Origin of the sequence: Streptomyces sp. NPDC050147, from assembly GCF_040660195.1 — a bacterium.
Classification (GTDB): Bacteria; Actinomycetota; Actinomycetes; order Streptomycetales; family Streptomycetaceae; genus Streptomyces.
This window is the reverse complement of sequence record NZ_JBFALJ010000030.1, coordinates 1-57,671: the sequence shown is the minus strand read 5'-3', so window position 1 is coordinate 57,671 and position 57,671 is coordinate 1. Positions and strand designations below refer to the sequence as shown.

Below are 57,671 nucleotides of genomic sequence, written 5' to 3'. Positions count from 1 at the left end.
TCCATGGAATCCGTGGACAAGGGGGTCCATGTACCGCGACCGACTGCCCTCCCAAGGGAGGCAAGGTCACAGCCGTCAGCCGTGGTCGGCCGACTGCTCGCTGGAGCGGGGCGACTCGACCTCCCGCACACCCCAGACACTCTGGACGACAGCGACCGGCCTGCCGCCCTGCACGGCCTCGATGCGCAGGCGGCGCCCACGCGAGCCGTCCATCAGGCGCGCCGGCGTTGTCATCCTTCCGGTGTTCTCCGCCTCCGTCACCTCTTCCTCCTGGACGACCAGGTGAACCGGCTCGTCGAGTTCGGCAAAGGCCAGACAGTCGATAGCCACAGACACCAAGACCGGCGAAACCCACCGGTCACCGCGCGAGTTGCCATGACCGCTGACCAGAGCATGACCCAACTGACGGGCGCCCTCGAGTATCACCATCAACGGCACGTGGTCCGTCGGGTGATCGAACAGGATCGCGTGGTCGAGGTCCAGCTTCAACCGCCACTGCCCCGGCGAGCTTCCGGGGACGACGACGCTGTCCTTAGTGCGCAACCGGCCGACCAAAGACGGGTCCAGACTCTCCGGCACCTGGGCCAGCGACCCGGCGGACGAGGGGACGGCGGCCCCGGACGAGGCGTTAGCACGCCCGCGCAACAGTTCATACCTTCTGTCGTCGACGGCCATCACCTGCAGGCTGCCCCGACCACACTCCCTGCCCCCGACGCTCAGCCCCACGTCCAGCCGCATCCCGTACCGCTGCGGCGGCCTGTTGTCCACCCAGACCCAACGCGCATCCAGGACCACAGGGAGTGGCTGCGTGCCGATGCGCAGCGCATCGGAGTCCGTAATCTCAAAGTCCATGTCACGGCCTACGAAACGGTGGGCCAGCGGCACTCCATAGTGCCAGTGCGCCAGGTACACGAGTGCCTGACGGATGGTCTCAGCCACCAGCAGGGGGTCACTGCGCCCCTCTGCGTCCGGGTGGTAGAGCGCATGGTCGCGAGGCCACTGCGCGCCAACCAGGAAGCGGTCACCGCCAAGAAACACCGCGTCGGTAACGAAGACCTCCGCCACGGCCGCACGGTGAACCATGTACCGCGGAATAGCCTGCTGGAAGGTCAAGCCGTGCTGCTCCCGTACAGCAACACTGCGTCCCTTTTGTTCCATTAGTTCGACTTTTTCCCGGAACTGCTGCATGCGCCATCTCCCCCGTGCAAGCATCCAGTCGACCCATTCGGGTCGGCCGCTCATAAATCTACCTTCGAGAAGGTTTATTCTGTGAGCAACCCCTTCTGTGTGCGACGAAGATCACTAACCAGTCTGGAGCCCCTCGATGAGCGCTGCCTCGAGTGACCCGAGCGGCATGGCAACTGCCGCCGACGGCAAAGAACTCAAGCAGGAGCGTGCCGTCCGGACGCGGGAGACCATCCTTCACGCCGCCGCCCAGCTGTTCGCCGACAAGGGGTACCCGTCCGTCACGATTTTGGACGTGGCGCAGCTGGCGGGCATGACGAAAGGCGCGGTGTACTTCCACTACGCCAACAAGGAGGCTCTCGCACTCGCCGTCACCTCGGAGTTCTACCGACGGCTGCCCGCCATCGCGGAGAGCGTGGAGGAACTCGGGCTCTCCCCTATCGCCTCCGTGGCCGAGCTGCTGATGCGCACGGCACTAGCGCTGCGGGACAACACGATGATGCAGGCGGGCGCCAGGCTACAGATCGAGAGCGCGCTGATCGGCATCGACCTCCCAGTGCCCTTCCAGGACTACACAGGTCTGGTGCGGACCTGGCTGGAGAGGGCTGTAGCGCTGGGCGAGCTACAGCACTCCACTCCGCCGCACGCTCTCGCGCGGGTGATCGTCTCCGCCTTCTTTGGAACTCAGCACATTTCCTGGGTCCTGCACGACCGCCAGGACATCGCCGAGCGAGTTCTGGAAGTGGCGGAGACAGTCCTGCCGTCCTGCCACGACGCGTTGCGGACCTGCCCCTCGGTACAGGGGTGCCGAAAGACTTGAGGATGATCTTTCGGAGCGGGGTCCTCAACTGCTGCTATTCAAAGTCGGGTGAGTGAGCGTAACCATGCATGAGCGAGTGTCGTTGTCAGGGCATGAACCTCACGGAATGGGCGAAGACGCAGGGAGTGCATCCGCAGACCGCGTATCGCTGGTTCCGCGAGGGGACACTGCCGGTACCGGCTCAGCGGGTCGGCCCGCGCACGATCCTGGTGAACGTGGGGGTCAACGCCGCACCTGAGGCGATCGGCGGGCTGGGCCTGTATGCCCGTGTCTCTTCCCATGACCACAAGACCGACCTGGAACGGCAGGTCGCCCGGCTTTCCCGGTGGGCGGCGCAGGCTGGCCACCGGGTGGTGCGCGTGGAGGTGGAGATCGCATCCGGTATGAACGGTGCCCGCCCCAAAGCCAGGCGGCTGCTGGCCGATCCGGACGTGACCACGGTGGTGGTCGAGCACAAGGACCGGATGGGCCGGATGAACACCGAGCTCGTCGAAGCCGCCCTGTCCGCACATGGGCGCCGCCTGGTGGTCCTTGATGACGGCGAGGTCGAAGACGACCTGGTGCGCGACATGGTGGAGGTGCTGACCTCATTCTGTGCTCGCCTGTACGGTCGCCGGTCGGCGAAGGACCGCGCCCGCAAGGCTCTGGAGGCCGCCGGGCATGGCTGACTCCACACTGCGCACGATCGGGACGCCGTTCGTTGCGCTAGGCCCGTCCGGGGTGGCGATCCGCACCGGCATCAAGGGCATGTCCCAGCGGGACCGTGAGGTGCTGCCCCTGGTGGGCGCACACCTGGGTTCGCTGGCTTGTGCCGACCTCAAGGCACGTTGCCGGGCGGGTACCGATCACGACAGCGGCCAGTGGGCCAAGCGCAAGCGGGCCCTGAGCGAGGAGTCGTCCTCCGCTGGGCCGGGAGTATCACGAAGGCCACCCACGACCAGTGGGGCCTTGCGCGCCGCGCCCAACTGGCCCACATCGGCAACCTCGAGGCCGGGGTGCGCACGATCGCGCACCGCCTGTCCCAGCCGGTCGGGCAGAAGGGCACGAAGCGGGCGCCCGGCGGCTACCGCACGAAGCAGGAGTGGTTCCAAAAGACCCGGCGCCTGCGCGTGCTGGAAGACCGGCTGGAACGTGAGCGGACCGACCGTGAGGCCGGTGTCGTGCACGTGGTGCGGGGCGGGAAGCGACTGGCTCGAGGCCGCCACAATCTCGAAGCTGCCCAGCTCACCGAGGACGAGTGGCGCAGGCGCTGGGATACCGGTCGCTGGTTCCTCCAGGCAGATGGGGAGTCGGGGAAGCGTTTGGGGAACGAGACCATCCGCGTCAGCTTGGACGGCGAGATCGACATCAAGCTCCCGGCTCCGCTGGCGCACCTGGCCAACGCGTGCTCGACGGCCGGATCAACTTCCGGCACCGCGGCGATGTGTGAGCCGACCGCGTGTCGGCGAACCGTGCTGTCGCCTACCGCATCCACCTGGACGTGGACCGGGACCGCTGGTACCTCACCGCGTCGTGGACGATCCCCCCGGTCCAGACCGTTCCCCTGGCCGTGGCCAGGGCGAACGGGCTCATCGGTGTGGACACCAACGCCGACCACTTCGCAGCGTGGCGTCTGGATGAGCACGGCAACCCGATGGGCGAGCCCCGCCGATTCCTCTACAGCCTCGACGGGCCGGCCACCTGCCGGGACGCCCAGGTGAGGCACGCCCTCACCCGCCTCCTTCACTGGGCACGGCGCGAAGACGTCTCCATCGCGATCGAGGACCTGGACTTCAGCGCGGACAAGACACGGGAGAAGCACGGCCGCAGGAAGCGGTTCCGCACACTGATCTCCGGCATGCCCGTCGCCAAACTGCGGGCACGGCTCGTGTCCATGGCCACCGAACTCGGCATCAGCATCGTCGTCGTCGACCCCGCCTACACCTCCCGCTGGGGCGCCGAGCACTGGCAAAAGCCCCTCAGCAGCAAGAACCGTAAGACCACCCGCCACGACGCCGCTGGCGTCGCGATCGGGCGACGCGCTCTCGGACACCGTGTCCGGCGACGGACGGCACCGCCCCCACACGACCAGAGCGATCGTGTGGGTCATCGGACCGCCCAGGCCGGACACGGCACCCGCGGGCATGAGGAAACCCGCCCCCGCATCCCCGGACCACGGACACGATCCGTGTCGCCGGACGCGGCGAGAACGCGGGTGACCAGTGCATCCACAACCGTTCGGGATGCGCCAGTCGACCAGGATTGGGTCCAGGACTCACTCCTGCTCACTGATTAGGAACGGTGCCCCACTGCGCCGTGGCCCGCGGCTCCTTCTCGTCGACGACCTCCCCCCACACCAATGCGCCGGAGCACTGCAACGCCATCGCATCGGTGAACCAGGCAAACTCCAGGGCCGCCAGGGCTCGGTCTCGACGTCGGTGGTCGGGCGGGCGCACCAGATCCGCAGCACGGCCGAGAGAACCTGCCAGCGTCAAGCACGTTGCAAAGGGGCATGAGCGTACTGCTAGACCCGTGCGGCGAGAGCAATCCATGTGGCCAGGACAAGGCTCACCCCGGCCGCTGCGAACCACTGCCCGGGACCGATCAGGACGCCGAGAACGAGAATCGCAAGGGACGTAGCGACCAGTATCAGCGCCCTTCCCCGACGGCTGTCCTGCAACGACCTGAGCTGCCGGGACATGCCGATGGTTCAACCCTTCCGGGACGTCCAACGGTAGGTGACCCCAATGCCGGTCGGTGTGCTTGCGTCCTGCTTCAGCTCCGTTCCTCGATTGCGGCAGAGCGGCCTGGAGGCGATTGCCGATGGACACGCCGATTCCGGACACCGCTCCCGTGGCGCCACCAATGAAGCCGCCGGCGGTACCCCCAGTCACGCAGCCGGGCGGGCCCAGGACCCAACCCACCCCGCAGCCGATACCCGAGGCGAGACCGGCACCAATACCTCGCGCTCGTTGACGCGGCGGATCCAGGCCTGACTACCTGCCCCGTCGCGGCCCTGCTCCGTCACAGCTACCAGCAGCAGAACCCGCGGGGCGCAGGGGCATTGGGGGTCAGCGCAGGACGAGCAGGACTGCCAGCGCTATGAGCAGCGAGTCGATTCGGTCCAGCAGGCCGCCGGAGCCTGGTAGCCAGTTGCCTGTGTCCTTGGCTTCCGTACCTCTTTTGATCATGGATTCGAGAAGGTCGCCGGCCGGGCCGCCGACCGCGACCGCCACCGCCATCGGCCAGCTCAGGGCGGACAGTACGGCGAGCACGCCGAGGCCGGCTGCGGATCCGGCCAGGGTTCCGCTCCATCGCTTGGCCGGGGACAGTGGTGACAGCCGTGGCCCTCCCAGCCGTTGGCCGGCGAAGTACGCCACGATGTCGGTGATCGAGACCGCTACGAACACCGCGAGTGCGCTCGCGCCGAGCGGCACCAGCGCGGCCAGCACACTCAGCCAGGCCAGCCCCAGCAGGGAAGCGCCGAGCCGGCGCAGACCGTGGTCGGCGTCGCCGGCCAGGAGCGGCACCGCGGCCACCGCGAGTGCCCCGATCGCGACCGCCCGGAGTTCCTGGCCGGGCGCCAGCCAGGCGGCCAGCACCACGCCCGTCACTGCCGCGGCCAGCACCACCCGGTCAACCCGGCCCAGCCGCATCAGTCCACCGAACTCCATCACCGCGATCACTCCGGCCAAGATGGCCAGGGCCGCGGTGCCCGGGGGGCCGAGCCAGAACGCACCGGTGACCAATGGCACCCCGACCGCCCAGGCGCACCATCGGACCAGCAGTTCCCTGCGCCGGGATGCCGCCGCCGCGATGCCGCCCAGTGCCAGCGCCCCACCGAGGTAGGGCGCCAGGGAGGCCACGGTGGTCACCGAGCGGATCCGGCGGCGGGGGCGCTCTCGCCCGTCGAAACGAGCGAGGCCGGACGCGGCCGCAGTGTGTCCAGGGCAGCGCGGCAGGCGGCCACGATGCGCGCGTTCTCGGTGGTGTCCTTGACCGCTATGCGCACGGTGCGCCCCTGGTACTGCGACGACAACGGCGACAGGTCGCGCAGGTAGACGTCGTGGCGGCGGCACTCGTTCACCAGTTGCGCGGCACTGGGCCCGCCGGCCGGCAAGGTCACGGTGAGGAAGTTCGCCACGGCCTCCTCGACCACCACGGTCTCGTCGAGACCGGCCAGGTCGGCGGCCAGCTGCCCGCGCAGCGCGTGGGTGCGAAGCCAGCAGTCGCTGTAGTACGCCGGGTCGCGCAGCGCTGCCACCGCGGCCAGCTGTGCGGGAAGGCTGACCGGCCAGGGAGGCGTCCACCGGCGTAGCTGCGCTGCGGTGGTCGGCTCGGCCACCATGTACGCGGCCCGCAGGCCGGACAGCCCGTACATCTTGGACAGTGAGGTGCAGACCGCTACGCGGGGATCCGTCGCGGCGAGGTCGGCGAGTGACTCGGTCAGATCGACATAGCCCAGGTATGCCTCGTCGATCCACCAGCGGGTTCGCGCCGGGGCGGCGGCGATCACCGAGCGCAACTCGGCGGCCGGCATGTGGCGTCCGGTCGGGTTGTTCGGGTTGACCACCACCACGAGGTCGTAGCGGCCGTGTTCGACGGCAGCGGACAGCCGGGCCGGGTCGATCCGCCAGCCGTCGTCACGGCGCAACCGGAACCGGTCCACCCGGCATCCGATCACTCTCTCCGTGACATGCGCGTACTCGCCGTAGCCCGGGTCTGCCAGGAGCACCCTGCTCTGCGGGGTCAGCCACTGGCCGAACGCCCTGAAGATCAAGTCGGATGAACCGGCGCCGACTGCGAGCGTCTTTGCCGGCAGTGCCCGGGCCGTGGCGATTTCCGCCAGCAGGCCCTCCGCGCCGGTCGGCGGCGAGGTCCGGGCGGCCCAGGCCGGGTCTTCCGTGAGCGCTGCCCGTACCCCGGGGGCCGGCGGGAACCAGGCGTCCAGCACGTCGGCGGCGACTACCTGTTGGCGGCGGTGCAGGCTGCGGAAGTCCGCGCCGATGGCGCTGAACGAGGCGCCGCCGTGTTCGCAGCCGTCCGGCCGGGGTGCGAACGCCGCGTCCAGCCGCCAGTCCACTTCGGACCCCAGACGTGCCAGCGTGGTGCGGTAACGGTCCATCGTGACCTTCGTCAGCTCGCTCACGTCGGCGCTCAGCACCTCGAACGTCAATGCGCCGCTGCGGACGGTATGGCCGACCGGGCGCAGGCCGACGGCGAGATACATGTCGAGCAACTCGGTGCGCCCCATCGCTGCCACCCGGCGGCCGCCCCGGGCGGCGATCCAGCGCAGCGCCGCGTACATCAGCAGCGGTGCCGCCGCGGTGGACCGCCAGCGCGGTTCGACCGTGAGGATGCGTATCTCGAACAGATCGTCCTCGGTCAGCAGGGGCAGCTCGTCGCGGGTGAGGTATTTCTCCAGCGCGTACCGTCCCACCCACGGCGGAGTCAGGCTGACAAAGCCGATTCGGGCCGTTCCTCGCGCCGCGACCAGGTAGACGTTCTCGCCGTCCAGGCCGTCGCGAAGCGAGCCGGTCGGGTCCGGCGCGTGCTGTCCCAACTCCTGTGCGTACACCCGGTGACGCAGTTCGTGGATCCATTCGAGATCCTCCGGAGTGGCAGCACGCAGCTCCAGGTCACGGCCCATGAGTACCTCTTTCGACGCGGGTTGGACCGTTGCATCATGAGGAACGCGGATCGGCCGCGACAGGGCCGAGCAACCCAGTCCGCCTGAGTACGCGTACTCATGACCGTCTCTGGACATTGCCGATCCAGGTCCCGTATCGCCCGGACGCTCAATGTGGCGAAGTGCGCGCGCTGTTGCTGGGTCAGGCCGGACCGGTCACGGTGGCGCCGCAGGAGTTCGGTGAACGGAACCGTCTGGCCGGCCGCGCTTTGGGTGCCCCGCGGCCGCCGTGGATGCCGCAGTGTCCGGGCCCGGGCCCCGGACCGCCGACCCCGGCGTCCCTTGTCCGAGGTGGATCATGCCTGCTCCCCAGCGCGTCACGCTGCCCCTGGCCGCTGCCCAGAGCGCCGTCTGGTTCGCTCACCAACTCGGCCCGGCCCCCCGTCTGCCACGCAACGGAACGTCTTACTTCGGTAGGTACGCGCGGGGCAGGCGCCGCAACGGCGCGGCAGCGCTGTGGCCGGGCGGCCGGATCACAAGGTCCAGTGGGCAGGTCCTCACCGCAGGTGATCAAAGTTCGATGTTGAGCTGTTCCACGTCGGTGAACTCCACCCCGAGGCCGTGCGCGCGGCTGTTGTTGGCGCGGAAGTACATCTGGGCGAGGCCGTCGGCTGCGATCTGTTGGAGCTGCTGTTCGCCTGTGCCCTGTTCGTGGGCGGTGAACAGGCGGTCGGCCCACTCGGGGGGCAGGGCCTGGGTGATGTCGCGGATCCGGGCGTCGTCGGTCGTGCCCGCGGCGGCGGTGAACCCGAAGCGGGCGCGGGTGGAGACGACCAGGCCGTCCGTGGACGCCGCCTTCTTCCGCGCCTTCGCTCGGACCTGCGGCTGCCACCGCTTTTTCACCTCGCGCTCCAGGCGGCCACGGAGGTCCTTGCGGGGCCGCTTGAGCTTGCCCACCACGTAGCGCTCCACGGTGCGCTGGGAGATCCCGAGCGCCTGGGCGGCGGCCTTGGTGCCCTTGAGCTGCTTGACCAGGTACTTCATCTGCGCCTGTGCGCTCTGCGGGATGCGGCGGGTGAACGCCCCTTCCAGCGCACGGTCCAGGCCCTCCCCGAGTGAGTCGGGCATCGGTTACTCCCCTTCTCCGGCGCTCTGGTCGGTCTTGATCAGGTTGGAGATGTTGAAGACGCCGCCGCGCTCCTCGAACTGCTCTTCCGCCCACAGCACGGTCTGGGTGCCCTGGTGCTTGACCATCCCCGGCGAGATGCCGAGCCGGAACGTGCCCGGCACCGGCTTGCCCTCGGGCGTGTGCGGCAGGACGTCCAGCGGGGACGGGCCGGGCGAGGGGTAGACGATCGCGTCGGTGCCGATGGCGACGGGGTACAGGTCGGCGGCGGCCGCCGTCTTCATCAGCTTGCGGTGCAGGCCGATCCGCTGGTTGGCCAGCACGGCGGCCCGGATGTCGGGGCGCCACGTCTCCCGGTTGAGCGCCGGGTAGGGCTCGTAGTACGGCACCTGGCCCCGGCTGCGCTGCCGCAGCTTGCCGATGCCGCCCTTCGCCGTCGCCTTGATCGCGGTCGCCAGCAGCGCCATCGTCGGGTCGACGCTCTTGGAGCGGGCCATCGCGTCCAGGAACTCCTGGCCCCCGAGGTCGGTGGTGACCCCGAGGTCGGCCATCGTCTCGATGTACGCGTCGCGCAGCCGCTTGTACCAGGCGTCCAAGTAGCGGGCGGTCTGCGTACGGACGTGCGCCTCGAGCGGGGCGACGTCGAAGCCGAGTTCCACCGCGTACTGCACGGTGGGCGTGGCATACCAGGCCGGGCCCTCGGGGCTCTCGCCCTTCGGCGTGAACGGCGAGGGCAGCCGGTCGCCGTCGACCGTGCGGCCGTTGATCTGCACCCGGGACAGGTCCACGTGCGAGAGGTCGACCAGCCACGAGCCGGGCAGCGACGCGTCGAACTTCGGGTTGCCGGTCAGGTGGGTCGGCCCGTTCAACCCGACGGTGAGCCCGTTGGCAGCCGCGGCGAACGACATGTTGATGTCGACTGCGACCAGGAACTGGTTCACGCACTCCTCATCGGTCAGCGGCCGGCACCAGTCGTAGGGCTCCTCCATCAGCATCTCTGCCGGGGTACGCAGGTGGTGGCGGGCGAACTTCCCCTTGAGGATGGGGTGTTCGTCGGGAACCTCACACTCCACCACCGGATACAGGGCGGTGAGCGCGTCGTCGTTGAAGGCCCGCTGGAACTCCCCGGTGGCCGGGTCCTTCTCCGCGCGGGTCGGCGGGCGCAGCGCGGCCATCAGCTCCAGTCCGGTCGTCGCGGTGGTGCCGCGCGGCGTCATCACCCGTGCCGCATACAGGCCGAGGTAGCGGGCGAGGTCGGCCGGGTGCATCGTCGGCAGCTGCGGGTCGTCCTTGCGGTCCCACTCTCGGGCGTCCAGCGCGTTCCAGGGCAGGATGCACAGCTGGACGCAGCGGCGCCTGGAGCCCTCGGGCTCGCGGTAGACGCGGGCCCACGGTCCGAAGCCGCGCTGGGTGAGCTGGAGGCCAGCCTTGCCGATCTGCTTGACCACCTTGTGGCTGTCCGCGAGCCGTCCGTGGCGCCGCTCCTCCTCCGACAGAGCGGCGGGCAGACCGTAGCGCTTTAGGGCGGACGCGGTGAGGACGAGGATCGGGTCGGCGTCGCGGCCGTTGCGGTGCAGTCGTGCCTGGCCGAGCCGCGCCTCGGTCAGCGTCCAGTCGACCAGCGCCGGGATCGTCTTGGCGGGCGCGTCCAGGACCAGGCCGCCGACGCAGTACGCCGACACCTGCCCGTCCTGGTCGGCGTCGATGACCGCGAGCGGGCCGTTCTCGAAGCGCGGGTCGGCGGCAGCCGCCGTGGTCTTCTTCGCCGCCGCCTTCTGCGTACCCGGGCGCCGCGACGACGGGGCGGGCCTGACGGCGGTGCTCGCCGCTGCCGTCGGGCGAGACGGCGGGACGGCGGCGGGCTCCGGGGACGGCGCCAGGGTCGGCTCCGGGGGCGGGCCGGTGAGCGCCTTTGGGGCAACGGGTGCCGGGGCAGCGGGGGGTGCGTCGGCGGCCGGAGCGGGGAACCGCTGGGCGAGGCCCTCCAGCAGCCGGGCGTACGCGGCACGCTTCGGCGGGCGCGGATCGGTCCGCCCGCTCTCCCAGTTCCCCACCGCTTCCCGGCGCGCGTCCAGCGCCGTGGCGATCTGCGCCTGACTCAGGCCGGCTGCCTCTCGCAGACGCTTGCGCTCCGTAGGGACAGGCAGATCGTCCTGCGCGACTTGCTCCAGCAGCGCGTCGACAGCGCTGAACAGGTCGTTCTCAGTGGACACAGAGGTCACCTCCGAGAGCCACCCTACGACCAACACTCTTTGGATCGCACGTGAATCGCGCATCGGATCGCGCATTCAGCGGGCGGGCTGTCCGTATCGCTTCCGGCTCTGGCCCGAGCAGTGAGCACACCCTCAGGAGCTCGCCGGCCAGGGGGCCTGGAACCGGGAGTTCCAGCGCGGCGGCCGGAGCACCGCACGAGGCAGGCGTCGTGTGCCGCCAGCACGGCGGCTTCCGGGGCAGGTGACGGGTGCTTGCACCGCCGCGCCCCGTGTGTGGCGCATGAATCCAGTACTTAGCGATGCTCAAGCCGTACCGGGTTGCCGGGTTGCAGGGTTGCGCCAGGCGCGCATCGGTTGGGGAATGTGCCGCTACCCGGAAAAGGTGAACAGGTGAACAGATTCAGCCGAGACTTCGGGCGTACTTCGGTCATTGTTCCTGAGGCGGTGGTGCGGGAGGGTGAGGACGGGACCGCTGAGCAGATCATGAAACGGGCGGCCGCGTCGGGCACGGACATGGCCGTTCGCGGTGCGGGCCGCTCCTGCAACACTCAGACCCTCTCCCCCGGGATGGTGCTCGACAATCTCCGTGAGGGCGCCGCCCCGAGGTTCACGGGCCAGGACGATCTGGTGGACGTGCCAAGCGGCGTCACCTGGCTGGCACTTGAGACGTGGCTCCATCAGCACGGGCGCGCCAATCCGGTCCTTCCCAGCTATCTGAACCTCACGGTGGGCGGCACGTTGTCCATCGGCGGGTTCGGTCCCGGGTCCCTGCACTGCGGCCTGCAGGTCGACCAGGTCGTGGAAATCGAACTCATCGATGGAGCGGGCCGCTCTCTTCGCTGTTCCCCCCGGGAGAACTCCGAGCTGTTCCAGTACGCGCTCGGCGGACTCGGGCAGGTCGGGTTCATCAAAAGGGCTGTGCTGCGCACCGTTCCTCATCAGGCGGCCACACCTGTTTCCCGAGTCCAGCATGCTGGGCTCTCCGAGTTGACGGGCTTCATGAAGCAGGTCACCAAGGATCCCGGCATCCGCGGGTACTTCGGCATGTACGACCGCGCTTCCTGGTACTCGCAGGTTTCCTACGCGTCCGAAACCGGCGGCACCGAAACCGGCGGCACCGGGCTGGCGGGGCAGGCGCAGCTCGTACCCGACTTGCCGCTGCGGCTGCACGAAGAAGTCGATCAGCATCTGCTGCCCCTTCTCGATGTCGAGTCCAGGGCCAACATCTGGGCCGACTACGTCCTCGACGAGGCCGGCCTCGATGACATCACGGGGCTGCTGGAGGAACTGATCCATGAACCTCCGCTGGCCCAGACCCTGATCAGCCTGTACTTCCTGGTCATCCAGCGCCCCCAGCCGGCGACGCCGTTCGTCTTCGCGCCCGCGCTCGATGCGCCCGTCCAGTACGGGGTCGGCGTGTTCACATCGGTCGACAGCTCCGACTCCCGTGCCCTGGCCGGGACGAAGAGAGTGCAGCGACAGCTGTTGTCGGCCTGCGCGAAGGCCAAGGGCCGCCCCTACCTCTACGGCTCCCACGAGTTCGACGCCGGCCTGCTGGAGGGTTTCTACGGTGGCGCGGCACTGCGGCGTCTTGAGGAGCTGCGGGAGCAGCACTCGCTGACCCGCTTCAACCAGCGCGCGTTCGGCGGCCCGCGGCCGTAACAGCCGAAAGCGGACGACAGCGGACGACAGCGGCCAGCTGCCCCCGGCAGCGCCCGGCGGTCCGCGATTCCAATCGGTTTCCACCACGGCTCCAGCGCGATACGGGAGTTTGCGACGGGCGGTGCCAGATGCCAGTCCCATTCCCGTGCGCCGCTGGAAGGGGATCAGCATGGTGGAAAGATCAGCGATCAGGAAGGACTTCATCGCTGACTACGACGGTCTTGCCGATCAGTGGTGGGACCCCCGGGGAGCACTCGCCCCCCTGGGCTGGATCGCGCGGGCCCGCGCCGATCACCTTCCCCCGGCCGAGCAGCGGCCAGGTCACAGGCAGGCCTGCCTGCTCGATGTCGCCTGCGGGGGCGGGCTGTTCGGCCCGTACGCGACCGGCCGGGGCTACCGCGTGACCGGTGTGGACCTCTCGGAGCTCTCACTCCAAGAAGCCCTGCGGCACGGCTTCGACGAGGTCGTGCGGGCCGACATCGCCGAACTGCCCTTCGATGACGCCTCGTTCGACGTCGTCACCGCCGGGCAGTGTCTGGAACACGTACCGGATCCCTACGCCGTGGTGGGCGAGGCATGCCGGGTGCTGCGCCCGGGCGGCACGCTGATCGTCGACACCATCGCCGACACAGCAGCCGCCCGGTTCGTCTCGATCACTCTCGCCGAGAACCTGCCGCTGCCGGGCCGCCCGCCCCGGGGCACCCACGACCACCGGCTGTTCGTCAACCGGGAACGGCTCACCCGTACCGCCCGCGCGAACGGGGTGGAACTCACCCTGCAGGGGCTGCGCCCGCGGATGCGTGACATGGCCCGCTATGTGGCCGGGCGGCGCGAGGAGGTCCGCATGGTCCCCACCAAGTCCACCTCCGTCCTCTTCCTCGGGGCGGGAACCAAATGCTGACCCAAGCGCAGCAGGCGGCCCCCACCCGGCTGCAGAACTGGCTGACCGGGGCCCGGCTCAAGACCCTCCCGGTGTCCTTCGCGCCGCTTGCCGTGGGCCTGGCGCTCAGCCACTCGCTGTCAGGGGTCAACGGGTGGCACGCCGCCCTGACGGTGGTGTTCGTGCTCGGATTCGTCCTTGGCACCAACTTCTTCAACGACTACAGCGACGGCATCAGAGGAGCCGACGACCACCGCCTGGGCCCTGCCCGCCTGGTCGGCTCCGGCCAGGCCACGCCCCAACAGGTCTTCCGCAGCGGGGCCGTGCTGTTTCTCATCGGCGCCCTGGCCGGAACCGTCCTGGCCGTTCTCGTCTCCTGGTGGGTCCTGGCCCTGGTGGTGCTCTGCGCCTGTGGCGGATGGTTCTACACCGGCGGCCCTCACCCCTACGGCTACCACGGGTTCGGCGAGCTCAGCATCTTCCTCTTCCACGGCGTGGTGTTCGTCTGCGCCCCCGTCTACATCCAGCTCGGTCATGTCCCCCCGCTGGCCGTGGCCGCATCACTGCCCGTCGGCTTTCTCGCCTGCGCGCTGATCACCACCAACAATCTGCGCGACATACCCACCGATGGCGCCGCGGGAAAGAACACCCTGGCCGTGCGCATCGGCGCCGTGCGCACGCGCCGGCTCTACGTGGCGTGTGTCACCGCCGCGTTCGCCACCGGGCTCCTCATCGCCCTCAGCCGCCCCTGGGCGCTGCTGGTCCTGGGCGCGGTCCCCTTCGCCGTCTTCCCGGTGCGCCGGGTGCTGAGCAAGGCCGGCGGCCGGGACCTGATTGCGGCACTGGAGCACACGTGCCTGCTCCTCCTCGCCTTTGGCACCCTCCAGGCCGCCGGCCTGGCCCTTTGACCCCGTCGAGGAGACCCGATGACCCCCGACCATGAAGTGCTCGTCGTCGGCGCCGGTTTCTCCGGCATCGGCGCGGCCATCGCACTGCGCCACAGCTCCATCGACGACTTCGTGATCCTGGAGGAGCAGGACGACATCGGCGGCAGCTGGCACGCCAACAAATACCCCGGCATCGCCGTGGACATCTCCGCCTTCTCCTACTCCTTCAGCCGCGAACCCTTCACGTGGTCCCGGCTCTTTCCGCCCGGGAAGGAACTGAAGGCGTACGCGGAGCACTGCATCGACAAATACCGCCTGCGGCCGCACCTGCGCTTCAGCACCAAGGTCGTACGGGCCGAGTACAAGGAATCGGCGCATGTGTGGCATGTCTTCCTCGAGGACGGCAGCTCGCTGACGGCACGCTTCATCATCTGCGCCACCGGCTGGCTCACCAAGCCCAAGACGCCCGACATCCCGGGCCTGGACACGTTCAAGGGCAAGGTCGTGCACACGGCGGCGTGGGATCAGTCCCTGGAGCTGACCGGACGGCGCGTGGGCGTGATCGGGACCGGCGCCTCATCGGTGCAGCTGGTTCCGGAGATCGCCTCCCGGGTGAAGCAGCTGCACGTCTATCAGCGCACTCCCATCTGGCTGCTGCCGAAGCCGGACTGGGCCGTGCCCGAAGCGGTCCGGCGGCTGTTCACCGCGGCTCCCTGGACGCAGCGCTCGGTCAGGCTGCTCACCGACTTCATGACGGAACTCAGCTTCGTGATCGCCATGGTGCACTACCGTCGCTTCCCCTTCCTGGTGCGGGCCGGGGAAGCGGCATCCAAGTTCTATCTGCGGCGCCAGGTCAAGGGCGACCGCGAGTTGATGCGCAAGTTCACGCCTTCCTACCGGGTGGGCTGCAAACGGCCGTCCCTGAGCAAGGGCTACTGGCGGGCCTTCACCCGCGCCAACGTCGAACTGCTCACCGAACCCATCGAGGAGGTCACCGAGAGCGGCATACGCACCGCGGACGGCAAGCAGCAAGAGCTCGACGTGCTCGCCCTGGCCACCGGATTCCACGTCCTGGACAATCTGCCGCCGTTCCCGATGCACGGCACGGGCGACCGGGATCTCAGGGAGTTCTGGCGGACCGAACGCTTCCAGGCCTACGAAGGCACGTCCATCAAGGGATATCCGAACCTGTGGTTCATCGTGGGCCCCTACTCCTTCACCGGAGGTTCCTGGTTCGGCATGATCGAGTACCAGGTCACCCACGCGCTGCGAGTGATCAACGAGGCCCGGCGCCGGCAGGCCACCGAGGCGGTCATCCGGCCGGAGAAACACGACCGTTCGTTCCGCAAGGCGCTGCGCCGCCAGCAGAACACCGTGTTCCTCGACCCGAGTTGCCGGACGTCCAACAGCTACTACCTCGACGAGCACGGGGACGCGCCGGCCGTCCGGCCCGCCTCCACCTACGAGGCGGCCTGGCGCGCCCGGCATTTCGACCTCGACGACTACCGCTACGACCGGTTCTGATCCGGGGGCACCGCACCCGGGCGCATCACACCGCCTCCCCCGGGTGCGGTGCCCCCGATGGCAGGTGCGGGGCGAACTGCCGGGCGCCGTGCAGCCAGTCGACCTTCCCGTACAGGTCGTCCTCGGACAGCTCGCGCAGCATCGCATTGCGCTGCCGGGCGGCTTCGCCCGCCGGATGGTAGAGCTGGGTGCCCATCTCCCGGGCCAGGAGCTGGATGCGTGCGGTGCGCTCGCCTCGCTCGGCGCTGTACTTCTCCAGGCGCTGGGCCACATCGTCAGCTGCCGTGACCTCGGCGAGTACCGCTCCCAGCACGACGGCGTCCTCCAACGCCTGGCATGCGCCTTGGGCCGCGTACTGGAGCATCGGATGGGCGGCGTCGCCCAGGAGGGCCACCCGGCCCTCCGTCCAGCAGCCGGCCGGGTCGCGATCGCACAGCACCCACTCCCGCCAGCCCTCGCCGAGTTCGAGGAGACGGCGCGCGGTGGAGCCAAGGCGCGTGAAACGGTCCAGGACGGTCTGCCGGTGGGCGTGGCGGCTCGTCACCGGTAACCGGGCTCCGTCGTCGATGGTCGCGGCGAGGTTCAGGTAGTCGCCGCCACCGATGATGTAGTGGACGAAGTGCCAGCGCGGGCCGGCCCACAAGGTGACCGCGTTCCAGCGCAGTTCCTCCGGGACCCTGGCGATGGGTATCACCGAACGGTAGATGGTGTGGCCGGAGACCCGCGGGGCGCCGTCGCCCACCAGTTGCGCGCGGACAGCCGAGTGGATGCCGTCCGCGCCGATCAGCAGATCGCCGGTGAAGACACGGCCGTCCCTGGTGCGGGCGCTGACGTCGGTGCGCTGCTGGCTGTAGCCGTGTACGGCGGCGCCGGGCACCAGGGTGATGGCGTCGGCTGCGAGGCACGCCAACAGCAGCGGCTGGTAGAGGTCGCCGCGCTGCACCACCGCGTAGGGGTTGCGGAACCGTCTGCGGTATCGCTCGGTCAGCGGCATCACGACGACCGCTTCGCCCGTCGTGCCGTCCATGAGGCGCAGTTCGTCGATGAATACGGCCCGCTCGCGTACCGCGTGGCCCACGCCCAGGAGGTCCAGGGCGTAAAAGGCGTTCGGGCCGAGCTGGATGCCCGCGCCGGTCTCGCAGAAGGTTTCCTGGCGTTCCAGGACGGTGACGTGGTGTCCGGTGCGGGCCAGGGCAAGGGCGGTGGCCAGGCCGCCGATGCCGCCGCCGGCGATGATTGCGTGTGCCATGTCGCTGTCCTTGGTCCCTTCTCGTCTTGTCGGACGCCGCGGGCCCCGGTTCGCCCTCAGGCGTCATCGGCCCCGGATGCGGGGAGCGGGTCTGGCCGCAGAGTGTTGGGGAGCAGGGAGGCGATGATGCGAGGTCCGTCCTGGGTCAGGACGGATTCGGGGTGGAACTGCACCGTGGCGAAGTGCCGGCCCCGCAGGCCGTGCACCTCGCCGGTGTGCGGGTCTTGGCTCACCGCCACCCGGCCGGCCAGGGGGTGCTCGAGGTGTTCGTCCTTGGTGTGCGCCGCGAAGGTGTTGTAGAAGCCGACGCGCTCGCGGCGTCCGAAGAGGTCGATCTCGCGCTGCACACCTTGGTTGGGGACCGGGCGGCGGCGCAGACGCAGGCCCAGCAGCCCGCTCACCACCTGGTGGCTCAGGCACACCGCGAGCAAGGGGTGCTTTTGTGCGAGGAGTTGGTGCGCCGCAGCCCTGAGGGCTGCGATCTTGGGGTGGCCCGTGTCGCTGGGATCGCCCGGTCCGGGGCCCAGCACCACCAGGTCGTGCGCCGTGGCCTCGTACGCCTCGTCGAAGCGGCGCACGGTGACTTCGGCGCCCAGGGCCTGGAGCTGGTGGCCGAGCATCAGCGTGAAGGTGTCCTCGGCGTCGATCACAAGGACCCGGCGCCCGGCGAGTTCGGTGCCCGCGCAGCCTTGGCTGTCCGCCGCGTCCAGCCAGAATCCGGCGACGGTTTCGTTGCGGCGGGCCAGGGCTGCGCGGACCTGCGGGTGCTCGGCGAAGCGGCTGGGGCCCGGCCCGGTCAGGGCGGTGAGCAGCCCGGCCGCCTTGGCGCGGGTCTCGCGCGCCTCGGCCTGGGGGTCGGAGTGACGTACCAGGGTCGCCCCGGCGCCGATGCTCAAACGGCCGTCGGCCGCGATGTCGGCCGTCCGGATCAAGATCGCGGAGTCGAGGGCCCGGGATCCTGACGCGTCGCTGCCGATGAGAGCTGCCACGCCGCTGTAGTAGCCGCGCCCGGCCGTCTCGTGGCGGCTGATCACCCTGGCTGCGTTCTGCAGGGGCGCGCCGGTGACCGTCGGGGCGAACAGGGTCTGTCGCAGGATGTCGCGGACGTCTTGGCCGGTGCGCCCCTCGATGAGGTACTCGGTGTGCGCGACCCTTGCCATCTCCCGCAGATACGGGCCGATCAGCCTGCCGCCGGAGGGGCAGATGCGGGCCATCATCTTCAGCTCTTCGTCCACGACCATGTAGAGCTCGTCGGATTCCTTCCGGTTGGACAGGAAGGACATCACGCCCTCGAAGGTGGCGCCGCCGGGGGGATAGCAGTAGGTGCCGCTGATGGGATTCATGACCGCGGTGCCCTCGCGCACGCTGATGTGCCGTTCGGGGGTGGCGCCCACCAGGATCCGGTCGCGGGTGTGCACGAGGAAGGTCCAGTAGGCGCCCGCCTCGCGTTCCAGGAGCCGTCGGAAGAACGACAGGGCGCCGACGACGGAGAAGTCCGGCAGCCACGCGGTGAACGCCCGCTTGATCACGAAGTTCGCGCCTTCTCCGGTGCCGATCTCTTCGGTGATCACCCGGCGCACGATGTCGGCGTACTGGTCGTCGGAGAGCTCGAATCCGTCGGAGTCGACCTTGACGGGGTCGTTCGGCAGCCGGTGCAGGGCCGCGGGGAGCGGCAGTTGCTGTTGCCCGGTGACACTCAGCGCGATCAGTGGCGTCTGGTCGTCGAGGACCGCGAAGCCGCGCTCCTTGATCTGCCGGTAGGGCACCAGGGCAAGCAGCTCGTGGACGCCTGCCGCGGCGGGCGCGTCCCCCAACGGCAGGTCGGCCAGCGTGGCGTAGGCGGCCGCGTCGCCCAGCAGCACCTCCAGGGTGTTGCCGGTGGTGGCCTCCGGGCGGTGCAGCAGGGCGAAGGTGGTGGCGGTGCCCTCCAGTATCCGCTCGAGCAGGTCCGGTTCCTCGTCGCGGGGGCCGGCGGCGGGCGGGTTGGTGCCGGTCAGCATGGCGTGTGTGCCGTTGCGGCCGTGAGGGCGTCGCACAGCCGGGCCGTGGGGAGGACGGCGGCGCAGCGCTGGGCCGCGTACTGCAGCGCCAGCCGGTGGTGGTCGGCGGAGAAGTCCGCGACGGCGTCGGCCGCCACGAACGGCTGGATGTCGTGGCTGAAGGCCTCCATCGCCGACATCAGCACACCGACGTGCGCGTAGAGACCGCAGATGATGAGCTGGTCGCGGCCTGCTGCGCGCATGCGTTGCAGCAGGTCCGTCTTGAAGAAGGCGCTGTAGCGCCATTTGGTGAACAGCCAGTCATCGCCTGCGGGTTCCAGGCCCGCGACGATGCGGCGGTGCTCGGGCGAGGTGCGCATCCCCGGGCCCCAGAAGTCGCCGAGCAGTCCGCGCTGCAGCGCGCTCATGCCGCCGGGCTGTGCGGTGTAGGCGACCGGGACGCCGGATTGTGTGCAACGCCGGCGCAGCGAGGCCGCGTTGTGCAGGAGCGGGAGGCGGGGCGAGGCCTGCTGCGGGAACGGCTTGAGGAAGTACTGCTGCATGTCGTGAATGAGCAGCACGGCTCGTTGCGGGTCAGGTTGCCAGTCGACGACCGCGGAAGGAAGCTCGGTCGGCGCGGGCATCGGGTAGGGCTCGATGGGCGGTATGCCTGCCATGCGACGGCGGTCCTTTCAAAAAAGGGGGGAGGGTCGGCTACAGCTGGACTCCGAGGGCGGCCCCGCCGTCGACGGTCAGGGCGTTCATCGTGATATGCCCGGCCTGGTCCGACAGCAGGAACGCTGCAGCGTGGGCGATGTCCTGCGGCCGGGCCACCTTGCCCAGCGGAATGCCGACCTTGTAGGCGGCCGGGTCGCCCGTCACGCTTGCGGTGGCCGCGCTGCCGTCGGGGTGCATGCCGTGCAGCATGGGGGTGTCCGTCGAGCCGGGGGCGATGAGGTTGCAGCGGATGTTGTACTGGGCGACCTCCAGGCCCAGGCATTTGGTGTAGGCGATCGTGGCCGCCTTGGATGCCGCGTAGGCGGCCATGTTCCAGCGGGCGGTGCCTGCCGCGTTGGAGGCGATGGTGACGATCGCGCCCCGGCGTCGGGCCACCATGCGGTTGACCACCGCTCGGGACATCAGGAACACGCCGTCGGTGTTGACCGCGAAGGTGGTCCGCCAGTCTTGGTCGCTGAGGTGTCTGGCCTCGCCGAGGCGGAGTACTCCGGCTGCGTTCGCCAGGTAGTCGATGGGTCCCCGTTGCTGTTCCACCGTGCTCACCACGGCCTCGACCTCGGTGGGTGAGGTGACGTCGGCCGCGTGGCCGTGCACGGGCAGGCCTTCGGCGGCGAGCTTGCCGGCGGTGTCCCACAGCTGGTCGGTGTCCAGGTCGACGGCGGCGACCGGGGTGCCCTGTTCGGCGAGCAGGCGTGCCAGGGCTGTGCCGATGCTGCCGGCCGCGCCGGTCACCAGGGCGACGCCTCGCTCCGCTGCGTCGTTCACGGTGCTGCCTGCGCCGTCGCCGGACGCAGCGGGTGAGCGGTGTCTGCCGGCTCGCCCGTGTCGCGCGCGGCGGCGATCTTCAGTTGGCGCACGAGCATGAACAGGCCGTAGGTCACGATGAGTGCGATCAGCGGGGCGCCGACGATGTAGGCCCAGACATGCCGGATGCCGTGCCGGCGCCCTTCAACGATCATGTAGGCGGCCAGTGCCGCCCAGACGAGCACCAAATCGGCGTAGACGAACTGGGTCGCCAGGTTTGATGTCGCATCGCGCAGGAAGTTCTCTATGACGCCGAAGAAGCCGGCGTCCGCGTTCTGGACGACGAAGACAACGGCCATCGTCCCCATGATGGCGAAGCCGATGACGGCGGACAGCCCGTACAGAAGGCACAGTGCACGGTCTCTTCCCTGTACTTCGACAAGACGCATCGCGTTGTCCCTTGGAAGCGGGCGGCCTTGAGGGGCCGCTACCCGGAGTCACTCGCGGCCGTCGGTCACGAGCCGCCTTCGCCACGGTCGGTGCGCGCACTCAAGAAGCGCTTGGAATCGGATGGAGGTCGCGTGGGGGGCGGCCGCTTCTCCGGCGCGTTCGCTGATCGGTCGGGGGCGCAGAGCCGGGGCGGGGCGGGGCGGGCGTCGGCATGCGGTTCAGGTGCCGGCAGCGGCCTCGGTCGTGGCGGCGAGGTCGCGTACGCCGTCCCGTGAGCCGCCCTCGCCCGTGCTCTGGCAGGCGTCGTCCTCAGCCGATGTGAGCGGGGCCCCGCATGGTGCCCGAGGCCCGGTAGAGGAGGATCGCCCACACCGTCTGGGCCCGGATGTCCTAGCTCAGACACCAGCCGCAAAGTAGCGATCCGCCCCTGGGGGTCAGCTGTCGACGGGTGTCGCTGCTGGGTTGCGGGTCTTGTGTACGGCGCCGGCGGACACTTTGACGGCGGCGGCGATCTTGGCTCGAGGCAGCCCCGGCCAACTCCCGGTGCCTGTGGCTGCGGACGGCGGGCCGTGAGGACGGTCTGTTCGGCGCTTGGCTGCGGGGCGGCCGGGGCGGCCTCGGGGGCGGCGGTGCCGGCGCCTTCGGGGAATACGACCAGGTAGTGGTCGCCGTAGACGCTGTCAAGGATCTTGTCCCGGCCGTTGCCGGGACTCAAGTCCCGCTCCAGGGACGCCGGAGCGAGGCTGTGCAGTCTGTGCGGGGTCCAGGTCTTTGCCGATCCATCGCATCGCAGCACTTCCCGGGGGAAGACGTGATCCAGCGCAGAACCGTCCTCGATACGAGGGCCGCCCGCACCGGCGCCAGCGGCGGTGCGGGCCTCCGGGTGGCCGCCGCGGCCGGCCGCGCACCGGCCACCGGCGCGGGCCCGAGCGGCCATGCGCAGTGCGCGCAGGCGATGGCGGTGCTCCAGGTGCTGCAGGCGGTCTCCGGCCGGCGCGTCGTGGTCGAGCAGACCAACCAGCTGAGCGTGGCCGCCTCGATCGGCCGGCACAGCGCTCATGGGCCCCAGAGCAGCGACGGCTCCCCCATGGACCGCATCACGCCCGGGCCTGCTCGCCTCGGAGAGAGCTCGCGAGGTGGCGTGGAGCGGATCGGGCGTGCGGCGGGTCATGAACGGGCGGGAGGTGATGAGCTCCCGAAAATCGCCGGGCGGATTGGGAGAGGCAGGCGTTCCGGCGCCAGGCCAGGGGGTGCGCCCGGTGGCTGGCAAGGGCGTCCAGGTACACCTAGGCCACCGGGACATGGACGTCGCTGCCGGCCTGCCGGGACATCTTCGGGATCGAGCCGATGCCGAGTGCGGCGCTGATCAGGACCTGGCCGAGCGCGGCGGCGACAACGCCGCCCTCGACGCCATCGCGCCGTTCCTCCTCGGCCGGGTGCGGGCCACTTCCCGTACCTGCTGACCACCTTGGCGGGCAGGGGCCTTGGCATCGGCCACGCCGTACGGACGACACCACGCTGCAGATCCTCAGCGTCTTGGGCGTCCTGCTCATCCCCACGATCCTCGCCCGCCCGGCGTGGAACTGGCGGGCGTTCAGGGGACACCCGGGGAGCCGCCATCTCAGCCACTCCTGAGAGGAGCGCGCATGAAACCGGTCGAACGCCGTCTGGTGCGGGAACTGCCGGTGCTGCGGCGCCACTTGACGCGCTCCGCGGCCACGGCTTTCCTCGCCGCGGGGCTCATCGTGGCCCAGGCGACCCTGCTGGCGACCGTCCTCGCCGACGGCTTCACCGGGGACCCGGTCGGCTTCGGGCTGCCCCTCGCGCTGGGCGCCGTCGTGGCCGGGCGCGCCCTGCTGGCCTGGGCACGCGGTGTCCTCGCGCACCGCGCCGCGGCCGACGCCAAGCACGAGCTGCGCGACCGGCTCACGGACCGGCTCAGCCGCACCGCACCGCTGCGCCTGGCGGCGCGCAGCCATGGTGCGACGGCCACCCTGCTGCTGCGCGGACTCGATGCCCTCGACCCCTACGTCGTCGGCTCCCTGCCCGCGATGACGGCCGCCGCCGTGGTGCCCGCCACGGTCCTTGGCTGGCTGTTCGTGACCGACTGGCCATCGGCGCTGATCATCGTCGTGACGCTGCCGCTGATCCCCCTCTTCGGCGCGCTCGTGGGCAAGCACACGGCCCGGCGCACCGCCCGGCAGTGGCGCCTGCTCGCCCGGCTCGGCGGTCATTTCCTGGACGTCGTGGCGGGGCTGCCGACGCTGCGCGCGTTCGGCCGCGAGGAACACCAGGCCCGGCAGATCGGCGAGATGGCCCAGGCCCACCGGCGAGCCACCATGCGCACCCTGCGCGTGGCGTTCCTCTCCTCGCTTGTCCTGGAGACGGTCGCGACCCTGGCCGTGGCGCTGGTGGCGGTGCCCATCGGCCTTCGGCTGCTGCACGGCACGGTGGACCTACGGACCGCTTTGATCGTGCTGTTCCTGGCCCCCGAGGCCTACCTGCCGCTGCGGGCGATGGGCGCCGCCTTCCACGAGAGCGCAGAGGGCATCACGGTGGCCGAACAGGTCTTCGCGACCCTCGACGAGCACGAGCACGAGCACGAGCAGGAGCAGGAGCAGGAATACGAGAACGAGCACGGGCACGGGGCGGGTGCCGGGCACACGGCCGGCCGCCGTGCCCCGACGCCCGACGCCTGTAGCGCCCTGGTGCGCTTGCACGAGGTCACCGTCCGCTTTCCGGGCCGCACCGCCCCCGCCCTGGACCACGTCTCGTTGCACGTCTCCCCCGGTGAGCACATCGCCCTGGTCGGCCCCAGCGGCGCGGGCAAGTCCACGCTGCTCGCCCTGCTCCTCGGTTTCGTGACGCCGTCGGCGGGCCGCATCACGGTCGCCGGCACCGATCTGAGGTGCCTGGACCCCGACGACTGGCGCACCCGCCTCGCATGGGTGCCCCAGCGTCCGCACCTGTTCGCGGCCACCGTCGCGGACAACATCCGCCTCGGGCGCCCCGACGCGAGCCGGGCCGAGGTGCGCCAGGCGGCCAGGGACGCCCACGCCGAGCACTTCATCCAGGCGCTGCCCCGGGGCTTCGACACGCCGCTCGGCGAGCACGGCGCGGGCCTGTCCGCAGGTCAGCGCCAGCGCATCGCGCTCGCCCGCGCCTTCCTCAAGGACTCCCCCGTGCTGCTGCTCGACGAGCCCACCGCGCACCTCGACGGCGAGAGCGAGGCTGCCGTCACCCGCGCCACCGCACGCCTGATGCGCGGCCGTACCGCGATCGTGGTGGCCCACCGCACGAGTCTGCTGCCCTATGCCGACCGGATCCTCACCGTGCGGGCCGGTCGCCTCGAGACTCCCCAACTGGTGCCCACCCAAAGGCCGGTGTCCTGATGACCCTGCACATGGCGGCCCTGAGCCGCGCAGACTCCCGCCCGGCGGCCGCCTCCCCCGGCCGGCCGCCGGGCGGGGCCCGCCCGACCCTGCGCCTGGCGCGCCACCTGGTGCCGTACTGGCGCAGGCTGCTGCCCGCCGCCCTGGCCGCGGCCGGCAGCGAGCTGGCCGCGGCCGCGCTCATGGCCACCGCGTCATGGCTGATCTCGCGGGCCGCGCAGCATCCGCCGATCGCCTCGGTGAGCCTGGCGATCGTCGCCGTACGCGCCCTGGCGCTGGGACGCGGAGCCCTGCGCTACAGCGACCGGCTCCTTGGCCACGACGGTGTGCTGCGGGCCGTCGCGGGCTTCCGCGGCCGGGTGTACGGGGCCCTGGTGCCGCTCGCTCCCGCGGGCACGCCCGCCTTTCGCAGCGGCGACCTGCTGACCCGCCTCGTCGACGACGTCGATGCCGCCCAGGACCTGCTCCTGCGGATCATGCTGCCGGTCACCGCCGTCGCCGCGGTCGCTGTCGCCGCCACCACGACGGCCACGGTGCTGCTGCCCCAGGCCGGCATCCTGCTCGCGCTGCATCTCGCCGTGGCCGCCCTGCTCGTCCCCGCGGTGGTGCTCGCCGTGTCCCACCGCACCGGGCGGGCACAGGCGGCGGCACGGGCCGAACTCGCGGCGAACGTCGTGGACTTGACGCAGGGTGCGGCGGACCTGGCCGCGTACGGCGCCCGGGGCCGCGCTGCCGATCGCGCTCGCCGCGCCACCTTGCGGATCGCCCGCCTGGAGCGGCGCCGAGCCCGGACCACCTCGCTGGCCTCGGCCGTGCTCCTGCTGCTCCAGGGCACGGCCCTGCTCACCGTCGCCCACAGCGCGCTGCGCGCTGTAGGTGACGGGCGTCTTTCGGCCGTGTACCTCACGGTTCTCGTGGTCCTGGTCCTGGTCTCCTTCGAGGCCCTGGAGCCGCTGCCCGCTGCCGCGTTCCGCCTCGCCGAGGTGCGCGCCCGCGCGAGCCGGCTCGCCGACCTCTTCGACACACCGGCCCCGGTCACCGAGCCGGATGTCCCCGCCGTGCTGAGCGTCGACGGGCCGCTCGGCGTGCACATCAAAGACCTGACGGTACGTCATCAGCCGGAAGGGCCACCGGCCCTGGACCGGCTGAGCCTGCACCTGCCGCCCGGACAGCGCACTGTCCTGCTCGGTGCCAGCGGCTCGGGAAAGTCGACCCTGATCGCGGCGCTCATGCGGTTCGTCCCCTACCAGGCCGGGAGCATCCAGGTCGCCGGGCGGGAGCTGCGCGACTGTGCGGGACGCGACGTGCGGCGCGCGATCACCGGCATGACGCAGGACGCCCACCTCTTTAACGCCACGATCCGGGCCAACCTGCTCCTGGCCCGGCCGGGCGCCACCGACGCCGAGCTGGACGACGCGGCCCGCAGGGCCCGGATCCTGGACTGGATCAGGTCGCTGCCCGACGGCTTCGACACGCTCATCGGCCAGGACGGCGCCCAGGCGTCGGGCGGCCAGCGCTGCCGGCTGCTGCTGGCCCGCGCGCTGCTCGCCGATCCGCCGGTCCTCGTCCTGGACGAGCCCACCGAGGGGCTCGACCCCGACACGGCGGCGGCCGTGCTCGCCGACATCCTCGACGCCACCCGTGGCCGCACCACTGTCCTGGTCACTCATGGACGAGAGGGCCTCACCGGCGCCGACCAGATCGTCACGCTCGACCGGGGCCACATCCGCCTCTGAGTGAGCGAAGACAGAACTCGGCGGCCGGCAGCCGGCGGCCCTCCTGCCGGAGCCGGCCGGATCGTCGCCCGTGTCTGGCATCGGCGCCGACCAGGCCACCGCCGGCTTTCGCCACCGCCCGGCAGGCGCCGCTTCACCTGTCGTTTCAGCACCCGTACTCAGGCCCGGGCCGCCGCCTCGATCGTCAGGGCGAGATCACGTACGCCGTCCCCGTCCGCGCTCTGGCATGCCTCCTCGCAGCTTGCGCCGAGCACTACCCGCGGGGGTTTCACGCCGCCCGCCGCGATCTGCCGGGCGATCTCGTAGGCGATGGCTCCCGCGCCGGAGAAGCCGCCGAGCACCAGCGGATCGCCCGCCTCGCGCAGCAAGCGCAGCGCCTTGGCGTACTCCTCGGCGTTGTCCACCGTGGGCCTGATCGAGGCCAGCGCCTGCGGTCCGCCGTACAGCGCGACGAGTCCGGTGTGGCACCGTCCCGGCGCCCCGGGCGGGGTGATGAGACAGACCGTGCCGGCGCCCGGCGCCATGGCCGCGCGCAGCGGGAGCACAGGGCTCGACGCCGCGCCGAAGTGTGCCGGGCGCTCGTGCGTCCGGGGCGCGTCGGCACCGCTCAGGGTGGAGAGGACCTCCGCCACGGTGGTCCTCTCGCCCGCCGTGTGCGGGAGCTCGCGCAGCAGGCGGGCGCTCTGTGCGAGCATCGCCGCCGCCTTGTCGTCCTCGATGCGCACGCGGTCGTGCACTGAGGTGAGCACCAGGCCGCCGTCGTCGGCGTGGTGGGCGAGGGCGCCGATCGAGAACGTGCTCGGCCCGGGCAGCGGGCAGGGGGTCTCGACGTGAATGCCCTGCGCGGCGAGCGCGGGGGCGAGGCCGTCGGCGTGGCGCCATCTGCGCTCGAACACCAGCAGGGTTTCGGTGAGTTCGGCGCTCGCTGCCCTGCCGAGCCAGTGGTGGATCTGGCCTGCCGAGACCCACTCGTACGCTGCCATGTCCAGTGTGCGGTCGCGCAGCGACCGCAGCAGCCGTGGCACGGTGGACGCCGGGTCGACCTCGACGAGCATCGGCTGCGGGTTGGCGAAGGGGCCCGGGATGCGCTCGCTGCCCTCCAGAGGGATGCCGCGCCCGGACACGCTCACGCCGAAGCCGACCGGGGCGGGGGCGAGGGAGGTGCCGGACGCCCGGTACAGCAGCATCGCCCACACCGCCTGCAGGGCGCTGCTCTCGGTGGTGCCCCAGCGGGCCGCCCACTCGACGAGCCTGGTGGTCTCTTCACAGGTCAGCCGAGCGCGGCTGCGGCCCGTGCCGGCCTGGCCCGTCGCCTGGCCGGGCCTTGCGCGCAGCAGAGTGGCGGGGGTGCGCCGCGGGCCCGCCGTCCAGAAGTGCCGGGCGGTCGAGGGGTCCTGGCCGTCTCGCCAGCACGTGTAGTCCCTCAGGTCGGGGCGGCGCTCACCGCCGGGGAGCGCGCCTCCGGCGAGGTAGGCGCGGTAGAACTCCTGGATCAGGACGCGCACGCTCCAGTTGTCCAGCAGCGCCCGGTGGTAGGTGAGCACGACATCGGTGGGCGGGGTGTAGCCGGTGTCCTGGGGCTCGCCCGCCAGGAGGTCGGCACGCAGCAGTGCGGGGCGGCGCAGGTCGAAGCCCCGCTCGCGTGCGCGGTCCATGAGCCGGGTGAGCTCGGTGTGGTGGGCCTCGTCGGCTCCGGTGGGCACGGATCCGTACGGATGGCGTACGACATCGGGGGCCGACCGGTCGAAGAGCACGGCCCGGGGGTGCGGGTCCCAGGCGAAAGCGGTGCGCAGCACCGTCTCGTGGTCGAAGACGGATTGCCAGGAGGCGGTGAACCGGCGGGTGTCCAGGGGGCCGTGCCAGCGCCAGGTCAGCTGCTCGATGTGGTGGGCCGGGTGAGCCGCGGCGTCGGCGAGCAGTTCGCGCTGCAGCGGGGTCACCGCGATGTGGTGCGTCAGCGGCCCGTGGGCGGCTGCGGCCTTGCCGCTGGGCCGGTGCGCTGTGCTCGCCTCGTGGTGTGCCGGAGCTTGAGCCGGGGCCGCAGGTGTGCCGGTGAGCAGGTCGGCGAGGAGTCCTGCCGGGTAGGGGTCCGACTTGCCGGCCCGCCGGGGAATCGTGAGGGTGTGGTGGGCGGCGTCGACGGCGCGCAGTACGGGCCGCTCGGGTGGTGGCCCCGGGCATCGGGCGGCGATGTGGTCGAGTGCGGCCTCAAGGGCGGTGGTTTCCAGCGGCCCCAGGAGTTCCAGTGCCAGGCTCTCCAGGTCGAGGATCGCCGTCAGCGATGTGGCCGAGGGATGCTCGGTTGTCATCGGCTCTCCCTCTCCTGTGCGAGCTGCTCTGCGAGCGTGGAAACCCGAGTACGGAGGGGGTGGGCCCTCGCCTCGCGTCCCTGTCATCGCCGTCGCGTTCCACGCTACTGGCGCCGCAGGAGCAGTGCCGGATTCCTCAAGTCGCCCTGGACGGCTCCGCGAACCGCTCTGCGCCCAGGTCGGTCCTGGCCGAGGCCGGCGGGCCGGGTTTGCGGCACAGCACTTGTGAAGCCCCCGCGTACACACCGAGGTTGAGGTGGGTGTCGCCGTGGGCCGTGCGGGGGTGGAAGAGCACGGACTGGGGGCCGAGCCGGTGCACGAGGGCGGCCTGGTGAGCGTGGGCGACGAGGCTGCGGTGGGTGAGCCGCACGCCCTGGGGCCGTCCGGCCCTGCCCGCACGAAACCGCACGCAGGTCACCGCGTCGAGGTCGCTGCCGGCCACCACGGGGTCATCCGCCATGCCCTGCAGGGCGCACGGCAGGGTGATCGTCCCCGTGGGGAGGGCCCGGCGGTCGGCGTCGATGACGACGACGGTGTGGAGCCGCGGCAGCCGCCCGCGCAGCCCGGTCAGCAGCGCGGCGGTGGCGGCGCAGACAAATGCGATCTCGATCTCGGCGGCCGTGAAGATCTGCTGCAGGGGTGCTTGCCCCAGCCGCGGGCTGATCAGTGCGAAGGTGTGCCCGCTGCGGCTGGCACCGTAGTAGGCGGCGGCGAAGGCCGGGGTGAGGCCACCGGCGACCCCCACAACGGCACCTGCGTCCCTGGCGGTTGCCCGGATGTAGTGGGCGACGCGGTCGCTGTGCCGGTCCAGTTCCGCGAAAGTGCAGGTGCCGGACTCGGTGGTGAGGGCAGCCCCGTCGGGATCTCGGATGGCTGCCCAGCGCGGCAGGCCGTCGAGCGGAATCTGCGGGCAGGCGGGTCCTGGCACCGTGTGGCCTCCTCATCGCCGAGTGGTACGGCCTGTGGGGCACACCGTCGGTGGCTGCGCTGGAGGAATTTTCAAAGACCGCTCGACCCGGGGGCGGCTCGCGTCTGCCGTGGCGGTCCTGCCGGGCCGGCGCCTGCTGGGGGCCCAAGCGCTCACAGCACCCGCACCGCGCACTGCGTGTGCTTCTTGGCCAGGGCCAGGGCCAGGACGCGGGCGCCGCCACGGCCGAGGGTCTCGCGCGCATGGCGGCGGGCCCCTGCCGTGTCGGTGCCCTCTTTGCGCGCCTGCTCGATGGTTTCCCGGCACAGCACGGCGTCCTGGTGGGCGCTGACGGTCACCCCTCTCTCGTCGGGGATGAGCGACCACTCCCCCGTGTGGGCGCTCATCAGCCCAGAGGCCGTCAGCTGCTTGGAGACGATGAGTCCGGCGTGCGGGAAGCAGATCCGTAGCGACCGGGTGGTCCGCACGGAGCCGTCAGGTTGCGTGGTGTCCATGGTCACGGCCTGCACCCCCGGCTCGTCCTCCACCACATCGGCCCGGATCACGCCGGGCACACGGCCCGGCCAGTCCTGGACGCGGTAGAGGAAGTCGTAGACCGGCTCGGCCGGGCCCTCGATCCGCACCGAATCGTCGAAGGACAGCGCCAGCTCATCCAGCCTGGGCCAGAGTTCGGCGGCCGTGCGCAGACTCTCCAGCACGGCGGCCGGATCGCCGGCCGAGGTGGTGAAGTGGTAGCGCAGCTCCAGCCTTGAGCGCTGCGCGGCGAGCGGTACGACGCTCCACACGCCGCTCACAGGGTGCTCGGGAGCCGTCGGCTGCTCCTGGCGGAACTCCACCTGGCGCAGCTCGGGGGCGAGCGTGCGGAGCGAAGTGAAGGAGTCCGCCCGGCCGTTGGCGGTGGACCACACCCTGGTGCGCTCACGCCTGCCGTCGAATTCCAGCTGCTCGACGTGGACGGCGCTCTGCAGATGGAGGGGCCAGCTCGGGGAGTCGGTGAGCAGAGCGTAGACCACTCCCGCCGGAGCCTGGATGGTTACTTCGTGGGTCCTGCTGTGCACCCTCTCGACACTCATCGGCCTCGGCACCCTTCTCTCCGTGCGGCTCTGGTGCGCTGAGGAACACCGGTCGGGCGATGCTGTCTCCTCAATCTGCCCTGGCCCACTTGAGAAGCGCTCGAGGCGGCCGGCGGTGACCAATGCCGCATGCCGGATATGGGGGGCCGCGTCGCGGGGTGCGGTCGGGGCTGCCGCGACGGGGCCCTGACCGCTCGAGGGATACTCGAGCGCAAGTAGCGACACTCGCGCTATGTGGATCATCGCCGGACTCACCGGGACGTTAGCCATCGTTCTCCTCCCGGCCTTTCTCGGACGCCGTCTCCTTGGCATCAAGGCCGGGCCGCTGCGGATCGCGGTGGCAGGCGTCGTCGGGATCTCCGTCTCGGGGTCACTGCTCGGGCCCCAGCTGCAGAATGCGGATCGTCGGCACATCATGCTGTCGCTGATGATCGGGATAGGGCTGCTGACGGCCATGGTCACGCTGGTCTCACTGCGGGAGCTGCTGCCTGCCGGCAGCGGACCGTTGGACCTGGTACGCGGGGTCCGGGGGCGGATCGCACGGGGGCGCCGCTATACGCACATCGCCAAGATCGCCGGCCGGCACGGTCTGGGGCCCTACTTGCGCGGGCGCAGGGCCGTCGAGAGCGCGGGGGCGCCCCATCAGCTGCTGGCGCAGGAGTTGCGGCAGGCCCTGCAGGCCGGCGGGGTCACCTTCGTGAAGCTCGGCCAGCTGATGTCGACCCGGCGGGATCTGCTGCCGCAGCCGTATGTGGAAGAGCTGAGCCGGCTGCAGGACCAGGTCGCGCCCGCCTCCTGGCCGCAGGTCGAGGAGACGTTGATCGCCGGGCTGGGGATGGATCCGGGGCAGGCCTTCGCGGAGTTCGACCGGCTGCCGCTCGCGGCGGCCTCCATCGCGCAGGTGCACGCCGCCGTCCTGCACGACGGGACCCGGGTCGTCGTCAAGATCCAGCGGCCCGGCATCCAGGAGCTCGTCGAGCGGGATCTGGACATCGTGAACCGGCTCGCGGCCACGCTGCAAAGTCGTACCAACTGGGGCCGGAGCCTGGGCCTGATGGAACTGGCCCGCGGGTTTGCGGTCGCGCTGCGCGAAGAGCTCGACTTCCGCATCGAGGCACGCAACATGACAGCCGTGCGGATGGCGGCCCAGGCGCGCGGCGACTGGAGCGTCACCGTGCCGCAGGTGTACGAACAGCTGAGCACCGCGCGGGTGCTGGTGATGAGCCGTGTCGACGGCGTCCCCCTGGGCCAGGTGGCGCCCGGCAGCGCGGAACTCGGGGAGAAACTGGCCGGCACGCTGCTCACGGCGCTGCTCAACCAGATCATGCAGGACGGGGTGTTCCATGCCGATCCCCACCCCGGAAACATCATGGTGCTGCCCGACGGCACCCCCGCACTGCTGGATTTCGGTTCGGTGGGCCGCATCGACACGGGGTTGAGGGCCTCCATGGCCGGGCTGTTCCTGGCGGTCGACCGGGGAGATCCCACCGCGCTGTGCGATGCGCTGCTGGAGGTGACCAACCGGCCCGAGCAGGTCGACGAGCAGCGGCTGCGGCGGGCGCTGGGGCACTTCAGCGCCCGCTATCTCGTCCATGGCGGTGCCCAGGACGCGGCGATGTTCACCGAACTGTTCCGGCTGATGACGGACTTCAGGCTGGCCGTTCCGCCGGAGATCGCGGCCGTGTTCCGGGCGCTGGCCACGATGGAGGGCACCTTGACCCGGCTGTCGGACGGCTTCGACATCGTGGAGGCCTCCCGTGCGTACGCCGCGACGCAGTTCGCCCGGCAGCTGAGCCCCGGGACGGCGGGCGAGACGGCCCGCGAGGAGCTGGTCGCGCTGCTGCCGGTGCTGCGCCGGCTGCCGCGGCGTCTGGACCGGATCAGCGGGGCACTGGAGGAGGGCCGGCTGGGGGTGAACGTGCGGCTGCTCGCCGACCCGCGGGACCGGCGCGTGATAGGCGAGCTGCTCAGCCGGGTGCTGCTGGCGTTCCTCGCGGTCTTCTTCGGCATCGCCGGGGTGCTGCTGCTCCTCGGCTCGAAGGGCGGGCCCGAGGTCGCCACCGGTCTTGGGCTGTACGCCTTGATCGGCTACCACCTGCTGCTGCTCTCCGGCGTTCTGGTGCTGCGCACCGTCTACACGCTGGCCCGGCCGCCGGCCTGAGGCCCAGCGCACGAGCTGAAGCCCGCGTACGAGTGATCCTCGATCCGGTGCCACGAGAATCGGCCGCTCGCCTGACGACAGGAAGGGACCGACCGATGAGCCAGGTACGGCATATCGACGTGCATCACCACTTCATCCCCGAGTTCTACCGCGAGATCGCCGAGCGGGCCGGTCATGCGCTCTCCGGCGGCGCGCCGATACCGTCGTGGACGCCGGGGCAGAGCCTGGCGATGCTCGACGATGCCGGGATCGAGCGCGCGTTGCTCTCGATCGCCCCGCCGGGGGTGTACTTCGGTGATCCGGCGGCGGCGGCCGAGCTGGCGACCCGGTGCAACGATCACCTCGCCGGGCTGGTCAAGGAGCATCCCGGCCGCTTCGGCGGGTTCGGGGTGCTGCCCCTGCCCGACGTCGGCGCCGCTCTCGCCGAGATCGACCGGATCTTCGACGTGCACCGCCTGGACGGTGTGGGGCTGTACACCAATGTGGCCGGCCGCTACCTCGGCGATCCCGCGTTCGAGCCGGTCTTCGCCGAGCTGGACCGGCGCCGGGCGGTGGCTTATCTGCATCCGGCCGAGCCGCCGGTCAACCCTGCCCCCGGGCTGGGGCTGCCGGGCTGGTACGGCGAGTTCGTGTTCGACACGACCAGGGCGCTGTCGCAGATGATCGTGCGGGGCACGCTCAGCCGCCACCGTGATGTCTCGCTGATCGTGGCGCACGCGGGCGGCACCGCGCCGGCCATCGTCCAGCGGATCGAGAACGTGCGCCGCACGACGCCGGGCGCCGCGCAGGAGACCTCCCTCGACTTCTTGCGGCGGATCTACTTCGACACGGCCAGCTGCGGTGCGGGACACGGGCTGCGGCTGGTGCGTGACCTGGTGGGCGCCGAGCGCATCCTGGTCGGTTCCGACTACCCGTTCGTGCCGCCGCACTCGGTGGGGGCGCTGACGAAGAACCTCGCCGATCCGCGTTTTCTGGGCGTGGGGCCGGCCACCTTGCGGGAGAACACGCTCCGTCTCTTCCCCCACCTGGGCTGACACCACGTCAAGAGCCGGGGGGGAGAGCGGAGCGGGCCTCAGGGGCGGGGGCGGCAGGGACGGGTCACAGGCCCAGGCGCCGGGTGAGCGGCCGCCGGGCCAGGAGCAGGCCCGCGCCGACGGCGAGCACGATCAGGCCGAGCGTGAGGAAGTAGCCGGGGCCGGGAACGTCGTCGCCGGAGATCTTCAGTGCGTTGCCGCCCAGCCCTCCGCCGAGTGCGCCGGAGAGCCAGAACAGTGACACCATCTGGCTGACGAACGTCGCGGGGGCGATGGCCGTGGTGGCGCTCATGCCCACCGGCGCGAAGGACACCTCGCCCGCCGCCAGCAGCAGGTACGCCACGATCAGCCAGAGGGGGGAGACCAGTTCACCTCCCGAGGCGGACAGGGCCGCCAGGGACATCACCAGGTAGGCGGTGCCGGTGCACGACATGCCGATGGCGTACTTCACGGCGGTGGAGATGCGGGATCCGGCATGTGTCCACAGCCAGGCGAAGAAGGGGGCGGTGATCAGGACGAAGAGGGGGATTGCGGCATGGAACCAGCTTGCGGGCACGGTGGTGCCGAACATCTGACGGTCGGTGGACTCCTTGGCGAACAGAGTGAAGACCGAGCCGCCCTGCAGGAACATCGCCCAGAAGACCGCCGAGGCCGCGAAGAGCCAGATGTAGGTCTTGACCCGGGTCCGCTCGTCGGCGCTCAGCAGCGGGTTGCGGATCAGACGGGTGAAGCAGTAGACGGGCAGGACGACGCACAACAGGCCGATGAGCGCCATGACATGGCCGATCTGGAACGAGCCCAGGGCCGCGTCCGCGCCGTAGACCAGCACGAGCAGCGCGCCGCCGGTCAGGGACGCGCGCCGCACCCGGTCGCGCTGCAGGGGGGTGGCCGCCCGCTCGGGCACCCGGCCGACGTCGCCGAAGTGGCGGGAGCCGCGTACGTACTGCAGCAGGCCGGCGGCCATGCCGGCCGCCGCGAGGCCAAAGCCCAGGTGCCAGTTGACGCGTTCCCCGACGACTCCCACCACGATCGGTGCCAGGAGTGCGCTGACCTGGACGCTCATGTAGAAGATGGAGAAGCCCGCGTCCCTGCCCGCGCGGTCCTCGGGGCGGTAGAACGCGCTCAGGAGGCTGGCCATGTTGGGCTTGAGGAGCCCGGTGCCCGCGGCGATCAGCAGCAGGCCGGGGTAGAAGAAGCCGGGGTGGGGGACGGCGAGGCACAGGTGGCCGAGCCCGATGGTCACCCCGCCGTAGAGCACCGCCCGGTAGGAGCCGAGGATGCGGTCGCCCAGCCAGCCGCCGGGCACGGAGGTGAGGAACACCGAGGCCATGTAGAGGCCGAAGAGGAGTGTGGCGTCGGCCTTGCTCAGGCCCATGCCGCCGCCGGATGTCTCCTCCGTGGCGTACAGGACGAGGATCGCCGTCATCCCGTAGAAGCTGAACCGCTCCCACACATCTGTGCCGAACAGGGTGTTGAACCAGCGCGGCCGTCCCAGCAGTCCGGTCTCTGCGGACTGCTGGGCGGCCTGTGGCCCGACCGGTGCGATCGCCATGGTTCCTCCGTACGTCTCCGGGGCAGGGAGCGAGGTTGGTACGGGTGCACCGAGGACGGCTCAAGAGCGCCTCAAGAGCGCCGGGGGGCTCAGAAGTACACCGGGGAGCGCTCGTCGGTCCGGGTGCGAAACGCCCACCACTGCATGGCCTGGAAGGCGAGCAGCACCGGCAGCACCAGCAGCATCAGGGGGCCGACCAGGCCCAGGGTGTCGGGGTGTGCGGCGGCTTCGGCGAGCGAGAGGTTTTCTCCCTCGTAGGTGCTCATCACCGTCTGCGGGAAGCGGCCGATGCCGATCGCCAGGACGGGAAGGCACGCGGCGAGGCCGCTGAACACCGGGGCGCCCGGGCTGTCGGACGCCACGAGCCGTGCTGCCAGCAGCGCGGAGGTTATCGCGGCCACCGCGATCAGCACGGCGGGCAGCGCGTTGGGCACGCCGTCCCGGGTCCTGGCGTCGAAGGCGGCAGCCAAGAGTGTGAGCAGCCCCAGCCCCGCTGCCGCGGTGCCCAGCCGCGCGGTCAGTGCCGCGGCCCGTTCGGCGACCGGGCCGCTTGTCCTTCGGGCCAGGAACACGGCGCCGTGCAGGGCCAGGACGGCTACGGCGGTCAGCGCGGAGGCCGCGGGTACGGGGCGCAGCAGCAGGTCGAGGGAGGGGCTCAGGTGCCCGTCCTTGACAGGCAGTGCGCCGAGTACCACTGCGCCCAGGGCGCCCCACATGAGGGCCAGGGTCACGCAGGCGGCCTGGAGGAAGAGGTCCCAGCGCCGCCGCCAGCCGGGCGTCGGCACGCGGCGGCGGAACTGGATCGCGGCGTGCCGCAGGACCAGTGCGGCGACGGCCACGACGATCAGGGGGGCCATGCCGCTGACGACGGTGGACTCCAGGCCGGGGAATCCGCCGAGTGTGATGCCCGCGGCGGCCACCAGCCAGACTTCGTTGCCGAGGAAGAACGGTCCGGTGGCCGCGTCCACGGTGCGGCGCTCGGCGTCGGTGCGGGCCAGGAGGCGGCCCACCATTCCGGTGCCGATGGTGATGCCGTCCAGGACGAGATAGCCCGTCAGCAGCAGGGCGAGCAGGGCGTACCAGATGTTGTCCCACATGGTGTGCGCCTTTCAGTAGGTCAACTGGGGTACGTCTGCGGGCTTCTCGTCGGGTGCCGGGGGCGCCGCTCCCAGCTGCGTGCCGTCGGGCCCTTTCCGGGCGAAGCGGATCAGCAGGGCCCAGTCGACGAGCGTGAGAGCCGCGACCAGTACGCCAAAGACCAGGAGCGAGGTGATGGCGCCGCCGAGGGTCAGTCCGGGGGTGACCGCTTCCTCGGTCTTGAGCACTCCGTAGACGGCCCAGGGCTGGCGGCCGGCCTCGCGGAAGATCCATCCGGCGGTGCTTGCGAGGTAGGGCAGGACCACCGCGGCGCTGAGCAGCCACAGCAAGATGCGGCGGCGGATCAGGTTCCGTTTGATCAGGAACAGCGTGGCGAGGAGGGTGAGGACCATCATCACGCCCCAGCTGGAGATCATGAAGCTCTCGGCGGTCTTGACGTAGTCGGGGGGGAAGTAGTTGTCGGGCCCGAACTTTTCAGTGAATTCCTTGGCCTGGGCCTCCGCGTCCTTGTTCCCGGGACCGAATTTGGTCGGGGTGTCCTGGGCCACCACCTGGAACAGGCTCGCCCCCATGACTCCGGTGATCATGGCCATGACCGCGGCGACGGGCAGGGCCAGCTTCATCGACGACCAGAAGAACTCCGTGTGGGCGGTGCGCTTGCGCAGGTGCCAGGCGCTGACCGCGACGACGAAGAAGGCGCCGGTGGTCAGCGCGCTGGTCAGGACGTGCACCGTCGCGGAGCTCGCGTTGGTGTTCTGAAAGAGGGTGGCGGCATCGATGGGGACCATCTCGCCGTCCTTGGTGCGCGTGCGCGCCGGGTTCTGGAGGAATCCGTTGGCGGCCATGACGAAGAAGACCGAGGCGTAGGCGGTCAGCGCCACCAGCCAGATCAGTACGGTGTGGGCGGTGCGGCCAAGGCGGTCCCAGCCGAAGATCCAGATGCCCAGCAGGGTGGACTCGGCGAAGAACGCCACCAGGGTCTCCACCGCCAGGGGTGCGCCGAAGACGTTGCCGGCGGCATGGGTGAGTCCGCTCCAGTTCAGTCCGAACTGGAACTCCATCACGATGCCGGTGCCGATGCCCAGGGCGTAGTTGATCAGATAGAGCTGTCCCCAGAACCTGGTCTGTGCGCGGTGTTTGTCCTTGCCGGTGATCGCCCAGCGCGTCTGCATGACGACGAGGAAGGTGACCAGGCCAAGGGTGAGCGAGACGAACAGGTAGTGCGCGATGGCGGTGAGGGCGAATTGGAGCCGTGCGAGGGTGAGCACGTCGTCCACGAGGGTCTCTCCTTGTGCAGCCGAGCATGGGGAAGGGGCGGCGCGAGGGCCGCGTGGCGGAGTCCGGGCGCCGTCAGGGGCGCCCGGACTCCCCCGGGGTCAGTGCTTTTCGAGGTTCAGCTTCGGCAGCATCCGGTCCAGGCCGGCCGGGATCCACCAGGCCTTGCGGCCCATCAGCTGCATCGCGGCGGGGACGATCATCAGGCGGATGATGACGGCGTCGACGAAGACGGCGACGGCCATCCCGAAGCCGAACTGCTGCAGCATGCGATCGCCGTTGAGCATGAAGGCCCCGAAGACCGCGACCATGATGGCGCCGGCGGCGATGATGACTCCGCCGGTGTGCGCCAGCCCTTCGCGGATGGCGGTGGCGTGCTCGTTCGTACGGTCCCACTCCTCCCGGACCCGGGTGACGAGGAAGATCTCGTAGTCCATGGACAGGCCGAAGACGATCGCGAAGACCATGATCGGCAAGAAGGCCTCGATCGGTCCGGGCTCGATGCCGAACATGCCGTTCTGGAAGACGAGCGTCATCGCACCGAGCGCGGCTCCGATACTCAGCAGGTTCAGCAGCGCGGCCTTGAGCGGAACGAGGACCGAGCGGAACACCATGACCAGCAGGAGCAGCGAGAGTCCCACCACGATCGCGATGAACAGCGGCATCCGCTCGGCGACGGTGTCGGAGTAGTCCACGACGGCCGAGGTCGAGCCGCCGACCAGGTACTGGGCACCGGTCTGCTCGCTGAGCGCCGGAAGGACGTCATCGCGCAGCACGTGCACCAGGTCGGAGGTCGCGGCGTCCTGCGGGGCGGAGTCGGGGAACGCGATCACGGTGAACGCGCCGTTGTCCTCGGCGGGGATGGGGCCGGTGGCCGCCGCGATGCCCTGGGTGTCGTTGAGCTTGGCGGTCAGTGCCTGGGCAGCCTGGTCCTTGCCTTCGGCCACCACGACCAGGGGGCCGTTGAAGCCGGGGCCAAAGCCCTCGGCCAGCAGGTCGTAGGCGCTTCGGCTGGTGGACTTCTCCGGGTCGTTGCCCGCGTCGGCGAAGCCGAGCCGCATGCCGAGGGCGGGGGCGGCGAGGGCGCCGAGCGCGGCGACGGCCAGCACCAGGACGGCCAGCGGCCGGCGCTGGACGAATCCGGCCCAGCGGCGCCAGCCGGTGCCCGGGGCGGGCTTGCCCTTGTCGATGCGCTTTTGGGCCTTGGCGGTGAACTGGCGGGCGAAGCGCTTGCCGAAGATCGCAAGGAGGGAGGGCAGCAGGGTGAGCGAGGCCAGCATGGTGACCAGCACGGTGAGCGCGAGCGCCACGGCGGTGCCCTGCAGGGAACCCAGCCCCAGGGCCACCAGGCCCAGCAGGGCGACGATGACCGTGCACCCCGCGAAGAAGACGGTGCGTCCGGCCAGGTCGAGGGCGCGCCGCGAGGCCTCCTCCGCTGAGGCTCCCTTGACCAGTTCGGCCCGGTAGCGGGCGAAGATCAGCAGTGCGTAGTCGATGCCGACGCCCAACCCCACCAGGATCATGATGTACGGGGTGTAGCTGGCGATGGTGAAGGTGTGCGAGAGGAGGATGATGGCGCCCAGGGTGCTGCCGACCGCGAACAGCGCGGTGATGACCGGCAGTCCGGCCGCGATGACCGTGCCGAACATGATGCCGAGGATCACCAGGGCGGCGAGCATGCCGGCGCCTTCCGCCGCTCCGCTCTCCTGCTCGGCCAGCTTCCTGGCCGCGTCGCCGCCGAGTTCGACCTGCAGACCGTCGGACTGCGCCGTGCGGGCGGTGTCCAGGATGCGCTGGGTGTCGGCCTTGTCCATGTCCTCGGCCTTGCCGTCCAGGACGACCGTGGCGTAACCGATCGTGCCGTCCTTGGAGAGGGCGGACCGGTCCTGGTAAAGGCTGCGCACCTGGGCGACCTTGGGCAGGTCGGCGACCTCGGCCAGCATGGCGGACACCCGCCGCTTCACGGCCTGCGCGGTGAGGCCGTCCTTGTCGTGCAGCACGATGTCCACGGAGTCGCCCGCGTCGGCGGACCCGTGTTCCTTCATGACGTCCAGCGCCTGCTGGCTCTCGGTGCCGGGCAGTGAGAAGTCGTCCCGGTAGCGGTCACCGGCTGCCGAGGCTCCTGCCCAGACACCGACGAGGATCACCAGCCACAGCACCAGCGCCGTCCACCGGTGGCGCTGGGCGAAGCCGGCGGTGCGCTCAAGGACGCTTGTGCGGGGTGGGGGCGGCGCCGGGCGATTCTCCTGCGTCTGGGCGGGCGTATAGGTCACCGTGCGCTCCTTGTCTGGGTCACTCACCCAGGGATTCCACAGCGGTCTCGAGCATCGCCTGAGGCGTGCTGGAGCGCGAGCAGAGCCAACTGGGCGTCAGTTCGTGGGAAGAGGGGGCGAGGACAGGTGCAGCACACGCAGTACCCGGGCCCCGCTCTTGGGCTGGGGGGCGTCGTGTCCTGCGCGCAGCAGAGTGCGCCGGGTGACCGTCATGGTCACCGGGTCGAGCTCGGTGACGTGCGAGTGGACCGCCGGGTCCCGCAGGGCGGCGCGGTGGCGTTCCCGTTCGAGTTCGGCGGCCTCGCGCAGGTCCGTCACGGGCCCCAGCTCCTCGGACTGGGCCACCAGGTGTGCGACGGGCCCGCTGCCGGTGCTCAGCTGGATCACGGTGCCCGTCCGCACGGGCACCGGGCCGAACGCGGAGCACAGTCCGGCGTACTCGCCTCCGGTGAGGAAGGAGCTGAACTCGGCGGTGTCGGCCCACACATAGAACGGCGCGTAGCTGTTGTGTCCGTCACCGCTTTCGGCCTCGGTGACGCAGAAGGCCTTCAGCAGCAGTCCTGCCCTGGTGTCCCAGGGTGCGGCCTTGGCCGCCACCCGGTCGCGGATCCGGGCCATGTCGTAGTCGGCGGGAAGAGGGATGGAGTAATGAGCGGACAGCATGGTCCCGGTCACCTCGTTCGCTTAGAACGGCAGAGGAACTGCCGGTCGCCGAGGGTGCCGTTTCCTGCTTGAGTCCTGGTCGGGCGGTGCAGGGGCGCGGCGGCTACTTGGCCTGAAGCCGCTGGGTCTCGGTGTGGAAGATCTCGTTGCTCCGGTCGGTGATCTCCAGGAGCAGTTCGAGCTGCTCCTCGGTGAGCCCGGACAGGAGCTCGCCGAACGCCGCCCGGTAGTCGGTCAAAAGGACGTCGACCTGTGCGGCGAAGGCCTCGGGCACGGCTTCGACGATGACGCGCCTGCGGTCCACCGGGTCGGGCCTGCGCCGGACGAAGCCGGCCTTCTGCAGCCGGTCGATCACCGTGGTGATGGCGCCGCCGCGGCTGAGGCCGACCTGTTCGGCAAGGTGTCCCGGGGTCGTGGGGCCTTCCAGGTCCAGCAGGCTCAGACAGTTGAAGTCGGTGGCGTTGAGCCCCACGGCCTGGGCCACCGCCGACTGGAACAGGACGGTCCTGGCGGCCTGCACCCGCAGCGCCGTCGCCAGTGCCAGCAGCCCGGATCCGGGGCCGTCCGCGCTGTCCGCCGCACCGTCAAGACCCATGTCGGGGCTGCCCTTTCTCTCTGGTGATCGAGACCAGCAGCCTACTGCCCTGCCTGGGCCGCTCCGTCGTCCGACGGTCGCTCTCAGGCGGCCCGCCGCACTCTGTCCACCCGCATCCTGATGGCCTTGGCGCCCACCGAGAACAGCGGCCCGCTGGTCGCCAACGGCTTGATGCGGCCGTTGTGGAAGGCCTCGACGAGCCAGTGGCCGTCCTTTTTGACCAGCGTGAGTGTCTGCCTCGAAAGCCGCTTGGGCACGATTTCGGGCTGCCAGGGGTAGAGCGCGGCCCCGGTGGCGACCACCACCGCGACGTCGTCGCGCAGCACGTGGACGCTCTCGATCTCGTGGGTGACCAGCCGCGTCCCGTACAGCAGGGTGCGGAACATCAGGCTGTGCATGTCCGCGATCTCCTGGCGGCCCCTGAGCAGCGTCCCGTTGAACTGGACGTAGGTGGCGTCGGGGGTGAAGAGCGCCGCGTAACCCTCGCCGTCCGCGTGGTCCCAGCGGTCGTTGAGCTGCTGGATCAGGGTGCGGACGTCGAGTTCTGGCGGGCTGGTCGTGGTGGCGCACATGACATCCCTCTCTCGGACGAATTCTCTCTATCTTCGCTCTTCTCTAATTTAGAGAGACTTTTCCGCTCCGTCAAGCCGCAACGGAAAGCACCCCGGGCGGGCCGCTGCAGCGGCCCGCCCGGGGTGCTTTGACACGCACTCAGAACGCGATCGGGAACAGCCCGTCGTAGGCCCCCGCCCGGACGGCGAGCAGCGCCGCGAGCGTGCGCAGCGGCGTGTGGTCGGCCGACTTCAGCTGGTCCCCGCTCTCCGCGCAGCGGTCACCCGCGCAGAGCCCGGCCCGCCGCCAGGCCGCCTCGATGTCCGCGGCCGGGCGCGTGATCCACACCCCGGCCACCGAGGACTCGAACGAGGCGCCCTTGCCGCTGGAGTACACGCCCTCACCGACCCGGGACGCCCGCGCCTCCCGTACCGCCTGCTGCCGCAGCCGCGCGTCGTCGCACGTCTGGGCGACGGCCGCGAGGCGCGCGGCACGGGTCAGCGAACCGCCCTTGCCCGAACTGCCCTTGCCCGGCGGGGACTTGAGGCTGCGCAGCGCTGATCCGGGTGCGCACAGCTGGTCCCGGCCCCGGGCGGACGCCCCCAGGTCGAGGGCGCTCAGCAGCAGCCGGGCCTCGTCCCCGGCGGGCAGGGAGGCCGCCGACGACGCGGGCAGCCGGGCGTCGACCGTGCGCACCAGGGGGGCGCCCAGCCTCCGCACGAGCTGTTGCAGGTTCACCCGGACCGCCAACTGCGCGGTGTCATAGGGGGCCTTGTGGCGGGAGGCCGCCGGCAGCCAGATCTCGCGCACCTGGCGGGCCAGCCCCGCCGCGAACGGCTCGGTGTGCCCGGTGCGCCCGGCGATCTCCATCGCGGCGGCCGAGGAGCCGAGCGCGGACTCCCGCGCCTCCTTCCTGGGCCAGCCCATGCGGGAGTGCGGCCCGGGTGCGGGCGCCTTGGCACCCGCACAGCCCAGCCGCAGGGCCAGATAGGTGGCCTGCGGATCGCCGGCCGTGCCGCCGGGCAGGGCCACCCCGCCGTCGGGCCCTACCGCCGCCGTGCAGGACGCCGGGTCGAACGCCGGCAGCCGGACGCCGAGTTGACCCGCCGCCGTGCGCAGCGCGTCCTCCGAGGCGAGCCGGACGGCGTCCATGTCGTGCTGGGCCAGGGCCCGGTGGGCGGTCGCGGCGAGCGCCGCCGTGCGTGGGGGCGGGGTCAGGTCCAAGGTGCCCGCGATCTGCAGGAGCGAGATCGCGGCACCGGGGTCGCGGGTGACATCGGCCGGGGTCAGGGAGGCCAGCAGGCCCGTCGCCCGGGTCCGCACCGGTGCGGGCACGGGCAGCCCGAGCCGGGTCAGCACCCGCACGGCCACAGCGGTGCTGCCCTGGTCGGCCGCCTTGGCGGAGCTTGCCGTGCGGTAGCCCTCGCCCCTGCGCAGCCCTTCCAGGGCACGGGCGACGCGTGCCCGCCCGGGGCTGCCGCCCGCGGCGAGCTGGGCCTCGACGGCGAACTCGATCTGGGCGATATCAGGGAGGCCCGAGGACTCCAGGCGGCCCTGCTCCGCGGCGGAGACCCACGGCCGCATCCGGTCCGGTTCGACGTGTACGCCGCGGGAGCCCGCGAGCTTCGCCGTGCGCAGCCGCCAGGTCGTCTCATACAGCGAGAAGGGCGAGCTCGCCGTGGACTGGGCGCCGTCCACGAAGTAGCCGCGCTTGCCGTCGCTCACCCAGGAGTCCAGCAGCAGCTCCCGCGCGTCGACGCGCGGCGCCGGCGCACCCGCACCGGCGTCCCGCGCCCCGGAGGGCCCGCCGGGGCCGCAGCCCGTGACCGCCACGAGCAGGGCGACGCAGCCGGCCCGCACCGCTCCCAGCCGGGAGCGGTGCGGGCCCGAGGAATCTGCCCTCATCAGCTGTAGGCCCTGTCCTGGCTCGTCACGGTGAAGAAGGACGAGCCGAACTGGAAGGTCCCGGTCACCGAGTGGCTGATCCGGAACACATTCGAGTAGTCGTCGTGGTTGGGCGGGTAGAACGCGACCTGGTCATAGGTGTGCTGGCTGTACCAGTTCCGCTCCACCTCGGTGCTCCAGCTCGCCTCGGCCGAACTGCCGGTGCTCTTGACCGCGGCGCCCTCGGGGGCACCGACCACCAGGAACGGAGCACCGACCGAACCGATGCGCCAGGTGTCGGTGTGCTTGATGCTGTCCGCGTTGAACGGGCGGCCACCGAGCCAGGCCACATCGGACTTGGTGTCGGTGAAGATGGCGTAGTACTCCATGAACGGGACCTTGACGAAGCTGGACCCGGCCGCGGAGATGGCCCCGGGGGCCCCGCCCGCGGGCGAGACCCGGCTCGACTTGGTGGAATCCAGCCACTGATCCCGGGTCGGGAAGCCGGACTGGTCGCCGTGGCCACCGTCGTCGCCACCCGTGCCACCGCTGTCGCCGCCCGTGCCACCACCACTCGTCTCGCCGGTCGTAGCACCCGCCGTCTCGCCGGTCGTGCCGGCGGCCGTGCCGGCTGCGCTCTCCTGGGAGGCGGCGGCCTTCTGACGCTCCGCGCGCTCCTTCTTCGCCGCCTGGAGGAGTTGGCGTTTGTCGCGGACGGAGGGGTCCGCGACCCGGACCTCGCCGTGCGCGTCCTGCTTGTGCACGACGGTTCCCGGTGTGGCGCTCTCGGCGGCCTGGGAGTCCGAAGCGCCCTGGGTCACTCCGACGGCGACCGAGGCCAGGAGCAGCGTGGCCACGCCGGCGAACGAGGCCGAGCGCCTGCTGCGGATGGCGATCCCCATGGTGGGTCCTTTCTGTATCGACGGTGTACGGGGGCGGGTGGGGGTCACGACTGCGGGCGCCGGACGTAGATGTCGGGCTGTTTGTTGGTGTCACCGGCGACCAGGTTGGTCGCGTAGGAGGCGAAGACGATGGAGCGCGCGGTGAAGTCGGAGTCCGGGAAGTAGCTGGCCCCGTCGGCCTGCTGGCCCTCGTTGCCCACGCTGATCCGGCGCAGGCCGCCCTCGGGCAGGTCGGCGACGAAGATGTCGCGCACCTTGTTGGTGTCACCGGCGACCAGGTTGGGGCCCGCCGACGACATCGGTATGTGCTGGGAGTCGCCGCTGATGCTGGCCCAGAACGTGCCGCCGGGCGCGGGGACGCCGTCGGTCCCCTTGTCGATGAGGCGCAGCGTGCCTTCCTGGAGGTCCTGGAGGTACGCGTGGTTCTGCCCGGTGGCCGGGCTCTCCGCGGTCAGGTTGGTGGCGTGCGAGTTGAGCACCACGTAGCGGTTGTCGTCACTGATGGTGCCGCCGATGGTGATCTGGTCGGACTCCACGCCCTCGGCGTTGACGCTCAGCCGTGTGGTGCGGCCGGTGCGGACGTCGTGCAGGAACTCGTCGACCTTGCCGTTGGTGTCCCCCTCCACCAGGTTGGTGGCGTTGGAGAAGAGGGTGATGAAGCGGCCGTCGGCGCTGATCTGGGTGCCGTCGGTGGCGGCGTTGCCCGGGGTGCCGTCGGAGCTCCTGCTCGTGCGCACCACGGTGCCGGTCTTCATGTCGCGCACCACGCTGTCCCAGGTGTCCGGCGTGTCACCGCCCAGGATGTTGGTGGCCGCGGTGGTGAAGGCGACGTAGCGGCCGTCGGCGCTGACGGTCGGCCGCAGGCTGTCGTTGTCACCCTCCTTGCCGTCCTTGTCCCGGGAGACCAGGACGGTCTCGCCGGTCTGCAGGTCGGCCCGGAAGATCTGGGACTTGCCGCCCCGGGTTCCGGGGACCAGGTTGGTCGAGTCGGCCGCGTAGACGACATAGCGCCCGTCGTTGGAGATGATCGGGTCGATGCTGGTGCAGCCGTTGGATTCGGCGCCCTTCATCCCGGTGTTGACACGCGTCGTCCTGGCCTCGTCGAGATCGCGCAGGAAGACGTCGCTGCAGTCGTTGCGGTCCCCCCTCACCAGATTGCTGGCATGGGACGTGAAGACGACCAGGCGGCCGTCACCACTGATCGAGGCCCGCTCACTGGGACCGTTGGCCGGTTCACCACCCCGGCCCACACTGACCAGCAGAGTCTCCTCGGCCGACGCGGCGGCCCTTTCGGTCTTCTCCGCGGCGGGCGCGGGCGCGGCGGTGGCCGCGACGAGCGCCAGCGCGGAACCCAGCAGCGCTCCGCGCGTGGCTCGTACGCGCCCCGCTCGTTCCTTGATCATTCAAGCCTCCTCGTGCCGCAGCCCCTCGGCCGTCGGTTGCGGCAGAGATTCACACCGGCGGCTCGGGAGGGACTCGAGAGGACCTTGACACCACGCGGGAGCGGCGCTGCGCACAGGAGGCGGACAGAGCACAGCCACCCGGGTCCGCGGGGGATGTAGACCCGGATGGCTGCGGTTCAGGGGGCGGCGCGGGAGGCCGCCGGTGGTGACGTGGGACGGAGGCGGCCGGGAGCACGGCGGCCGAAGCGGCCGGCGGACTCCTCAGGCGCGCCTTTGGGCACCAGCCTCTTCACGGCTTCGTCTTCGCGGTTTCCCGCACCGCTAGACTAATCCCATAGATGGGATTTCTTGACTGATGGGAAATCTCGATGAATCGAAATATATTTGCCGGAGGCTTCTCATGTCAACTCCCGACCGACGGGCGCAGCTTGTCGCCAGGATCGAGGACGACGTACGGGACAACGGCGGGCGCGGCCAGCTCTTCCACCAGGCCATCGCCGAGCGCTTCGGCCTCAACCCGACCGATCTCAAATGCATCGATCTGGCGCGCAGCGAGCAACGGCCGACCGCGGGCAGGATCGCCGAGATCACCGGCATGAGCACCTCGGCGACCACCGCCGTGCTGGACCGGATGGAGCGGGCCGGGTTCATCGAGCGGGTCCGCGACCCCGGCGACCGGCGCCGGGTCATCGTCGTCTCCACCGGCCTCAGGGAGCAGGAACTGGCCGAGGCGTTCGCGCCGATGAGGGAGGTCATGCGCACCGCGCTGGAGGCGTACGACGACGAACAGCTGGCCCTCATCGCCGGATTCACCGGCCGGGTCAACGACATTCTGCGGGAGGTGACCCGGCAGTTGGCGGCCCGGCCGCCCGCGCGGGCGGCCGGCTCCGCGCTCACCAGGAGACGGGAAGCGAACTGACGCCTCTGATCATTCCCCTGCCCCAGACCACCTCGTCGTCGGCGACGGCGAGCTTCAGCGCGGGAAAGCGCCGCAGCAGCACGGTGAACGCCACCTGGAGCTCGGCCCGGGCCAGGGGCGCGCCCAGGCAGTGGTGGATACCGGGGCCGAACGCGACGTGCCGGTTGGCCGTGCGGCCCAGATCGAGCCGGTCCGGCTCGGGGAACACGGCGGCGTCCCGGTTGGCCGAGGCCGTGGAGGGGATGACGCCCTCCCCCGGACGCACGAGCGTGGAGCCGATCTTCAATTCCTCGGTCGCGATCCGGATGGTGCCGCCGCTCACCGGTCCCGGCGTCCAGCGCAGCAGCTCCTCCACGGCCGCGGCCGGAAACTGCTCACCGCCGCGCAGCGGTTCCAGCTGTCCGGGGTGGCGCAGCAGCGCGAGCACCGAATTGGCGAGGGAGTGCGCCACCGTGTGATACCCGGCGGTGATCAACGTCCCCGCGACAGTGACCAGTTCGGCGGCGCTGAGCCGGTCGTCGTCCCGGGCCGAGATGAGCGCGGTAAGCAGATCGGCGCGGTCCGGGTCCTGCGATGGCCGCCGCGCCTTCTCGGCGACCAGGTTGCGCAGATAGTCCGCGAGCCGCTCCCTGGCCTCGGCCACCGCCTCGCCCGCCTGGGGCTCCAGCGTCAGGGCCGCGTCCGTCCAGGCACGGAAGGAGTCCCGGTCGGCCGGGGGCACGCCGAGCAGTTCGCAGATCGTGATGATGGGCAGCGGCATGGACAGGTGGGTGACGAGGTCCGCGGGCGAACCCGTCTCCTCCATCACGTCGAGCAGCGCCTCGGCCGTGCGGGCGATGCCCGGCTTGAGCCGCTCGATGCGGCGGCTGGAGAAGGCGGGCACAAGCAGCCGGCGCAGCCGGGTGTGGTCGGGCGGGTCCATCGCCATGAGCGAGTCGGGCTCGGGCCTGGCCGGGCCCAGCCGCACGGAGCCCTCGCGCGTGGTGGCCGCCCGGCTCAGGCGCTGGTCGGTCAGGACGGTGCGGACGTCCTCGTACCGGGTGACCAGCCAGGCCTGGTACCCGGTCGGCAGCTGCACCCGGGCCACCGGGTCGCTCTCGCGCAGCCTGCCGAACTCCCCCGGCGGGTCGAAGAGCTGCTCGGGCTGGAAGGGGAAGCGCAGTTCACCATCGGCGTCGTCCGCCATGTCAGTTCTCCACTTCCATCTGCCCCATCATGCCCATGGTCAGATGGCCCATCAGGTGGCAGTGGTACATGAACTTGCCGGTGTAGTCGGTGAACTTGATCTTCACTCGGGCCTTCTTGCCCGGCATCACGGTGATGGTGTCCTTCAGCCCGGCCTCGCTGGGCCCGGGTGCCTGGCCGTCCCGGTCCACCACCAGGAAGTGCTCGAGGTGCGTGTGCAGGGAGTGCGGGATGCCGAACTTGGTGTCCGTGTTCTCGATCGTCCAGATCTCCGTGTCACCGATCTTGGGCCTCAGGTCCACCCGGTCGATGTCGAAGTGCTTGTTGTTGATGAGGTGGTGCCCCGTGGCCGGGTCGAAGGACATGACGAAGCTGCGCTCCACGGTGGCCTTGCCCAAGTCGGGGGCGGGGCGCAGCACTTCGGGCACCCGGCTCGGGTCCTCGGCGGTGCGCACCACGTCGAACCGCATGATCTCGGGGGGCTCGCCGGGGAAGGCGATCAGGTTGCGCAGCACGATCTTCGAGCCGACCGGGAAGCGGGAGAAGTCGATCACGACCTCCTGGCGCTCGGCCGGCCAGATCTCCAGCGTCTTGGACGGTACCGGGGCAGGCAGCAGACCGCCGTCGGAGGCGATGTGCGTCATCTCGTGGCCCTCCTCCCCCAGCTGGAGCAGGAAGGCGCGCTCGTTGGCGGTGTTGGTCAGCCGGAAGCGGTACTTGCGGGCCGCCACCTCGAAGAACGGGCGCGGCGCTCCGTTCACCAGGACGGTCGGCCGGTCCATGAAGTCTTCCAGGTCGTAGACGAGTGTTCCGTCGGCCGCGAACTTGGCGTCCCGCAGATACAGCGAGACGTCGTAGCGGCCCTTGGGGAGCGGGAGCCGCTCCTCGAACTCGTCGCTCAGCACATAGCCGGCGGCGACACCCCGGTAGATGTTCTCGGCGTGCGCCTCGTGCGAGTGGTCGTGGATCCACATCGTCGACGCCTGCTGCGTGTTGGGGTAGATGAACACCCGGCTCAGGCCCGGCGCGTTCTCGTCGTGGGGGTGGCCGTCGTAGCGGGCCGGCACGTGTCCGCCGTGCAGATGCATGGAGAAGGGCACATCCAGCTCGTTGACCTGCTGAATGACCACCGGGCGCCCCCGGGTGGCCCGGATGAGGGGGGTCAGCTGCCCGTTGAAGGTGCGCATCTTGGTGGTGGTCCCGGGCAGGATGGCGGTCTGAACCTCGCGCGTCGCCAGCCGGTAGTAGTCGTAATCCGTGAACCCGGCGATGGGACGGCCCCTGGTGCGGGCCGGGCGCATCGCGCGGGGCACCCGCAGCGGCACACGGAACATCGGCTCGGCCGCGACCGCCTTGGACGCCGTTCCCGTCGTATTGAGAGCGAGCGCGGCGCCGGATCCGACCGCCAGAAGTCCCGTGGCGGCTCCCGCCTTGAATATCTGTCTGCGCGTCAGCACCGTTTCTCCTTCGCCCGGCCGCCGAGGCCGCCGCCTGTCTCCCATGCGTTTTCTGTACGCCGCATTCACCCGGAGTGCGCTCGGTGCTTGCTAGAGCGGCGGTGCAGCCGGTGACGGGGTCCTGTGCAGCTTGTGCTGCGCCGCCTGGGCCCGTGGCCGTACCACCAGCAGATCGACGTTGACGTGTGCGGGGCGGGTCACGGCCCAGGCCACCGTGTCGGCGATGTCGGCCGCGGTGAGCGGCTCGGCCACGCCCTCGTAGATCTGCGCCGCCTTGCGCTCGTCGCCGCGGAAGCGGTTGAGCGCGAACTCCTCGGTGCGCACCAGGCCCGGCGCGATCTCGACCACGCGCACCGGCTCCCCGCACAGCTCCAGGCGCAAGGTGGCGGCGAGCGCGTGCGCACCGTGCTTGGCCGCCGCGTAGCCGCCTCCGCCCTCGTACGTCGTGTGCCCCGCGGTGGAGGAGAGCACGACGACGGTGCCGTTGCCCGAGGCCGTCAGAGCGGGCAACAGCGCCTGGGTGACGTTCAGGACACCCAGTACGTTCACCTCGAACATGGCCGCCCAGTCGGCGGGCTCGCCCTTGGCGACGGTCTCCGTGCCGATCGCCCCGCCCGCGTTGTTGACCAGCACGTCGACCGCGCCGGCCGCGGCCGCGAAGGCCTGGACCTGGGCCCGGTCGGTGACGTCGAGGGGGTGGGCCAGCGCCTGGTGCCCCTGCCCGGTCAGTTCTTCGGCGAGCGCGTCCAGGCGGTCCTTGCGGCGCCCGGTGAGCACCACGCGGTACCCCTCGGCGGCGAGCCTGCGCGCGGTGGCGGCGCCGATCCCGCTGCTGGAGCCGGTGATGACAGCGGTAGGGGTGGTCATGGGAAGGCCTCCTGCTCGGGCGCGGGGCCGGAGACTCACCGGCCCCGAGCAGCGTGCCCACCGCCACTCGAGTGTCCCTGCATTTCCTGTCGCACGGCGCCACCGCCCGCCCAGCAGGGCCGCCGTCACCGGCAGGTGCCGCGCCTTCGATACACACTGCAGCCATTCTTGAGTCCGCCTGCGGAGCATGCCGGGCCTCGGACCAATCCACTTCGCACCGCCCGCGGTGCGGTGCACCGTCCCGGCCCTGGCTGCCGGGACTGAGGAGGAACCCGTCATGCACGCGACCCCAAGCCGCCCGGACTCGTTGGCCGATGGAAAGGGCCGTCTCGCGCGCCGCGGGATGCTGGCCGGACTGACGGCAGCCGCCGTTCTCGTCCCCGCGGCCACGGCATCGGCGGCACCCCGGCAGCGGCGCCACCCCGCCGGGCCGACCATCCAGGCCGTCGCCTCCGCGACGGGCATCGAACTGAGCACACAGGCGGTGCCCGCGGGTCCGCTCACCCTCTCGGTCTCCACGAGCGAGCCCAAGCAGCAGCCGCTCGGCCTCATCCGGCTGCGCCCCGACACCGACCTGGACACCTTCCTGGTCCACTACAAGACGGCGGCGACCGCCAAGGACCCGGCGGTGCGCCGGACCGCGCTCGCGCAGATCGACTCCGAGGCCCACTACTTCGGCGGTGCGGCGGTCACCTCGGCCAGCGGCACCGTCTCCGTGTCGTGGATCCTGGCCCCCGGCACCTACCACCTCATCAACTACACGGCGGCCGATCCCGCCCGCCCCGAGACCGGGATACGCGAGCTGCGGGTCGGCCCGCCCGAGCACCGGCCCGTCCAGCCGTGGGCCCCCACGCAGGTCATCGCCCCCTACGACGACGGCGCCGACGGCCGCTTTCTGACCGCGTCGGTCCTGCCCGCGAAGGGCACCTTCCAGGTCGTCAACCACTCCGCGCAGCTGAACGAAGTGATGCTCTACAAGGCGACCGCCGAAGCCGACGCCGAGACCGTCACGGCCTGCATGGAGGCGCTGCGCCAGGGCAAGGAGCCGGCCCTCTTCCCCTTCACGGGCCTGCCCACCGGACTCACCCCGCTCTCCCCCGGCGCCAGCGCGGTCTTCTCGCTCTCCCTGGAACCCGGCCGCTACCTGATGACCAGCTTCATCAGCAACCGGACCACCTTGACCAAGCGCGCCTTCGAGGGCATGTGGCGACTGGTCACCCTGCGCTGAACCTTCCCCCCATGCCGCCCTGGTCCTTACGAGAGAGAGATGAACACGGTATGAGGACAGTGGCTCAACGAGACGGACGGCGGCGCATCCTGCTGTCGACGGTCTCCTCGGACGCCCACACCTGGAATCTGGTCTTTCTGCAGCTTCTCCTGGAGGAATCGGGCCACGAAGTCGTCAATCTCGGGCCCTGCGTACCGGACCAGCTGCTGATCGACTCGGCGCGCAGGATCCGTCCCGACGCGGTCGTCATCAGCACCGTGAACGGGCACGGAGAGCTCGACGGCGCCCGTGCGATCCGTAAGCTGCGCGCCGATGCCGTGGCCCGGGACATCCCCGTGATCATCGGGGGCAAGCTGGGGACCATCGGTGAGACCAGTGACGCCGCGGCCGAGTCGCTCATCGAGGCGGGTTTCGACGCGGTCTTCTCCGACACCGCCGACACCGCCGTCTTCGGCCGCCTGCTCGCCGCTCTGCCCGGAGCACGCACGGCGGCCCTCACCGCCGCCCCCGAGCAGCCCTCCCGTGCGCTTCCCCGGGCGCACCGGACCGCAAAGGGCCGGCCAGCATGAGCGAGCCGAATCTGCCGGCGCCCCTCTCCGCCGACCTCGGCACCTATGTGCGCCGGGCCGCGGCCGCCAACGAACTGGTGGTCCAGCCCCGGATGGGGATGGCCGAACCGGACACGATGGCGGCAGGGCTGCGCGCCGTGGGCGCCGTCCCGCACCGCACGGTCGGCACCATCACGCTGGACGCCTACACCCGGGTCGGCGAACACGACCACGCACGCGCCGCGCTGGCCTCGGGCGACAAGCTGAACGGATTCCCGATCGTGGTGCACGGCCCGGCCGTCGCCGCCGAGGTCGCCTCGGCCGCCGCCGGGCGGCCCGTCCAGGTCCGGCACGGATCCGCCACCCCCCTGGCCATTTTCCGCACGATGGCACAGGCGGGGCTCACCGCGAGCGAGGGCGGCCCGGTCTCCTACTGCCTGCCCTACGGAAGGACACCGCTCGCCGAGTCGGTCGCCAACTGGCGTGAGAGCAGCGCCGAATTCGCCGCACTCACCCGCAGCCGGCAGCTGAGGGCCCACCTGGAGACCTTCGGCGGCTGCCTGATGGGGCAGCTGTGCCCGCCGTCCCTGCTCATCGCGGTGAGCCTGCTCGAGGGGCTGTTCTTCGCCCAGCAGGGGGTGGAGAGCGTGTCGTTCAGCTATGCGCAGCAGACGGACGCCCGCCAGGACGTCGAGGCGCTCACCGCGTTGCGCATGCTCGCCGACGAGTACCTGCCCGCCGGAATCGACCACCACATCGTGCTCTACGCCTACATGGGGGTCTTCCCCGGCAGCCCCCAGGGCGCGCAGCTCCTGATGGACCGGAGCGCGGAACTCGCCGTCCGGGGCGGCGCCCAGCGGCTGATCGTGAAGACACCGGTGGAGGCCATCAGGCTGCCCACGGTCGCGGAGAACGTCGCCGCCCTGCACTCCGCCGCACGCATCGCGGCGCAGGCCCGGACCGAGAGCCAGGTGCCCTGGGCCCGGGAGGTCGACCCCGGCCAGGTGCTCAGCGAGGCACGTGCACTGATCGAGGCCACCCTCGAGCACCACGACGACGTGGGCACCGCGCTGATCAGGGCGTTCCAGTCGGGCGTGCTCGACGTGCCGTTCTGCCTGCACGAGAACAACCGGGGGCTGACCCAGGCCGGCATCGACGGCGAGGGACGGCTCTGCTGGACCAAGACGGGCCGCCTGCCGCTCCCCTCCTCCAGCCGCGTCTCCGTGCGGGGCAAGGTCACGTCCGGGCGGCTGCTCCAGATGCTCCGCTACACCGCGGACCGGCACGACCTGCTGGCGCTCGACGCCGCACCGGCATCCGACTGGGAGGAGCAGAGGCACGAGCTGCCCCAGGAACTGACCCCGCAGCCGTACCGGATCGCCCTGGTGGGCACCGGGCCGCGCGGCACCTCCGTACTGGAACGGCTGGCGGCACGGCTCGCCGAGCGGCCCGCGAACCGTCCCGTCGAGGTGTACGCGGTGGACGCGGCCGAGGTGGGCCCCGGGCGGATCTGGCGCACCGACCAGCCCCGGTGGTCCTTGATGAACACCGTGGCGGGAGAGGTCACCATCTTCTCCGGACCGCCCGACGGCGGCCGGGACCGGGCGGGTGCGGGCCCCTGCCTGTACGAGTGGTGGCGCACCGTCGACCCGCTGGCCGCGGACCCCGACGTCTGTGCGCCGCGCGCCCTCTACGGGCAGTACCTGAGCCATGCCCTCGACCGGATCGAGGAGACCCTGCCCTCCGAGGTGCTGCGCCTGCACCGCTTCGCGGGCGTCCGCGTCGAGGCGCTCGCCAAGGAGGCCGACGGCCGGTTCCTGCTCTCCCTCGACGACGGCCGTCATCTGCGGGCCGACCGGGTGGTGCTGACGACCGGTCATCCACTGCCCGCCCTGCGGCCCGACCAGCAGGCACTGGCCGACTTCGCGCAGCAGCGCCCGCACCTGCACTACATACGGGGCGACTCGGCGATCGACATGCCGCTGGAGAGCATCCCGGCGGGCGCCGAGGTCGGCGTCCTTGGTCTGGGCCTCTCCTTCTACGACGTGACCGCCGCCCTCACGGTGGGACGCGGCGGACGATTCACCGAAGGCCCCGCGGGTGACCTGCGCTATCTGCCGAGCGGGCGCGAACCGGTGATCACCGCCGGTTCCCGCAGCGGCGCCCCGCTGTTCGCCCGGGGCCTCAACCAAAAGGCCCCCGAGCGCTCCTACCGGCCGCGGCTGTTCACCCATGAGCGGATGCGCGAGGCCCGGCGCAAGGGCAGGCTGGACTTTCGCCGCGATGTGCTGCCCTGGCTGCTGGCCGAAGTGGAACTGGTGCGCTGCGCCGCCGAGTTGCGCCGCGCCTACGGTCCCGACATCGCCGCGCGTTTTCTGGGCCGGGCCACCGAAGCGGCACTGCAGACGACGGCGGCACCGCCCCAGCAGGCCGTGGCCCAGGTGGCGGCCCGGTGCGGTCTGGAGAACCTGGAGCCGCTCGACCTGGAGGCGTGGGCCATGCCGTTCCGGGGGCGGTTGTTCGCCGGTGCCCGGGAGTTCCGGCAGGCGCTGACCACCTTCCTCCACCGGGACCTGGAACTCGCGGCCGAAGGCAACGAGGAGGGACCGGTCAAGGCGTGCCTGGACACCATCCGTGATGTGCGCGGGGTGATCCGCACCGCCGTCGACTTCTCCGGGCTCACCCCCGACTCCCACCGGGACGACTTCTTGCGGGACTTCGTCCCCCTCGCCTCGCGGCTGACCACAGGACCGCCCGCGGTCCGGGTGCGCCAGGTGCTCGCCCTGATGGAGGCCGGCGTGCTGCACATCATCGGCCCCGGCGCCCGGTTCGGCGCGGCCCCGGGCACCGGCCGGTTCTTCGTGGAGTCCCCGCACGTCGCCGGCAGCCGCACGCTCCTCGACACGGTGGTCGATGCCCGGATACCCGAGCCGGACCTGCGGCGCTCTCCCGCCGGCCTGTCCGCCAGGCTGCGTGACGCCGGCCTGCTCACCGCGTACGTCAACCGGGGCCCCGACGGCACCGAGTTCGCCACCGGCGGTGTCGACGTCACCGCGTCGCCCTACCACCCGGTGGGCGCCGACGGCCGGGCCGAGACCGGGCTGTACGTCCTTGGCATCCCCAGCGAGTTCACTCGCTGGTTCACCCAGGTGGGCAGCGGACGGCCCGGGGTGCGCGGCGAGTTCGTCGCCGACGCCGACGCGATCGCCGAGGACGTCCTGGCCGGGGCCGAGCGCGGCGCGCGGCTCGGCGGTCTTGTCCTGGGTGAGCGGTGGCGCACCCTGCTGGACGCCGACACGGGAGGCGAGCACTGATGAGGGGTGCGCCGACGACCGACGCGCACCGCGCGGCCCGGCACACCGCCGCGTCCGACGCCTTCCGGGCCGCGCGCGACCTGCTGCTGCGCCACCGGGGCGACCTGGGAGCGGCCGTGGCGGAGTTCCGCTGGCCGCGCCCGGCCCATTTCAACTGGGCGCTGGAGTGGTTCGACGTGGTGGCGGCCGGGAACACCGCGCCCGCGCTGCGGCTGCTCGACCGTGCGGGCGGCGCGCAGGACATCAGCTACGAGGAGCTGTCGCTGCGCTCGGACGCGGTCGCGGTGTGGCTGACCCGGCTGGGCGTGGCGCGTGGGGACCGGCTGATGGTGGCGCTCGGCACGCAGCGGGAACTGTGGGAGGTGCTGCTCGCCGCGCTGAAGATGGGCGCAGTGGTGGTGCCCTGCCATCCGGAACTGACGGCGGTGCAGGCCGCGGACCGGGTAGGGCGCGGGCGCATCCGGCACCTGGTGTGCCGGGCGGACGTGGTGGAGGCGTTCGCGGGCACGGACGTGCCAGGGGTACGGATCGCCGTCCCCGGCGACGTGCCCGGCGGCGTGCCCGGCGGCGTGCCCGGCGGCGTGCCCGGCTGGACCGACTACCGCGACAGCGACCGGGAGTGCGCCCGGTTCGTCCCCGACCGGCCCACCCCCGCCGACGACGTGGCGTTCTGCTACTTCACCTCGGGCACCACCTCGGCGCCCAAGCTCGTGGCGCACACCCACACCAGTTATCCGGTCGGGCATCTGTCCGGCCTCTACTGGAACGGGCTGCTCCCCGGCGACCTGCACGTCAACGTCTCCTCGCCGGGGTGGGCCAAGCACTCCTGGTCCAGCCTCTTCGTCCCGTGGAACGCCCAGGCCACCGTCGTCGCACTGCCGGACGGGCCGCTCGATGCCGCCCAGGTCCCCCGGGTCCTGCGGGACCAGGAGGCGACCAGCTTCTGCGCACCGCCGAGCGTGTGGCAGCAGCTGCGGCCCCATCTCGGGGCGGCCCTGCCGGCGTTGAGGGAGGCGACGAGCGCCGGCGAGCCACTGGCCGCGGGGCTGGCCGACGAGGTGCTGCGCAGCTGGGGCGTGCGCGTGCGGGACGGCTACGGGCAGACCGAGACGACCGCGCTGATCGGCACCACTCCGGGGACCGAGCCAAGGCCCGGGCTGCTCGGCACACCGCTGCCCGGCTACCGGATCAGCCTGCGCGACCCGCACAGCGGGGAACCGGGTGACAGCGGGGAGATCTGCGTGGAGCTCGACGGCGAGCGGCCCCTTGGAGTGATGGCGGGCTACCTGGACGACCCCGAGCGCACCGAACGGGCCCTGGGGCGCGGCTGGTACGCGACCGGGGACCTCGCCGAGCGCACCCCCGACGGCTGGATCAAGGTGCTGGGCCGCCGCGACGATGTGTTCAAGTCCTACGGCCACCGGGTCTCCCCCTACGAGGCGGAGGCGGCTCTGCGCAGCCATCCGGCCGTCGCCGACCTGGCCGTCGTCCCGGTGCCGGACGCGGCCGCCGGGCTGCTGCCGCTCGCCGTGGTGGTGCCGGCCGCCGGCCGCACGGCAAGTCCCGAGCTGGCCGCCGAGCTGCTGGCCCACTGCGCCAGGACGCTGTCACCCGTGGGCCGTCCAACCCAGGTCGAGTTCACCGCCGAGCTGCCCCGGACGACCTCGGGAAAGGTACGCCGCCGGGAGGTACGCGAGCGGATGGGCAGCACATCCCCTGACACGGACGAGGAGTTCACTACATGACGGACAAGCCGACCCAGAGCACGGCCCCCCTGGTCATCGAGGGGCTCGACCGGCCGCAGGACCTTGGGCACAGGCTCAAGTTCACGCCGCTGACCGCCGACGGGCGGGTCGGTGTGGAGATCTTCCCGCTCTACACCACCGAGCAGACCGGCCCCGGCGGCCCGGCGGCCTCGCTCGTGCGCTACCACCCGGGGGCCGCCGCCGCCCCGCACCGGCACACCGGCTACGAGATCATCCAGGTGCTCGAGGGCGAGCTGATCACCGAGGACGGCGTCCACCCGGCGCACTCGATGCTGGTCCTGCCGCCGGGCAGTGTGCACGCCCCGCGCACCGACAAGGGCGCGCTGATGCTGGTGGTCTGGGAAGCGCCGGTGGAGCCCGCCGAACCGGTGGAGTGAGCCGTCGCAGGTGACAGCCGGGCGCGAGCAGCCTGAACGTGCTCGGCAGCGCCTGGCTGATCGTCTCGATCGTTCTCACGGCCGCGGCGGCCGTGGTGCTCATCGTCCTCGTCCT

The 57,671-nt window shown here is 71.1% G+C and carries 43 protein-coding genes and 1 pseudogene; 17 read left to right on the top strand and 27 right to left on the bottom strand.

The features are described from left to right. Positions 1-75: 75 nt before the first annotated feature. Positions 76-1,188, bottom strand: a complete 1,113-nt coding sequence (locus AB0I94_RS34880; protein WP_363313752.1) for a ScbA/BarX family gamma-butyrolactone biosynthesis protein — start codon at positions 1,186-1,188, stop codon at positions 76-78. 136 nt (positions 1,189-1,324) lie between these two features. On the opposite strand from AB0I94_RS34880, the gene AB0I94_RS34875 reads away from it, so the two are divergent. The 3 genes and pseudogenes from AB0I94_RS34875 (at position 1,325) to AB0I94_RS34865 (ending at position 4,280) form a co-directional block, all read left to right on the top strand. Beyond that, on the top strand, positions 1,325-2,005 hold the full coding sequence (locus AB0I94_RS34875) for a ScbR family autoregulator-binding transcription factor (RefSeq protein ID WP_363313750.1): 681 nt from the start codon (positions 1,325-1,327) through the stop codon (positions 2,003-2,005). A 92-nt stretch (positions 2,006-2,097) separates the two neighbouring features. After that, positions 2,098-2,673 carry an IS607 family transposase gene (locus tag AB0I94_RS34870; protein ID WP_363313749.1) on the top strand — a complete coding sequence of 192 codons (576 nt, stop codon included), beginning with the start codon at positions 2,098-2,100 and terminating at the stop codon, positions 2,671-2,673. Continuing rightward, positions 2,666-4,280 (top strand): annotated as a pseudogene (locus AB0I94_RS34865) (IS200/IS605 family accessory protein TnpB-related protein). The gene AB0I94_RS34870 and the pseudogene AB0I94_RS34865 overlap by 8 nt, the downstream one beginning before the upstream one ends. Before the next feature lie 775 nt (positions 4,281-5,055). On the opposite strand, the gene AB0I94_RS34860 reads toward AB0I94_RS34865, so the two are convergent. The 4 genes from AB0I94_RS34860 to AB0I94_RS34845 all read right to left on the bottom strand — a co-directional run bounded on the left by AB0I94_RS34860 (position 5,056) and on the right by AB0I94_RS34845 (position 10,952). Then, on the bottom strand, positions 5,056-5,859 hold the full coding sequence (locus tag AB0I94_RS34860) for a phosphatidate cytidylyltransferase (protein WP_363313748.1): 804 nt from the start codon (positions 5,857-5,859) through the stop codon (positions 5,056-5,058). After that, positions 5,856-7,634: a histidinol-phosphate transaminase gene (locus AB0I94_RS34855; RefSeq protein ID WP_363313747.1), complete on the bottom strand. Its 1,779-nt coding sequence runs from the start codon at positions 7,632-7,634 to the stop codon at positions 5,856-5,858. The genes AB0I94_RS34860 and AB0I94_RS34855 overlap by 4 nt, the downstream gene beginning before the upstream one ends. A 549-nt stretch (positions 7,635-8,183) precedes the next feature. Continuing rightward, positions 8,184-8,741 carry an XRE family transcriptional regulator gene (locus tag AB0I94_RS34850; RefSeq protein ID WP_363313746.1) on the bottom strand — a complete coding sequence of 186 codons (558 nt, stop codon included), beginning with the start codon at positions 8,739-8,741 and terminating at the stop codon, positions 8,184-8,186. 3 nt (positions 8,742-8,744) lie between these two features. Next, positions 8,745-10,952: a helix-turn-helix domain-containing protein gene (locus AB0I94_RS34845; protein ID WP_363313745.1), complete on the bottom strand. Its 2,208-nt coding sequence runs from the start codon at positions 10,950-10,952 to the stop codon at positions 8,745-8,747. A gap of 390 nt (positions 10,953-11,342) precedes the next feature. On the opposite strand from AB0I94_RS34845, the gene AB0I94_RS34840 reads away from it, so the two are divergent. The 4 genes from AB0I94_RS34840 (at position 11,343) to AB0I94_RS34825 (ending at position 15,905) form a co-directional block, all read left to right on the top strand. After that, positions 11,343-12,614 carry an FAD-binding protein gene (locus AB0I94_RS34840; RefSeq protein ID WP_363313744.1) on the top strand — a complete coding sequence of 424 codons (1,272 nt, stop codon included), beginning with the start codon at positions 11,343-11,345 and terminating at the stop codon, positions 12,612-12,614. A 169-nt stretch (positions 12,615-12,783) separates the two neighbouring features. Next, positions 12,784-13,515 carry a methyltransferase domain-containing protein gene (locus AB0I94_RS34835; RefSeq protein ID WP_363313743.1) on the top strand — a complete coding sequence of 244 codons (732 nt, stop codon included), beginning with the start codon at positions 12,784-12,786 and terminating at the stop codon, positions 13,513-13,515. Beyond that, entirely contained in the window at positions 13,509-14,402 is an 894-nt protein-coding gene (locus AB0I94_RS34830) for a 1,4-dihydroxy-2-naphthoate polyprenyltransferase (RefSeq protein WP_363313742.1), read from the top strand. Before AB0I94_RS34835 ends, AB0I94_RS34830 begins: the two co-directional genes overlap by 7 nt. 18 nt (positions 14,403-14,420) lie before the next feature. Next, positions 14,421-15,905, top strand: coding sequence for an NAD(P)/FAD-dependent oxidoreductase (locus AB0I94_RS34825; protein ID WP_363313741.1), 1,485 nt, complete (start codon positions 14,421-14,423; stop codon positions 15,903-15,905). A 25-nt stretch (positions 15,906-15,930) separates the two neighbouring features. Here AB0I94_RS34825 and AB0I94_RS34820 read toward each other — a convergent pair whose 3' ends face one another. From AB0I94_RS34820 to AB0I94_RS34795, 6 genes are all read right to left on the bottom strand, one after another. Further along, positions 15,931-17,154, bottom strand: a complete 1,224-nt coding sequence (locus AB0I94_RS34820) for a 3-hydroxybenzoate 6-monooxygenase (RefSeq protein WP_363313740.1) — start codon at positions 17,152-17,154, stop codon at positions 15,931-15,933. Between the two features lie 56 nt (positions 17,155-17,210). Continuing rightward, complete coding sequence (locus AB0I94_RS34815) at positions 17,211-19,154, bottom strand: chorismate-binding protein (protein ID WP_363313815.1); 1,944 nt, start codon at positions 19,152-19,154, stop codon at positions 17,211-17,213. Beyond that, positions 19,148-19,810: an isochorismatase family protein gene (locus AB0I94_RS34810; protein WP_363313739.1), complete on the bottom strand. Its 663-nt coding sequence runs from the start codon at positions 19,808-19,810 to the stop codon at positions 19,148-19,150. The genes AB0I94_RS34815 and AB0I94_RS34810 overlap by 7 nt, the downstream gene beginning before the upstream one ends. Before the next feature lie 37 nt (positions 19,811-19,847). Continuing rightward, a complete protein-coding gene (locus tag AB0I94_RS34805) occupies positions 19,848-20,636 on the bottom strand; it encodes a 2,3-dihydro-2,3-dihydroxybenzoate dehydrogenase (RefSeq protein ID WP_363313738.1) in 789 nt (262 codons plus the stop codon). Further along, positions 20,633-21,064 carry a DUF2834 domain-containing protein gene (locus tag AB0I94_RS34800; RefSeq protein WP_363313737.1) on the bottom strand — a complete coding sequence of 144 codons (432 nt, stop codon included), beginning with the start codon at positions 21,062-21,064 and terminating at the stop codon, positions 20,633-20,635. The genes AB0I94_RS34805 and AB0I94_RS34800 overlap by 4 nt, the downstream gene beginning before the upstream one ends. A 1,287-nt stretch (positions 21,065-22,351) precedes the next feature. After that, entirely contained in the window at positions 22,352-22,618 is a 267-nt protein-coding gene (locus AB0I94_RS34795) for a hypothetical protein (RefSeq protein WP_363313736.1), read from the bottom strand. Between the two features lie 93 nt (positions 22,619-22,711). On the opposite strand from AB0I94_RS34795, the gene cydD reads away from it, so the two are divergent. After that, positions 22,712-24,457, top strand: a complete 1,746-nt coding sequence (gene cydD / locus AB0I94_RS34790; protein ID WP_363313735.1) for a thiol reductant ABC exporter subunit CydD — start codon at positions 22,712-22,714, stop codon at positions 24,455-24,457. Then, a complete protein-coding gene (gene cydC, locus AB0I94_RS34785) occupies positions 24,457-26,193 on the top strand; it encodes a thiol reductant ABC exporter subunit CydC (RefSeq protein WP_363313734.1) in 1,737 nt (578 codons plus the stop codon). The genes cydD and cydC overlap by 1 nt, the downstream gene beginning before the upstream one ends. 158 nt (positions 26,194-26,351) lie before the next feature. Here the strand turns inward: cydC and AB0I94_RS34780 are convergent, their stop codons facing one another. From AB0I94_RS34780 to AB0I94_RS34770, 3 genes are all read right to left on the bottom strand, one after another. After that, positions 26,352-28,502 (bottom strand): condensation domain-containing protein, encoded by a 2,151-nt coding sequence (locus AB0I94_RS34780; protein WP_363313733.1) that lies wholly within the window; start codon positions 28,500-28,502, stop codon positions 26,352-26,354. Between the two features lie 136 nt (positions 28,503-28,638). Next, the gene (locus AB0I94_RS34775) at positions 28,639-29,430 is read right to left on the bottom strand and encodes a class I adenylate-forming enzyme family protein (RefSeq protein WP_363313732.1); all 792 of its coding nucleotides are present in this window, start codon (positions 29,428-29,430) and stop codon (positions 28,639-28,641) included. Between the two features lie 152 nt (positions 29,431-29,582). Beyond that, entirely contained in the window at positions 29,583-30,503 is a 921-nt protein-coding gene (locus AB0I94_RS34770; RefSeq protein WP_363313731.1) for an aromatase/cyclase, read from the bottom strand. A gap of 232 nt (positions 30,504-30,735) precedes the next feature. On the opposite strand from AB0I94_RS34770, the gene AB0I94_RS34765 reads away from it, so the two are divergent. Continuing rightward, on the top strand, positions 30,736-32,664 hold the full coding sequence (locus tag AB0I94_RS34765; protein ID WP_363313730.1) for an AarF/UbiB family protein: 1,929 nt from the start codon (positions 30,736-30,738) through the stop codon (positions 32,662-32,664). 95 nt (positions 32,665-32,759) lie between these two features. Continuing rightward, positions 32,760-33,698: an amidohydrolase family protein gene (locus AB0I94_RS34760; RefSeq protein WP_363313729.1), complete on the top strand. Its 939-nt coding sequence runs from the start codon at positions 32,760-32,762 to the stop codon at positions 33,696-33,698. A gap of 64 nt (positions 33,699-33,762) precedes the next feature. Here the strand turns inward: AB0I94_RS34760 and AB0I94_RS34755 are convergent, their stop codons facing one another. From AB0I94_RS34755 to AB0I94_RS34710, 10 genes are all read right to left on the bottom strand, one after another. Further along, positions 33,763-35,250 (bottom strand): oligopeptide:H+ symporter, encoded by a 1,488-nt coding sequence (locus AB0I94_RS34755; RefSeq protein ID WP_363313728.1) that lies wholly within the window; start codon positions 35,248-35,250, stop codon positions 33,763-33,765. 89 nt (positions 35,251-35,339) lie between these two features. Further along, positions 35,340-36,347, bottom strand: a complete 1,008-nt coding sequence (locus AB0I94_RS34750) for a cytochrome d ubiquinol oxidase subunit II (protein WP_363313727.1) — start codon at positions 36,345-36,347, stop codon at positions 35,340-35,342. A 12-nt stretch (positions 36,348-36,359) separates the two neighbouring features. Continuing rightward, the gene (locus AB0I94_RS34745; protein WP_363313725.1) at positions 36,360-37,625 is read right to left on the bottom strand and encodes a cytochrome ubiquinol oxidase subunit I; all 1,266 of its coding nucleotides are present in this window, start codon (positions 37,623-37,625) and stop codon (positions 36,360-36,362) included. A 99-nt stretch (positions 37,626-37,724) separates the two neighbouring features. After that, positions 37,725-39,782, bottom strand: a complete 2,058-nt coding sequence (locus AB0I94_RS34740; RefSeq protein WP_363313814.1) for an MMPL family transporter — start codon at positions 39,780-39,782, stop codon at positions 37,725-37,727. 210 nt (positions 39,783-39,992) lie between these two features. Next, positions 39,993-40,559: a DUF4865 family protein gene (locus AB0I94_RS34735; RefSeq protein WP_363313724.1), complete on the bottom strand. Its 567-nt coding sequence runs from the start codon at positions 40,557-40,559 to the stop codon at positions 39,993-39,995. A 103-nt stretch (positions 40,560-40,662) separates the two neighbouring features. Beyond that, complete coding sequence (locus tag AB0I94_RS34730) at positions 40,663-41,154, bottom strand: MarR family transcriptional regulator (protein WP_363313723.1); 492 nt, start codon at positions 41,152-41,154, stop codon at positions 40,663-40,665. Positions 41,155-41,237: 83 nt separating this feature from the next. Beyond that, positions 41,238-41,726 (bottom strand): SgcJ/EcaC family oxidoreductase, encoded by a 489-nt coding sequence (locus AB0I94_RS34725; RefSeq protein ID WP_363313722.1) that lies wholly within the window; start codon positions 41,724-41,726, stop codon positions 41,238-41,240. 139 nt (positions 41,727-41,865) lie between these two features. Beyond that, positions 41,866-43,611: a hypothetical protein gene (locus tag AB0I94_RS34720; protein WP_363313721.1), complete on the bottom strand. Its 1,746-nt coding sequence runs from the start codon at positions 43,609-43,611 to the stop codon at positions 41,866-41,868. Further along, complete coding sequence (locus AB0I94_RS34715) at positions 43,611-44,492, bottom strand: hypothetical protein (RefSeq protein ID WP_363313720.1); 882 nt, start codon at positions 44,490-44,492, stop codon at positions 43,611-43,613. The genes AB0I94_RS34720 and AB0I94_RS34715 overlap by 1 nt, the downstream gene beginning before the upstream one ends. Before the next feature lie 44 nt (positions 44,493-44,536). After that, entirely contained in the window at positions 44,537-45,895 is a 1,359-nt protein-coding gene (locus tag AB0I94_RS34710) for a hypothetical protein (protein ID WP_363313719.1), read from the bottom strand. Between the two features lie 400 nt (positions 45,896-46,295). On the opposite strand from AB0I94_RS34710, the gene AB0I94_RS34705 reads away from it, so the two are divergent. Beyond that, positions 46,296-46,814, top strand: coding sequence for a MarR family transcriptional regulator (locus AB0I94_RS34705; RefSeq protein ID WP_363313718.1), 519 nt, complete (start codon positions 46,296-46,298; stop codon positions 46,812-46,814). Here AB0I94_RS34705 and AB0I94_RS34700 read toward each other — a convergent pair. From AB0I94_RS34700 to AB0I94_RS34690, 3 genes are all read right to left on the bottom strand, one after another. Next, a complete protein-coding gene (locus AB0I94_RS34700; RefSeq protein WP_363313717.1) occupies positions 46,789-48,000 on the bottom strand; it encodes a cytochrome P450 in 1,212 nt (403 codons plus the stop codon). The genes AB0I94_RS34705 and AB0I94_RS34700 overlap by 26 nt on opposite strands. 1 nt (position 48,001) lies before the next feature. Continuing rightward, complete coding sequence (locus tag AB0I94_RS34695; RefSeq protein ID WP_363313716.1) at positions 48,002-49,456, bottom strand: multicopper oxidase family protein; 1,455 nt, start codon at positions 49,454-49,456, stop codon at positions 48,002-48,004. 90 nt (positions 49,457-49,546) lie between these two features. Beyond that, positions 49,547-50,323: an SDR family oxidoreductase gene (locus tag AB0I94_RS34690; RefSeq protein WP_363313715.1), complete on the bottom strand. Its 777-nt coding sequence runs from the start codon at positions 50,321-50,323 to the stop codon at positions 49,547-49,549. A gap of 277 nt (positions 50,324-50,600) precedes the next feature. Between AB0I94_RS34690 and AB0I94_RS34685 the strand changes: the two genes are divergently transcribed. From AB0I94_RS34685 to AB0I94_RS34665, 5 genes are read left to right on the top strand one after another with little or no spacing between them, the layout of a single operon-like run. Then, complete coding sequence (locus tag AB0I94_RS34685) at positions 50,601-51,551, top strand: hypothetical protein (RefSeq protein ID WP_363313714.1); 951 nt, start codon at positions 50,601-50,603, stop codon at positions 51,549-51,551. A gap of 50 nt (positions 51,552-51,601) precedes the next feature. Further along, complete coding sequence (locus AB0I94_RS34680) at positions 51,602-52,120, top strand: cobalamin-dependent protein (protein ID WP_363313713.1); 519 nt, start codon at positions 51,602-51,604, stop codon at positions 52,118-52,120. Then, positions 52,117-55,413: an FAD/NAD(P)-binding protein gene (locus AB0I94_RS34675; protein WP_363313712.1), complete on the top strand. Its 3,297-nt coding sequence runs from the start codon at positions 52,117-52,119 to the stop codon at positions 55,411-55,413. The genes AB0I94_RS34680 and AB0I94_RS34675 overlap by 4 nt, the downstream gene beginning before the upstream one ends. Next, a complete protein-coding gene (locus AB0I94_RS34670; protein ID WP_363313711.1) occupies positions 55,413-57,158 on the top strand; it encodes an AMP-binding protein in 1,746 nt (581 codons plus the stop codon). The genes AB0I94_RS34675 and AB0I94_RS34670 overlap by 1 nt, the downstream gene beginning before the upstream one ends. Beyond that, on the top strand, positions 57,155-57,556 hold the full coding sequence (locus AB0I94_RS34665) for a cupin domain-containing protein (protein ID WP_363313710.1): 402 nt from the start codon (positions 57,155-57,157) through the stop codon (positions 57,554-57,556). Before AB0I94_RS34670 ends, AB0I94_RS34665 begins: the two co-directional genes overlap by 4 nt. Positions 57,557-57,671: the final 115 nt, after the last annotated feature.

Coding starts and splice junctions, on each gene's coding strand:
- AB0I94_RS34680 (WP_363313713.1), top strand. CDS start 51,602: ATGAGGACAGTGGCTCAACGAGACGGACGGCGGCGCATCCTGCTGTCG.
- AB0I94_RS34770 (WP_363313731.1), bottom strand. CDS start 30,503: ATGAGTGTCGAGAGGGTGCACAGCAGGACCCACGAAGTAACCATCCAG.
- cydC (WP_363313734.1), top strand. CDS start 24,457: ATGACCCTGCACATGGCGGCCCTGAGCCGCGCAGACTCCCGCCCGGCG.
- AB0I94_RS34815 (WP_363313815.1), bottom strand. CDS start 19,154: ATGCTGACCGGCACCAACCCGCCCGCCGCCGGCCCCCGCGACGAGGAA.
- AB0I94_RS34690 (WP_363313715.1), bottom strand. CDS start 50,323: ATGACCACCCCTACCGCTGTCATCACCGGCTCCAGCAGCGGGATCGGC.
- AB0I94_RS34710 (WP_363313719.1), bottom strand. CDS start 45,895: ATGATCAAGGAACGAGCGGGGCGCGTACGAGCCACGCGCGGAGCGCTG.
- AB0I94_RS34855 (WP_363313747.1), bottom strand. CDS start 7,634: ATGGGCCGTGACCTGGAGCTGCGTGCTGCCACTCCGGAGGATCTCGAA.
- AB0I94_RS34705 (WP_363313718.1), top strand. CDS start 46,296: ATGTCAACTCCCGACCGACGGGCGCAGCTTGTCGCCAGGATCGAGGAC.
- AB0I94_RS34830 (WP_363313742.1), top strand. CDS start 13,509: ATGCTGACCCAAGCGCAGCAGGCGGCCCCCACCCGGCTGCAGAACTGG.
- AB0I94_RS34675 (WP_363313712.1), top strand. CDS start 52,117: ATGAGCGAGCCGAATCTGCCGGCGCCCCTCTCCGCCGACCTCGGCACC.
- AB0I94_RS34780 (WP_363313733.1), bottom strand. CDS start 28,502: ATGACAACCGAGCATCCCTCGGCCACATCGCTGACGGCGATCCTCGAC.
- AB0I94_RS34850 (WP_363313746.1), bottom strand. CDS start 8,741: ATGCCCGACTCACTCGGGGAGGGCCTGGACCGTGCGCTGGAAGGGGCG.
- AB0I94_RS34750 (WP_363313727.1), bottom strand. CDS start 36,347: ATGTGGGACAACATCTGGTACGCCCTGCTCGCCCTGCTGCTGACGGGC.
- AB0I94_RS34700 (WP_363313717.1), bottom strand. CDS start 48,000: ATGGCGGACGACGCCGATGGTGAACTGCGCTTCCCCTTCCAGCCCGAG.
- AB0I94_RS34760 (WP_363313729.1), top strand. CDS start 32,760: ATGAGCCAGGTACGGCATATCGACGTGCATCACCACTTCATCCCCGAG.
- AB0I94_RS34795 (WP_363313736.1), bottom strand. CDS start 22,618: ATGAGCAGGACGCCCAAGACGCTGAGGATCTGCAGCGTGGTGTCGTCC.
- AB0I94_RS34810 (WP_363313739.1), bottom strand. CDS start 19,810: ATGGCAGGCATACCGCCCATCGAGCCCTACCCGATGCCCGCGCCGACC.
- AB0I94_RS34725 (WP_363313722.1), bottom strand. CDS start 41,726: ATGTGCGCCACCACGACCAGCCCGCCAGAACTCGACGTCCGCACCCTG.
- AB0I94_RS34685 (WP_363313714.1), top strand. CDS start 50,601: ATGCACGCGACCCCAAGCCGCCCGGACTCGTTGGCCGATGGAAAGGGC.
- AB0I94_RS34765 (WP_363313730.1), top strand. CDS start 30,736: ATGTGGATCATCGCCGGACTCACCGGGACGTTAGCCATCGTTCTCCTC.
- AB0I94_RS34755 (WP_363313728.1), bottom strand. CDS start 35,250: ATGGCGATCGCACCGGTCGGGCCACAGGCCGCCCAGCAGTCCGCAGAG.
- AB0I94_RS34730 (WP_363313723.1), bottom strand. CDS start 41,154: ATGGGTCTTGACGGTGCGGCGGACAGCGCGGACGGCCCCGGATCCGGG.
- AB0I94_RS34720 (WP_363313721.1), bottom strand. CDS start 43,611: ATGAGGGCAGATTCCTCGGGCCCGCACCGCTCCCGGCTGGGAGCGGTG.
- cydD (WP_363313735.1), top strand. CDS start 22,712: ATGAAACCGGTCGAACGCCGTCTGGTGCGGGAACTGCCGGTGCTGCGG.
- AB0I94_RS34880 (WP_363313752.1), bottom strand. CDS start 1,188: ATGCAGCAGTTCCGGGAAAAAGTCGAACTAATGGAACAAAAGGGACGC.
- AB0I94_RS34670 (WP_363313711.1), top strand. CDS start 55,413: ATGAGGGGTGCGCCGACGACCGACGCGCACCGCGCGGCCCGGCACACC.
- AB0I94_RS34735 (WP_363313724.1), bottom strand. CDS start 40,559: ATGCTGTCCGCTCATTACTCCATCCCTCTTCCCGCCGACTACGACATG.
- AB0I94_RS34665 (WP_363313710.1), top strand. CDS start 57,155: ATGACGGACAAGCCGACCCAGAGCACGGCCCCCCTGGTCATCGAGGGG.
- AB0I94_RS34870 (WP_363313749.1), top strand. CDS start 2,098: ATGAACCTCACGGAATGGGCGAAGACGCAGGGAGTGCATCCGCAGACC.
- AB0I94_RS34800 (WP_363313737.1), bottom strand. CDS start 21,064: ATGCGTCTTGTCGAAGTACAGGGAAGAGACCGTGCACTGTGCCTTCTG.
- AB0I94_RS34875 (WP_363313750.1), top strand. CDS start 1,325: ATGAGCGCTGCCTCGAGTGACCCGAGCGGCATGGCAACTGCCGCCGAC.
- AB0I94_RS34825 (WP_363313741.1), top strand. CDS start 14,421: ATGACCCCCGACCATGAAGTGCTCGTCGTCGGCGCCGGTTTCTCCGGC.
- AB0I94_RS34835 (WP_363313743.1), top strand. CDS start 12,784: ATGGTGGAAAGATCAGCGATCAGGAAGGACTTCATCGCTGACTACGAC.
- AB0I94_RS34820 (WP_363313740.1), bottom strand. CDS start 17,154: ATGGCACACGCAATCATCGCCGGCGGCGGCATCGGCGGCCTGGCCACC.
- AB0I94_RS34715 (WP_363313720.1), bottom strand. CDS start 44,492: ATGGGGATCGCCATCCGCAGCAGGCGCTCGGCCTCGTTCGCCGGCGTG.